The sequence below is a fragment of the Corynebacterium sp. UBA2622 genome, from assembly GCF_002339505.1.
GTDB lineage: Bacteria > Actinomycetota > Actinomycetes > Mycobacteriales > Mycobacteriaceae > Corynebacterium.
Genome location: NZ_DDJO01000012.1, coordinates 56,318 through 113,988, shown reverse-complemented (window position 1 = coordinate 113,988; position 57,671 = coordinate 56,318). Strand labels below are relative to the sequence as shown.

Annotated in this window: 45 protein-coding genes, 1 tRNA gene, 1 pseudogene and 1 riboswitch (2 of these 48 running past the window's edge); of the genes and pseudogenes, 23 read left to right on the top strand and 24 right to left on the bottom strand. The window is 68.4% G+C overall.

What is annotated here, in order from left to right; all coding sequences use genetic code 11:
* Both B3611_RS04910 and B3611_RS04905 read left to right on the top strand, forming a co-directional pair.
* A protein-coding gene (locus B3611_RS04910; protein ID WP_291313965.1) for an alpha/beta hydrolase crosses the window boundary here: on the top strand, positions 1 to 1,171 show its 3' portion. 11 nt of this gene lie to the left of the window's left edge; 1,171 of the gene's 1,182 nt are visible here — the last part of the coding sequence; its start codon lies off the left edge, out of view; it ends in the stop codon at positions 1,169 to 1,171.
* A gap of 33 nt (positions 1,172 to 1,204) precedes the next feature.
* Positions 1,205 to 2,968 carry a pyruvate dehydrogenase gene (locus B3611_RS04905; RefSeq protein WP_291313964.1) on the top strand — a complete coding sequence of 588 codons (1,764 nt, stop codon included), beginning with the start codon at positions 1,205 to 1,207 and terminating at the stop codon, positions 2,966 to 2,968.
* Between the two features lie 70 nt (positions 2,969 to 3,038).
* Here B3611_RS04905 and B3611_RS04900 read toward each other — a convergent pair whose 3' ends face one another.
* The 5 genes from B3611_RS04900 to B3611_RS04880 all read right to left on the bottom strand — a co-directional run bounded on the left by B3611_RS04900 (position 3,039) and on the right by B3611_RS04880 (position 9,129).
* On the bottom strand, positions 3,039 to 3,389 hold the full coding sequence (locus B3611_RS04900) for a heat shock protein transcriptional repressor HspR (protein ID WP_414646303.1): 351 nt from the start codon (positions 3,387 to 3,389) through the stop codon (positions 3,039 to 3,041).
* A gap of 73 nt (positions 3,390 to 3,462) precedes the next feature.
* Positions 3,463 to 4,653, bottom strand: coding sequence for a molecular chaperone DnaJ (gene dnaJ / locus B3611_RS04895; protein WP_291313962.1), 1,191 nt, complete (start codon positions 4,651 to 4,653; stop codon positions 3,463 to 3,465).
* A 149-nt stretch (positions 4,654 to 4,802) separates the two neighbouring features.
* The gene (gene grpE, locus B3611_RS04890; RefSeq protein ID WP_291313961.1) at positions 4,803 to 5,486 is read right to left on the bottom strand and encodes a nucleotide exchange factor GrpE; all 684 of its coding nucleotides are present in this window, start codon (positions 5,484 to 5,486) and stop codon (positions 4,803 to 4,805) included.
* A 41-nt stretch (positions 5,487 to 5,527) separates the two neighbouring features.
* A complete protein-coding gene (gene dnaK / locus B3611_RS04885; protein ID WP_291313960.1) occupies positions 5,528 to 7,369 on the bottom strand; it encodes a molecular chaperone DnaK in 1,842 nt (613 codons plus the stop codon).
* A gap of 239 nt (positions 7,370 to 7,608) precedes the next feature.
* The gene (locus B3611_RS04880) at positions 7,609 to 9,129 is read right to left on the bottom strand and encodes an aldehyde dehydrogenase family protein (RefSeq protein ID WP_291313959.1); all 1,521 of its coding nucleotides are present in this window, start codon (positions 9,127 to 9,129) and stop codon (positions 7,609 to 7,611) included.
* Between the two features lie 170 nt (positions 9,130 to 9,299).
* Here B3611_RS04880 and B3611_RS04875 point away from each other — a divergent pair, with 170 nt between their 5' ends.
* Together B3611_RS04875 and B3611_RS04870 are read left to right on the top strand one after the other, a co-directional pair.
* Positions 9,300 to 10,787: an AI-2E family transporter gene (locus B3611_RS04875; RefSeq protein WP_414646299.1), complete on the top strand. Its 1,488-nt coding sequence runs from the start codon at positions 9,300 to 9,302 to the stop codon at positions 10,785 to 10,787.
* Between the two features lie 107 nt (positions 10,788 to 10,894).
* On the top strand, positions 10,895 to 11,419 hold the full coding sequence (locus B3611_RS04870; protein WP_291313958.1) for a type 1 glutamine amidotransferase domain-containing protein: 525 nt from the start codon (positions 10,895 to 10,897) through the stop codon (positions 11,417 to 11,419).
* 82 nt (positions 11,420 to 11,501) lie between these two features.
* Here the strand turns inward: B3611_RS04870 and B3611_RS04865 are convergent, their stop codons facing one another.
* On the bottom strand, positions 11,502 to 12,059 hold the full coding sequence (locus B3611_RS04865) for an endonuclease (RefSeq protein WP_291313957.1): 558 nt from the start codon (positions 12,057 to 12,059) through the stop codon (positions 11,502 to 11,504).
* A gap of 3 nt (positions 12,060 to 12,062) precedes the next feature.
* Positions 12,063 to 12,620, bottom strand: a complete 558-nt coding sequence (locus B3611_RS04860) for a nucleosidase (RefSeq protein ID WP_291313956.1) — start codon at positions 12,618 to 12,620, stop codon at positions 12,063 to 12,065.
* A gap of 71 nt (positions 12,621 to 12,691) precedes the next feature.
* Between B3611_RS04860 and B3611_RS04855 the strand changes: the two genes are divergently transcribed.
* The 6 genes from B3611_RS04855 to B3611_RS04830 all read left to right on the top strand — a co-directional run bounded on the left by B3611_RS04855 (position 12,692) and on the right by B3611_RS04830 (position 21,033).
* Positions 12,692 to 13,753 (top strand): lipoate--protein ligase family protein, encoded by a 1,062-nt coding sequence (locus B3611_RS04855; protein WP_291313955.1) that lies wholly within the window; start codon positions 12,692 to 12,694, stop codon positions 13,751 to 13,753.
* 120 nt (positions 13,754 to 13,873) lie between these two features.
* Complete coding sequence (locus tag B3611_RS04850) at positions 13,874 to 15,226, top strand: FAD-dependent oxidoreductase (RefSeq protein ID WP_291313954.1); 1,353 nt, start codon at positions 13,874 to 13,876, stop codon at positions 15,224 to 15,226.
* Positions 15,227 to 15,325: 99 nt separating this feature from the next.
* Complete coding sequence (locus tag B3611_RS04845; RefSeq protein ID WP_291313953.1) at positions 15,326 to 17,041, top strand: ABC transporter ATP-binding protein; 1,716 nt, start codon at positions 15,326 to 15,328, stop codon at positions 17,039 to 17,041.
* Positions 17,038 to 19,002 carry an ABC transporter ATP-binding protein gene (locus B3611_RS04840; protein WP_291313952.1) on the top strand — a complete coding sequence of 655 codons (1,965 nt, stop codon included), beginning with the start codon at positions 17,038 to 17,040 and terminating at the stop codon, positions 19,000 to 19,002. The genes B3611_RS04845 and B3611_RS04840 overlap by 4 nt, the downstream gene beginning before the upstream one ends.
* A 28-nt stretch (positions 19,003 to 19,030) precedes the next feature.
* A complete protein-coding gene (locus B3611_RS04835) occupies positions 19,031 to 19,645 on the top strand; it encodes a DUF1707 SHOCT-like domain-containing protein (protein WP_291313951.1) in 615 nt (204 codons plus the stop codon).
* A gap of 92 nt (positions 19,646 to 19,737) precedes the next feature.
* Entirely contained in the window at positions 19,738 to 21,033 is a 1,296-nt protein-coding gene (locus tag B3611_RS04830) for a pyridoxal phosphate-dependent aminotransferase (RefSeq protein WP_291313950.1), read from the top strand.
* Here B3611_RS04830 and B3611_RS04825 read toward each other — a convergent pair.
* Together B3611_RS04825 and dcd are read right to left on the bottom strand one after the other, a co-directional pair.
* A complete protein-coding gene (locus B3611_RS04825) occupies positions 21,030 to 22,349 on the bottom strand; it encodes a UDP-glucose dehydrogenase family protein (RefSeq protein WP_291313949.1) in 1,320 nt (439 codons plus the stop codon). The two genes, B3611_RS04830 and B3611_RS04825, sit on opposite strands and share 4 nt — an antisense overlap.
* A 47-nt stretch (positions 22,350 to 22,396) precedes the next feature.
* Positions 22,397 to 22,960, bottom strand: a complete 564-nt coding sequence (gene dcd / locus B3611_RS04820; RefSeq protein ID WP_291313948.1) for a dCTP deaminase — start codon at positions 22,958 to 22,960, stop codon at positions 22,397 to 22,399.
* 65 nt (positions 22,961 to 23,025) lie between these two features.
* Here dcd and B3611_RS04815 point away from each other — a divergent pair.
* Positions 23,026 to 23,099, top strand: a tRNA-Gly gene (locus tag B3611_RS04815).
* Positions 23,100 to 23,353: 254 nt separating this feature from the next.
* Here the strand turns inward: B3611_RS04815 and B3611_RS04810 are convergent.
* The 6 genes from B3611_RS04810 to B3611_RS04785 form a co-directional block, all read right to left on the bottom strand.
* Positions 23,354 to 23,923: a hypothetical protein gene (locus B3611_RS04810; protein WP_291313947.1), complete on the bottom strand. Its 570-nt coding sequence runs from the start codon at positions 23,921 to 23,923 to the stop codon at positions 23,354 to 23,356.
* Between the two features lie 13 nt (positions 23,924 to 23,936).
* Positions 23,937 to 24,055: riboswitch (SAM riboswitch) on the bottom strand.
* A gap of 41 nt (positions 24,056 to 24,096) precedes the next feature.
* Positions 24,097 to 25,422, bottom strand: a complete 1,326-nt coding sequence (locus B3611_RS04805) for a YjiH family protein (RefSeq protein WP_291314109.1) — start codon at positions 25,420 to 25,422, stop codon at positions 24,097 to 24,099.
* A 166-nt stretch (positions 25,423 to 25,588) separates the two neighbouring features.
* Complete coding sequence (locus tag B3611_RS04800) at positions 25,589 to 26,980, bottom strand: GntP family permease (RefSeq protein ID WP_291313946.1); 1,392 nt, start codon at positions 26,978 to 26,980, stop codon at positions 25,589 to 25,591.
* A gap of 75 nt (positions 26,981 to 27,055) precedes the next feature.
* On the bottom strand, positions 27,056 to 27,559 hold the full coding sequence (locus B3611_RS04795) for a DinB family protein (protein ID WP_291313945.1): 504 nt from the start codon (positions 27,557 to 27,559) through the stop codon (positions 27,056 to 27,058).
* 44 nt (positions 27,560 to 27,603) lie between these two features.
* Positions 27,604 to 29,175: a VanW family protein gene (locus B3611_RS04790; protein ID WP_291314108.1), complete on the bottom strand. Its 1,572-nt coding sequence runs from the start codon at positions 29,173 to 29,175 to the stop codon at positions 27,604 to 27,606.
* Between the two features lie 205 nt (positions 29,176 to 29,380).
* Positions 29,381 to 30,598 carry a glycoside hydrolase family 3 N-terminal domain-containing protein gene (locus tag B3611_RS04785; RefSeq protein ID WP_291313944.1) on the bottom strand — a complete coding sequence of 406 codons (1,218 nt, stop codon included), beginning with the start codon at positions 30,596 to 30,598 and terminating at the stop codon, positions 29,381 to 29,383.
* A 108-nt stretch (positions 30,599 to 30,706) separates the two neighbouring features.
* Here B3611_RS04785 and B3611_RS04780 point away from each other — a divergent pair, with 108 nt between their 5' ends.
* Both B3611_RS04780 and B3611_RS10175 read left to right on the top strand, forming a co-directional pair.
* Positions 30,707 to 30,904, top strand: a complete 198-nt coding sequence (locus B3611_RS04780) for a DUF2613 domain-containing protein (protein WP_291313943.1) — start codon at positions 30,707 to 30,709, stop codon at positions 30,902 to 30,904.
* Between the two features lie 13 nt (positions 30,905 to 30,917).
* Positions 30,918 to 32,669 (top strand): annotated as a pseudogene (locus tag B3611_RS10175) (alpha-(1->3)-arabinofuranosyltransferase domain-containing protein); the annotation flags it as partial.
* A gap of 1,183 nt (positions 32,670 to 33,852) precedes the next feature.
* On the opposite strand, the gene B3611_RS04770 reads toward B3611_RS10175, so the two are convergent.
* Positions 33,853 to 34,905: an acyltransferase family protein gene (locus B3611_RS04770; protein WP_414646298.1), complete on the bottom strand. Its 1,053-nt coding sequence runs from the start codon at positions 34,903 to 34,905 to the stop codon at positions 33,853 to 33,855.
* 45 nt (positions 34,906 to 34,950) lie between these two features.
* Between B3611_RS04770 and B3611_RS04765 the strand changes: the two genes are divergently transcribed.
* The 4 genes from B3611_RS04765 (at position 34,951) to B3611_RS04750 (ending at position 37,809) form a co-directional block, all read left to right on the top strand.
* Positions 34,951 to 35,646 carry a porin PorA family protein gene (locus B3611_RS04765; RefSeq protein WP_291313941.1) on the top strand — a complete coding sequence of 232 codons (696 nt, stop codon included), beginning with the start codon at positions 34,951 to 34,953 and terminating at the stop codon, positions 35,644 to 35,646.
* Positions 35,647 to 35,662: 16 nt separating this feature from the next.
* Complete coding sequence (locus B3611_RS04760; RefSeq protein WP_291313940.1) at positions 35,663 to 37,072, top strand: hypothetical protein; 1,410 nt, start codon at positions 35,663 to 35,665, stop codon at positions 37,070 to 37,072.
* Positions 37,073 to 37,348: 276 nt separating this feature from the next.
* Complete coding sequence (locus B3611_RS04755; protein ID WP_291313939.1) at positions 37,349 to 37,567, top strand: three-helix bundle dimerization domain-containing protein; 219 nt, start codon at positions 37,349 to 37,351, stop codon at positions 37,565 to 37,567.
* Positions 37,568 to 37,569: 2 nt separating this feature from the next.
* Complete coding sequence (locus B3611_RS04750) at positions 37,570 to 37,809, top strand: three-helix bundle dimerization domain-containing protein (RefSeq protein ID WP_291313938.1); 240 nt, start codon at positions 37,570 to 37,572, stop codon at positions 37,807 to 37,809.
* Between the two features lie 34 nt (positions 37,810 to 37,843).
* On the opposite strand, the gene B3611_RS04745 is transcribed toward B3611_RS04750, so the two are convergent.
* Positions 37,844 to 38,917, bottom strand: coding sequence for a glycosyltransferase family 4 protein (locus B3611_RS04745; RefSeq protein WP_291313937.1), 1,074 nt, complete (start codon positions 38,915 to 38,917; stop codon positions 37,844 to 37,846).
* 5 nt (positions 38,918 to 38,922) lie between these two features.
* Here B3611_RS04745 and B3611_RS04740 point away from each other — a divergent pair, with 5 nt between their 5' ends.
* Entirely contained in the window at positions 38,923 to 39,681 is a 759-nt protein-coding gene (locus tag B3611_RS04740; RefSeq protein WP_291313936.1) for a class I SAM-dependent methyltransferase, read from the top strand.
* A gap of 17 nt (positions 39,682 to 39,698) precedes the next feature.
* Here the strand turns inward: B3611_RS04740 and B3611_RS04735 are convergent, their stop codons facing one another.
* The gene (locus B3611_RS04735) at positions 39,699 to 41,525 is read right to left on the bottom strand and encodes a phosphoenolpyruvate carboxykinase (GTP) (RefSeq protein ID WP_291313935.1); all 1,827 of its coding nucleotides are present in this window, start codon (positions 41,523 to 41,525) and stop codon (positions 39,699 to 39,701) included.
* 413 nt (positions 41,526 to 41,938) lie between these two features.
* Here B3611_RS04735 and trmB point away from each other — a divergent pair, with 413 nt between their 5' ends.
* From trmB to B3611_RS04710, 5 genes are read left to right on the top strand one after another with little or no spacing between them, the layout of a single operon-like run.
* Positions 41,939 to 42,709: a tRNA (guanosine(46)-N7)-methyltransferase TrmB gene (gene trmB, locus B3611_RS04730; protein ID WP_291313934.1), complete on the top strand. Its 771-nt coding sequence runs from the start codon at positions 41,939 to 41,941 to the stop codon at positions 42,707 to 42,709.
* Between the two features lie 2 nt (positions 42,710 to 42,711).
* A complete protein-coding gene (locus tag B3611_RS04725) occupies positions 42,712 to 43,437 on the top strand; it encodes an NYN domain-containing protein (RefSeq protein ID WP_291313933.1) in 726 nt (241 codons plus the stop codon).
* A gap of 9 nt (positions 43,438 to 43,446) precedes the next feature.
* Positions 43,447 to 45,852, top strand: a complete 2,406-nt coding sequence (locus B3611_RS04720; protein WP_291313932.1) for an MMPL family transporter — start codon at positions 43,447 to 43,449, stop codon at positions 45,850 to 45,852.
* Positions 45,849 to 46,895, top strand: coding sequence for a lysylphosphatidylglycerol synthase transmembrane domain-containing protein (locus tag B3611_RS04715; protein WP_291313931.1), 1,047 nt, complete (start codon positions 45,849 to 45,851; stop codon positions 46,893 to 46,895). The genes B3611_RS04720 and B3611_RS04715 overlap by 4 nt, the downstream gene beginning before the upstream one ends.
* Positions 46,896 to 46,920: 25 nt before the next feature.
* Complete coding sequence (locus B3611_RS04710) at positions 46,921 to 47,265, top strand: DUF3054 domain-containing protein (RefSeq protein ID WP_291313930.1); 345 nt, start codon at positions 46,921 to 46,923, stop codon at positions 47,263 to 47,265.
* A gap of 7 nt (positions 47,266 to 47,272) precedes the next feature.
* Here B3611_RS04710 and B3611_RS04705 read toward each other — a convergent pair whose 3' ends face one another.
* From B3611_RS04705 to B3611_RS04680, 6 genes are all read right to left on the bottom strand, one after another.
* Positions 47,273 to 47,797, bottom strand: coding sequence for a GNAT family N-acetyltransferase (locus B3611_RS04705; RefSeq protein WP_291313929.1), 525 nt, complete (start codon positions 47,795 to 47,797; stop codon positions 47,273 to 47,275).
* Between the two features lie 296 nt (positions 47,798 to 48,093).
* On the bottom strand, positions 48,094 to 49,635 hold the full coding sequence (locus tag B3611_RS04700) for an acyl-CoA carboxylase subunit beta (protein ID WP_291313928.1): 1,542 nt from the start codon (positions 49,633 to 49,635) through the stop codon (positions 48,094 to 48,096).
* Positions 49,619 to 54,388 carry a polyketide synthase Pks13 gene (gene pks13, locus B3611_RS04695; RefSeq protein WP_291313927.1) on the bottom strand — a complete coding sequence of 1,590 codons (4,770 nt, stop codon included), beginning with the start codon at positions 54,386 to 54,388 and terminating at the stop codon, positions 49,619 to 49,621. Before pks13 ends, B3611_RS04700 begins: the two co-directional genes overlap by 17 nt.
* A 35-nt stretch (positions 54,389 to 54,423) precedes the next feature.
* Positions 54,424 to 56,232, bottom strand: a complete 1,809-nt coding sequence (locus B3611_RS04690; RefSeq protein ID WP_291313926.1) for a FadD32-like long-chain-fatty-acid--AMP ligase — start codon at positions 56,230 to 56,232, stop codon at positions 54,424 to 54,426.
* Between the two features lie 118 nt (positions 56,233 to 56,350).
* Positions 56,351 to 57,283 carry a cutinase family protein gene (locus tag B3611_RS04685; protein WP_291313925.1) on the bottom strand — a complete coding sequence of 311 codons (933 nt, stop codon included), beginning with the start codon at positions 57,281 to 57,283 and terminating at the stop codon, positions 56,351 to 56,353.
* Between the two features lie 8 nt (positions 57,284 to 57,291).
* Positions 57,292 to 57,671: the 3' portion of a DUF732 domain-containing protein gene (locus B3611_RS04680; protein ID WP_291313924.1), read on the bottom strand. It continues 154 nt past the right edge of the window; only the last 380 of its 534 coding nucleotides appear in the window; the start codon falls outside the window, past its right edge; it ends in the stop codon at positions 57,292 to 57,294.

The window sequence follows — 57,671 nt, the reverse complement described above, 5'->3', positions numbered from 1 at the left end:
GTACACCCCACGCCTGCGTCCCGCCGAGCTGGCCCGCGCCGCCGAGCTGGTCGGTGCCGCATCATCCCTTGTCGGCGCTCGGGGAGCGGACGCGCGCGGTGCCGCCAGCGCGATCGCGGGTACCGGGTTCGAGGGTCCCGCCGCCGATGCCGGGCTGGCCCGCCTTACTGGATTCGGCGTCATCCTTCTCTCCCGAGGTGAGTTGCTGGCGAACGCCGCCCGCATCCTCTCCGCCGCCGGCGCCGCGCAGGCGGAGTTGGACCGCTTCGCGGACCTCCTGGTCCACGTCCCGCACACGCAGGCCATCGAGTGGTTGAACATGCTCTCCTGGCTACTGGACACCACCGCAGCGCGGGCCCTGCGCACCGCGCTGATCGGCAGCGATGACGGCGGGTTCGAGGAGCTGGTCCACCGCCCCCTGGAACCGCTCGCGGACATTCACGCCTCCCACCTCGCCACCGTCCCCGCCGCGACGGCGCAGGTGGTGGAGGCTGCGGGCGGGCTCATACTCGAATCAGGCGCCGGCCGCACCACCGTAATCGTGGGGGACGTGACCGACCCCGAGCGTGTGACCACCCTTGTCGCCGGGGTCTCCACCGGGAAACCCGGGAAGCTTTCGGGGGAGGTGGAGAAGGCGCTGAGGATTGCGGAGGCCACAGGCGGTGCGGTGGTGGTGTGGGAGGGGTACCGGCCCCCGCCCGATGTTCCCGGGGGGCTCAACCCCGTCGCGGCCCGGGAGGGCGGTGAGAGACTCTCCGCGTTCCAGATGGCGCTGGAGGAACGTTTCCCCGACGCCCGCAAGTCCGTGGTCGCCCACAGCTACGGCACGGTGGTGGCCACCCGGGCCGCCACGGAGGCGGGACTGTGGGCCGACGATGTCTGGCTGCTCGGCTCCCCCGGTGTGCCCGCACACTCGGCCTGCGATTACCGGCTCCACGGCGACAACCCCCAGGTGTACGTGGTTGACGGTGATTCCGACCCCGTCACCCTCCTGCGCCGCGGTGGGCGCGCCGTGCACGGCACATCCCCATCGGACCCCTCGTTCGGGGCGGCCGTGGTCGGGGGCGTGGAGGGCGGCCATTCCGCGTACTTCACCGATCCCGACTGGCTGCGCGCGATCGGGGAACCCCCGGGCGGGTCAAATGGGTGTACGAATGGAAAGGGCACATAATCCACATATCAACGTCACTAATCGGGGAGAACGATGGCAACAAACTTTGCTGAGCAGCTGGTGTCCAAGCTCGAGGAGCTTGGTGTCAAGCGCATTTACGGGCTCGTGGGCGACTCTCTGAACCCGCTGTCCGACGCAGTCCGCAACCACGACATCGAGTGGGTTCACGTCCGCAACGAGGAGGCCGCCGCCTTCGCCGCCGGGGCCGATTCCCTCGCCGCCGATGAACTCGCCGTGTGCGGCGGTTCCTGCGGCCCGGGCAACACCCACTTCGTGCAGGGGCTGTTTGAGGCGCACCGAAACGGTGCGAAGCTCCTCGCAATCGCCTCCCACATCCCCTCCCTCGAGATCGGCTCCTCCTTCTTCCAGGAGACCCACCCGGAGTACCTGTTCCAGGAATGCTCCTCCTACCTCGAGGTGGTCAATTCCGCCGACCAGGGTATGCGGATCCTGCACAACGCCCTCCAGAACACGATGGCGGGCAACGGTGTCTCCGTCATGGTTATCCCGGGCGATGTTTTCGCCGCCGACGTGGCCAAGGGCCCGCACACCGCGGATTCGGTCTACGCCACGGGCGAGAACAAGCGCGTTTACCCCGACCCCGCCGAGGCCGCCCGCCTCGTCGAGGCGATCAACGAGGCTGAGACCGTCACCATCTTCGCCGGTTACGGCGCGCGCCACGCGCGCGAGGAGCTGTTCGCCCTCGCGGAGAAGATCAAGGCACCCGTGGGGCACTCCTTCCGCGGCAAGATGTACATCGAGTACGACAACCCCTTCGACGTGGGCATGTCCGGCCTCCTCGGCTACGGCGCCTGCCATGAGGCATCCGAGAAGGCGGATCTGTTCCTCATGCTCGGCACCGACTTCCCGTACACGGACTGGCTGCCGTCCGGCAACGTGGGCCAGGTCGACATCGACGGCACCCACATCGGCCGCCGCACCACCGTGAAGTACCCGGTTGTGGGCGACGTGAAGAGCGTCATCGAGAACATTCTGCCCCACGTGGAGGAGAAGAAGGACCGCTCGTTCCTCGACGCCATGCTCAAGCGCCACGCGGAGCTCCTCGAGGACGTGGTGCGCAAGTACACCTCCGAAGCCCGCGAGTCTCGTGTGCCGATCCACCCGGAGCTCGCCGCGTCCGTGCTCGACGAGCTCGCGGATGACGATGCCTACTTCACCGTCGACACCGGTATGTGCAACGTCTGGTCCTCGCGCTACCTCACCCCGAACGGCAAGCGCGACGAGCAGGCGTCCTTCCTCCACGGCACCATGGCCAACGCCCTGCCCCAGGCGATCGGCGTGCAGGCGGCCTTCCCCGACCGGCAGGTCATCTCCTGGTCCGGCGACGGTGGCCTGGGCATGCTCATGGGCGAGCTACTCACGGTGAAGCTGCATAACCTGCCCATCAAAACCGTCGTGTTCAACAACTCCTCGCTCGGAATGGTGAAGCTGGAGATGCTCGTGGAGGGCTTCCCGGACCACGAAACCGACCACGACCAGGTCAACTTCGCCGCCATTGCGGAGGGGGCGGGCATCAAGGCCTACCGCATCGAGAAGCCCGAGGACCTGCGCCCGAAGCTGAAGGAGGCCCTTGCCTACGACGGTCCCGTGCTCGTCGACATCGTGACCGACCCGGATGCCCTGTCCCTCCCGCCGAACATCACCTGGGACATGATGAAGGGCTTCACCACCGCCGGCGTGAAATCCGTGCTGGACGGCGGCGTCGGCCGCATGGTGGATCTGGCCCGCGCCAACATCCGCCACATCGATGCCGCCGCCGCCATCACCTTCAAGTAATCACAGAAAACCGCCGGCCCACACACGTGGGCCGGCGGTTTCGCCGCATCTGCGTGGCGTGCGCGGTTTCTTACCGGGAGCTGCGGCGGCGTCGGTAAGCGGGTTCCCACGCCACCACCGCGGTCGAACGCGGAACGTGGACGAGCTCTCCACCGTGGCGCGACCCGGCGCTGAGGCGCTGCCTCAAGGCGTCGTTCTGCTCCCGCTGGTGTTCGAGCTCGGACTGGAGCTCCTCGATCTGGCTCGTGAGCTCCATGATCGTCTTGATGCCCGCCAGGTTCACCCCCTCCTCCTGTGAGAGGCGCTGGATGCGCTGCAGCATCTTGATGTCTCGGCCCGAGTACCGCCGCCCGCCTCCCGGGGTTCGGGCGGGGGTGACCAACCCGAGCCGGTCGTAGGTGCGCAGCGTCTGGGCGTGCATGCCCGTGAGCTCAGCGGCCACGGAGATGACGTAGTATTCCTGGTTTTTCTCTGCAGCCAATGTGCGTCACCTCCTACTTCAGGCCGCCCCAGCCGGCGCGGGGATCAAAACCAGAGTCCTTCTCCGCCTGGGTGTAGGCGCGAAGGGCGCTTGTGGCCGCGGGGTCTAGGTTTGTCGGCACCTTCACCTGCACGGTGACCAGCAGGTCGCCTGCACCGGAGCGCTTTGGCACGCCGCGGCCCTTCACCCGGAGGGTGCGGCCGTTCGGGGTACCGGCGGGAACCTTCACCTTGACGGGGTTGTCCAGCGTCGGCACGGTCACCGTTCCTCCGAGCGCGAGTTCGCCGAAGGAGACGGGGACGGTGACCTCGAGGTCGTCGCCCGAGCGGGTGAACACCTTGTCGGCGCGGACGTGGACGGTGACAAAGAGGTCGCCGGCGGGAGTACCGTTCGGCCCGGCCTCACCCTGCCCGGCGAGGCGAACCTTCTGCCCGTCGACCACGCCGGCGGGGATACGCACGGTGATCGAGCGGGTCCGGCGCACCGTGCCCTTGCCGGAGCACGTCGGGCACGGGTCCTCGATGTAGGTGCCCGTGCCGCCGCACTTGGTGCAGGGCCGCGCCATGCCGAAGCCGTTGCTGTTTTCCCGGATGTATCCGCTGCCGGAGCACTGGTCGCACGTGGTGGTCTTGCCCGACTTGGAGCCGGAACCGTGGCACGTGGTGCAGGGAGCGTCCCCGGTGAGCTCCACCGGGATGGTGGTGCCCCTGGCCGCCTCGCGGAAGTCGAGCGTTATTTCGGTTTCGACGTCGGCCCCCCGCGACGGCCGAGCGCTCCTGCCAGCACTGCCGCCGCGGTTAAAGAAGCTACCGAAGATATCACCAAGGCCGCCGTCTGCAGCTTGTCCACCAGCGGCGCTTCCGAAGATGTCTCCGAGGTCGAAGTCCCCCTGCGTCGTTGTCGTGCGAAACCCTCCCGGGAAGCCCGGGCCTCCTGCCCCTCCGAATCGGCCGAAGCCTCCGGAGTTGATCATGGCCTTGAGCTCGTCGTACTCCTTGCGCTTCGTTTCGTCGCCGATGACGTCGTACGCCTCAGCTACGCGCTTGAACTTCTCCTCGGCGGCCTTGTCGCCGGGATTGGAGTCCGGGTGGTTCTCCCGCGCGAGCCTGCGGTACGCCTTCTTGATGTCGGCGGCACTCGCGGTGGAGGATACCCCCAAGTCTCCGTAGTAGTCCTTGTTCGCCCATTCCTGTTGCATGGCCATTGGTTTCACCCTCCTTTCAGAAAATGTTACGGGTGTGCGGGTGGCTAATTCTGTTGAATTTTGTCTCTATCTAAGTAAAGCGCCGGGGTGAGCCCCGCCGGTCGTACGGCGCGATCTCTCCCCGGCGCGAAAGCCTCCCTCAATGGGGGCTAGTTGGCGGATCCCTCCGCCGCCGCTGACCCGTCACCCGAGCCGGTGGTGTCGGAGATGATGACCATCGCGTTGCGGACCAGGCGGTCCCCCACGCGGTAACCCTTGCGCAGGACGGTCCCGATAACCTTGTGGTCGCCGGTGGAAAGGTCCTGCACGGCCTCGTGGATCTCCGGGTCGAACTCCTCGCCCTCGGTGCCGAAGGGGGTGACCTTCTGGCCCTCGAGGAGGGTCCGGAACTTGCCAGCGAAGGCCTTGAGGGGACCCTCATTCAGGTCTCCATGCTGCTCCGCGAGGTCCAGCTCGTCGAGCAGGGGCAGCATCTGGGTGAGCACGGATGCCTTGGACTGCTCGGTGATCTGGGTGCGCTCGCGCTCCGTGCGCCGGCGGTAATTGGCGTACTCGGCGCTGACGCGCTGAAGGTCCTCGGTGCGCTCCGCGAGCTGCAGCTCGACATCCGAGACAGCGCCGTCACCGTCGGCATCGGCTGCCACCTCGGCCGCGGGCACGTCGGCGAGGTCCTCGTCCAGCGTCGCTGAAAGGGGATCCTCGTCGGCCTCAAGAGCCTCGGACTCCGCGGCCTCGTCGACCAGGGTTTCGGCCTGGTCCGGGGAGACGTACTCCTCGTCGCTGTTCTCCGGTGCGCCCGGGTCGGTGGGCATCTGGGGGTTCACGTTATTCATGTACGTTGCTCCTCCTGTTGGTGAGTGGGTTGCGCCGGTGACTACTTGGACGCGGAGCCGTTGGTGTCGTCGTCCTCGACAACCTCGGCATCGACAACGTTGTCGTCCGCCGGGGCATCGGCCTGGGTGGCACCGGCGTTGGCCTCGGCCTCGTACAGCGCCTTGCCCAGCTCCTGGGACTCGGTGGTGAGCTTCTCGACGGCGGACTTGATCGCATCCAGGTCGGTGCCCTTCAGCGCCTCGTCCACGGCATCAGCCGTCTCACCAACGCGGGTCTTCAGGTCCTCGGACAGCTTGTCGGAGTTCTCGTCCATGAACTTCCGGGTCTGGTAGGCCATGGACTCCGCGTTGTTGCGGGTCTCCTGCTCCTCGCGGCGCTTGCGGTCCTCATCGGCGTGCTGCTCGGCGTCGTGGATCATGCGGTCGATCTCCTCCTGGGAGAGGCCGGAGCCCTCCTGGATCTTGATCGTGTTCTCCTTGCCGGTGGCCTTGTCCTTCGCGGACACGGAGACGATGCCGTTGGCGTCGATGTCGAAGGTGACCTCGATCTGCGGCACGCCGCGCGGCGCGGGGGCGATGCCCGCCAGCTCGAAAGAGCCGAGCAGCTTGTTGGCGGAGGCCATCTCGCGCTCGCCCTGGAAGACCTGGATCTGCACGGAGGGCTGGTTGTCCTCGGCGGTGGTGAAGGTCTCGGAGCGCTTCGTCGGAATGGTGGTGTTGCGCTCGATGAGCTTGGTCATCACGCCGCCCTTGGTCTCGATGCCGAGGGAGAGCGGGGTGACGTCGAGAAGCAGCACGTCCTTCACGTCACCGCGCAGGACGCCCGCCTGCAGTGCCGCACCGAGGGCGACGACCTCATCCGGGTTGACACCCTTGTTGGGCTCCTTGCCGCCGGTGAGCTCCTTGACCAGGTCGGTCACGGCGGGCATGCGGGTAGAGCCGCCGACCAGAACCACCTGGTCGATGTCGCCGATGGACATGCCGGCGTCCTTGATCACCTGGTTGAACGGGGCCTTGGTGCGGTCCAGCAGGTCCGAGGTGATCTTCTGGAACTCGGTGCGGGTCAGGGTCTCATCGAGGAAGAGCGGGTTCTTGTCGGCGTCGACGGTGATGTAGGGCAGGTTGATGGAAGCCTGTTGTGCCGAGGAGAGCTCGATCTTGGCCTTCTCGGCAGCCTCGCGCAGACGCTGCAGGGCCATCTTGTCCTTAGTCAGGTCAATGCCGTTCTGGGCCTGGAACTTCTCGACGAGCCAGTTGACGATGCGCTGGTCCCAGTCATCGCCGCCGAGCTCGTTGTCGCCGGCGGTAGCGAGAACCTCGACCACGCCGTCACCGATCTCGAGGAGGGAGACGTCAAAGGTGCCGCCGCCCAGGTCGAAGACGAGGATGGTCTGTTCCTTGTCGGCCTTCTCCAGGCCGTAGGCGAGCGCCGCGGCGGTCGGCTCGTTGACGATGCGCAGCACGTTGAGGCCCGCGATCTGGCCGGCCTCCTTGGTGGCCTGGCGCTGCGCGTCCTCGAAGTAGGCGGGGACGGTAATGACGGCGTCGGTGACCTCGTCACCCAGGTATGCCTCGGCGTCGCGCTTCAGCTTCATGAGGGTGCGCGCGGAAATTTCCTGCGGGGTGTACTTCTTGTCGTCGATGTCGACGGTCCAGTCCTCGCCCATGTGGCGCTTGACGGAGCGGATGGTGCGGTCGACGTTGGTGACCGCCTGGTTCTTGGCGGACTGGCCGACGAGAACCTCGCCGTTCTTGGCGAAGGCGACGACCGACGGGGTCGTACGGGAGCCCTCCGCGTTGGCGATGACAACCGGCTCGCCGCCCTCGAGGACGGAGACGACGGAGTTGGTGGTACCGAGATCGATGCCTACTGCACGTGCCATGTTTTCTGTTTCCTCCTGTGGGAATTGTGTTCGCTTTAAGTTGATTGAGCCGGACTCAACTTCCGCGAACCACTATACACAACGTCCGCGATCGCTTGAGTCCATCGCACTCAATCTCTACAACGGGTGCCGCGCCAAATTTGTTCCCGACACACTCAACTTTTTTGTTGTCGCTGGCCAGCGACGAAAACCCGCCCGGCGGAGAGGGAGCGGGCGGGTCGTCGTCAAGCGGGCCGAGCCTAGAAGAGCCCGGTCTCCTGCTCAGAGTAGGAGACCAGCATGTTCTTGGTCTCCTGGTAGCGGTTGAGCATCATCAGGTGGTTCTCGCGGCCGATGCCGGACTGCTTGTAGCCGCCGAAGGCCGCGTGCGCGGGGTAGGTGTGGTACTGGTTCACCCACACGCGCCCCGCCCTGATCGCCCGCCCGGCACGGTAGGCGGTGTTTCCGTTGCGCGACCACACACCGGCACCGAGGCCGTAGATGGTGTCGTTGGCGATGCGGATGGCCTCATCGAAGTCCCTGAAGGTGACCACGGAGAGGACGGGGCCGAAGATCTCCTCCTGGAAGATCTTCATGTCGTTGGTGCCCTTGAACACGGTCGGCTCGATGTAGAAGCCGTTGTCCAGGCCGTCGATGCGGTTGATGTTGCCGCCGGTGAGCGTCTCCGCCCCCTCCTTCGGCCCGAGCTCGAGGTAACCGGTGATCTTGTCCATCTGCTCCTGGGAGGCCTGGGCGCCCATCATCACGTCGGTGTCCAGGGGGTTGCCCACCTTGATATTCCTCACGCGCTCGACGCCGAGGGCCAGGAACTCGTCGGCGATGGACTCGTGGACCAGGGCGCGCGACGGGCAGGTGCAGACCTCCCCCTGGTTGAGCGCGAACATGGCGAAGCCCTCGACCGCCTTGGCGCGGAAGCTGTCATCCCTGTCCATGATGTCCTCGAAATAGAGGGCCGGGGACTTGCCGCCCAGTTCGAGGGTGACGGGGATGACCTTGTCCGCGGCCGCCTTGTTGATGATCTTGCCCACCTCGGTCGATCCGGTGAAGGCGATCTTGGCGATGCGCTCCGACCCCGAGAGCGCCACGCCCGCCTCGTTGCCGAAGCCGTTGACGATGTTGACCACGCCCGCAGGGATGAGGTCGCCCACGATATCCATCAGGTAGAGGATGGAGGCGGGGGTCTGCTCCGCCGGCTTGAGCACGACGGCGTTGCCCGCCGCCAACGCGGGGGCGAGCTTCCATGCGGCCATGAGCAGCGGGAAGTTCCAGGGGATGATCTGGCCGACAACGCCGAGCGGCTCGTTGAAGTGGTACGCCACGGTGTCCTCGTCGATCTGCGAGAGCCGCCCCTCCTGCGCCCGGATCGCACCCGCGAAGTAGCGGAAGTGGTCAATGGCCAGCGGGATGTCGGCGGCTAGGGTCTCCCGCACGGCCTTGCCGTTTTCCCAGGTCTCCGCGACGGCAATCTCTTCCAGGTGCTCCTCCATGCGGTCGGCGATGCGGTGCAGCATCAGGGCCCGCTCGGCGGCGGGGGTTGCCCCGAAGGCGGGGGCGGCCTTGTGCGCGGCGTCGAGCGCCTTCTCCATGTCGGCAGCCTTACCGCGGGCGACCTGGCAGAAAACCTCGCCGGTGACGGGGGTGATGTTGTCGAAGTACTCGCCGTCGACCGGTGCGACCCACTCCCCTCCGATGTAGTTGTCGTAGCGCTCGCGGAACGTGACCTTGGAACCCTCGGTTCCCGGGTTGGGGTAGACGGTCATGGCGTGTCCTTCCTGATCGGGATCCGCCTGCGCGGGTCCTTTTGTTTGCAAAATATGGTTCACATCACACTACCGCTGTCACCTTGCGGTTGCCAGAGGCACGGGCATTCGCTTTGCGACGCCCCCCGCCTCTTCACCAAAAAGCGTGTGGTCTGGCACAATTGCGCACCGTGACTACACCCGAAAACAACAGGGCCCAGTCCGGGCGGCAGCCCCGCGACAACCGCGCCGGCGGGACCGGTGAGGACGACTTCGACTTCGTCGGCGCGCTCGATGCCGCGGTCCACCAACCCGAGATGTACCCCACCCCGGCGGATGCCGCGCGAGAGATGGCGGGCGACCCGATCGACCGCGGCGAGATCATCGCCTCGGACGGTCGCACCGCGGCCGCGTGGGCGCTGCGCTTCATCATCATCGTCGCGGCCTCCGCGCTCCTCCTCTACCTGCTGAAGTTCGTCTGGGTGGGCCTCCTCCCGGCGCTGCTCGCCTTGGTGGTGAGCACGGTTCTCTGGCCGCCGGTGCGCGCGCTGCGCAACCGCGCGGGAATGGCACCCGCTCTCGCCGTGTCGATTGTCCTGCTCGTCTTCTTCGGCCTCATCGCCGCGATCTTCGCCCTCATGGCTCCCCTAGTGCAGAATCAGGGCGGCCAGCTGATCACCCAGTCGCAGCAGGGCATCACCGACGCGGTGGCGTGGGCCGAGGAACGCTTCAACCTGGGCATCCTCGACAGCAGCCGCGTCCAGGAAACGCTGCAGCAGGTGACGGACTTCGTCCGGGGCCAGGCCTCGAACATCGCATCCGGGGTGATGTCGGGAATCGGCATCGTGGCTTCCGTGGGCACCACCCTGGTGCTCACCCTGATCCTCACCTTCTTCTTCCTCAAGGACGGCGACCGCTTCCTGCCCTGGCTGCGCAAGTACGTGGGCATCAAGTCCGGCTGGCACCTCACCGAGGTGCTTATGCGCTCGTGGAACACGCTGGCCGGGTTCATCCGCGCGCAGGCGATCGTCTCGGCCGTCGACGCCGTCTTTATCGGCCTCGGCCTGCTTTTGCTCGGTGTGCCCCTGTGGCCCGTGCTCGCGGTGATCACCTTCTTCGGCGGCTTCATTCCCATCATCGGCGCATTCACCGCCGGGCTGCTCTCCATCAGCATCGCCCTGGTCTCCAACGGCCCGGTGAACGCCCTGCTCGCGCTGCTGCTGGTTGTCGCCGTGCAGCAGCTCGAGGGCAACATCCTCTCCCCGATCCTGCAGTCCCGCGCCATGGGTCTCCACGCGGCCATCGTCCTGCTCTCCGTCACCGTCGGCGGCACCCTGTTCGGCATCGTCGGTGCCTTCCTCGCCGTGCCTGTCGCGGCCGTGATCGCGGTGTGGCTGAGCTACTGGGCGGAGATGACGGCCTTGCGCGCCGGGGAGATCACCGCTGACGACATCAAGATTTCCACCCAGCAGAGCCAGACCATGGACTCGCGCGAGGCCTTCCTCGCCGTACGCGCCCACCTGCGGGACATGGGCCGCCGCACCCGCCTTCCGGGGGCGGGGCGGAGCAGGCAGCCGCTCGGCTCCACCCGTCTCCCCCGCTCGAACGAGGCGCGGGAGACAGACCTCGACACGGAGCAGCCGGGCCAGACCCGGGCCATCGAGAAGGACGACCGCTAAGCGCTGCGGGTCGCTCCGAAGAGGCGGTGTGCAGGGGTTCTGCACACCGCTGCTTTTTTGCCTACGCTTGTCCCCGTTAGCACATACAGACGAAAGGACGAGGCTTCATGGCTGATCTTAACGGCAAGAACATCGCGATCATCGCGACCAACGGTTTCGAGGATTCCGAGCTGACCTCCCCCAGGGAGGCCGTCGAGGCCGCGGGGGCGACCGTCAAGGTCATCTCCACCGAGACCGGCGAGATCGAGGGAAAGAACGGCACCTCCGTCTCCGTGGACCTCACCTCCGCCGATGCGAAGGCGACCGACTTTGACGGGCTCATCCTGCCGGGTGGCACGGGCAACGCGGACACCATCCGCACCGATGAGGACGCCGTGCAGTTCGTCAAGGACCTGCGCGCCGCCGACAAGCCCGTCGGCGTCATCTGCCACGGCGGCTGGATTCTCACCGAGGCCGACGCCATCAAGGGCGTGAAGCTCACCTCCTTCAAGTCCCTCAAGACCGACCTGGTCAACGCCGGCGCGGCGTGGGTCGATGAGGAGGTCGTGGTGGACAACGGCTTCATTTCCTCGCGCACCCCGGATGACCTGCCCGCCTTCAACAAGGCGATTATCGAGCAGTTCGCCAAGTAAGGACTGCCAGGCGCGACGCGCCCGCCGGCAAACACGCCGGCGGGCGCGTCGTTCTGTAAACCCTGCGCCCGAGGCCAACCCCTCAGTGTTCGAGCGCGGCCCGGACCAGGTGCGCCGCAAAGCGGGGCAGGTCGTCGCTGCGCTTCGCCAGCTCACCCGGGTCGGTGGGCAACCCGAGCTTTACCGCCCCCTCCAGAGCCTTCTTGTCGAAGACGGGGGCGAGCTCCGGCCACACCCCCTGCGCTTCGCGAGCGAACATGGTGGCGCAGGCCGGTCCGACCCCGTCGAAGTCCTGGAGGCAGCCGGGAGCCGTCCCCCGCAGTGCGCGGAGGTCGCCGCCGTGCTCGTCGAGCAGCTTCGCGCTCATTTCGCGCAGTCGGGTGGCGGTGGATTCGTCGTAGCGCTTGTACCCGGTCTCGCCGAAGATGCGGATGAGCGTGGCGCGGCGGGCGGAGCGCATCTTCTCCGGCGTGGTCAGTCCGGCCGCGAACAGGCCGCGGGCCGCCTCGACCGCAACGGCCGCCTTGATCGGCTTCGCCTGCAGCATGCACAGAACGAGGAGCTGGAAGAGGGGTGCGGGGGCGTCGGAAAGCGTGATGCCCGCTTCCTCGGCGTAGGTGCGGGTGGAGGAGACATCCATGGTCTACAGGAGAGCGAGGGCGTCGTTGAGCTGCACGGCCGCCACCGCGAGGGACTCCGGCCAGGACACGTTGGAGGTCTCGTTGGCGTTGTCCGAGACCTGCTTGAGCATGGTCAGGGGGACGTCGAACTCGCGGCAGACGGCGGCCAGGGCGTAACCCTCCATGTCCACGAGGTCGCTCTCGCGGGCGAGCTCGTCGCGCAGGGCGGTGGTGTTGACGAAGGTGTCACCGGTGGCCAGGCGGGCTTTCGGGAGCGCGGTGTGCGTGTCAAGTTCGAAAAGGCGCGGGTAGACGAAGTCCGTCAGCCCGGAGACGTCGAGCACCCTGCGGTCGTGTTTGAGCACCGCGCCGACCTCGTAGACCCCCGCGGGGAGGTCGACGAGCGCTCCCGCCGTACCGACGTTGACCACCCGCTCCGGGGCGGGACCCAGCGCCAGGCGCCTGGTCAGCGCAATCGCGGCCGGAACCGTGCCTATCCCGGTGATGAGGACCTCGTGGTCCATGCGGGCGGTGATCTCGGCGGCCTCTTCCTTCATGGCCGCCACGACAAGAATGCTCATGGCCCCAAGGGTAGCGCCCGCCCCACGGTGGCCCGGCTGCCGTGTCCGCCTCCGCACGTATAGTCGCGCTCATGGCACAGCACCACTTCGAACTGAAGGTCAAGGACGGCAAACTCGTCGTCGCGGACATCACCGACGACGGCGAACGCATCACCGGCGCGGTCATCTCGGGTGACTTCTTCCTCGAGCCCGAGGAAGCCTACGACGCAATCAACCGGGCACTCATCGGCGCCGGCGTGGCGGAGGACGCCGCGGCGCTGGAGGAGCGCATCGGCCGCGCCCTCGCCGAGCTGGGGGAGGTGGACCTGCACGGGTTCACTGCCAGGGATGTCGCGGTGACCGCCCGGCGCGCTCTCGTGGACGCCAAGGACATCACCGACTACACCTGGGATGTCATCCACTCCCCCGTCCTGCCCTCCCCGGTGAACGTGGCGCTGGACCAGCACCTCCTCGACGAGGTCCGGGCGGGCCGGCGCAACCCCACCCTCCGCTTCTGGGAGTGGGAGGACCGGGCCGTGGTCTTCGGCTCCTACCAGTCCTACTCCAACGAGCTCGACCAGGAGGGGGTGGAACGCCACGGGATCGTGCCCGTGCGGCGCATCTCCGGCGGCGGCGCGATGTTCATGGAGGGAGGCAACTGCGTCACTTACTCCATGTACCTGCCCGAGGACATCGTCAGGGGCCTGAGCTACGTGGACAGCTACCAGTACCTCGACGCGTGGGTGCTCGCCGGACTGAAGTCCCTGGGGGTCAACGCCTGGTACGTGCCCATCAACGACATCACATCCGACGGCGGCAAGATCGGCGGCGCCGCCCAGAAACGGGTACCCGGGGCGGTGCTGCACCACACCACCATGAGTTACGACATCGACGCCGACAAGATGATGGAGGTGCTGCGCGTGGGCAAGGTCAAGCTCGCCGACAAGGGCCTGCGCAGTGCGAAGAAGCGCGTCGATCCGCTGCGTCGCCAGACGGGCGTGGCGCGCGAGGAGGTCATCGGGACGCTGATGTCCACCTTCATGTCGCGCTACCCGTCGCGCAGCGCGCAGCTTGACGACGCCGACATCGCCGCCGCGGAGAAACTGGTGGAGGAGAAGTTCGCCACCGACGCCTGGACCCGGCGCATCCCCTAGTCCCCGCCCCTCACCTGCGCCGATGCGCGGAATCGGCCGCCACCGGGTGTCGGCGGGGTTTGCCGTGTGGTCTATCATGGCCACGACTACCGCTTCCCCGTGGAAAGGAACCCACCCTCTATGAGTCTGCGCGTCGCCGTCATCGGCGCCGGCCCCGCCGGCATTTACGCCTCCGACCTCCTCATCCGCAACGAAGAGCACGACATCCACGTCGACCTGTTCGAGCAGATGCCCGCGCCGTTCGGCCTCATCCGCTACGGGGTCGCCCCCGACCACCCGCGCATCAAGGGCATCGTCACCTCCCTGCACCGCGTGATGGACAAGCCGCAGCTGCGCCTGCTGGGCAACATCCAGGTGGGCCGGGACATCACCATTGAGGAGCTGCGGGAGTACTACGACGCGATCGTCATTTCCACGGGCGCCGTGCGCGACCGCGAGCTGCTCATCCCGGGCGGTGACGCGTCGATAGGCGCGGCCGAGTTCGTCGGCTTCTACGACGGCAACCCCCGCTTCGAGCGCTCCTGGAACCTGGAGGCGCGCGAGGTCGCCGTCATCGGCGTGGGCAACGTCGCCCTCGACATTTCCCGCATCCTGGCCAAGACCGGCGACGAGCTGCTTGTCACCGAGATCCCGGACAACGTCTACGAGTCGCTGAAGAACAACCGCGCCGAGGTGGTCCACATGTTCGGCCGCCGCGGGCCCGCGCAGGCCAAGTTCACCCCGAAAGAGCTGCGCGAGCTGGACCTGTCCGACACGATCCAGGTGCTCGTCGACCCCGAGGACATCGACTACGACCAGCAGTCCGAGGAACTGCGCCGCGCCGACAAGTCGATCGACCTGAACTGCCAGGTGCTGGAGCAGTACGCGATGCGCGAGCCCGACGACAGCCCGCACAAGATCCACATCCACTTCTTCGAGGAGCCGGTGGAGGTGCTCAAGGAGGGCGACGCCGTCGTCGGCATCCGCACCGAGCGCCAGGAGTTCGACGGCCAGGGCGGCATCCGCGGCACCGGCAGCTTCACCGATTGGCCCGTCCAGCAGGTCTACCACGCCATTGGCTACCGCTCCGAGCCCGTCGAGGGCGTGCCCTTCGACCTCGAACGCAACGTCATCCCCAACGACGGCGGCCACGTGATGGACGGCTCCGAATTCGCCGACTCCCTCTACGTCACCGGATGGATCAAGCGCGGCCCGGTCGGGCTGATCGGCAACACCAAGTCCGACGCCAAGGAAACCACGGACATGCTCATCGCAGACGCCGACGCCGGCAAGCTGCGCACCCCCTCCCACACCGACCCGGACGCCATCCTCGGCCTGCTCGAGGAGCGCGGCATCGAGTACACCACCTGGGACGGCTGGTACCAGCTGGACAAGGCGGAGCGCACCGCCGGCGAGGAATGCGCCACGCACCCGCGCGAGCGCAAGAAGATCGTCGAGTGGGACGAGATGGTGCGCCACTCGCGCGGTAAGTAGCTGGAAAGGCCCTGAAGGCCGCGCCTTTCGACGCTGGGTGACATGTCACCTGGGGGGTATAGGATGGGCGGGACTCCCCACCCAGAAAGGGCCCGTACGTTGGACCTGATTCGTATCCTCTCCCGGGCCGCGCGGCCCTACACGGCCTCGATTGTGCTGGTGCTCGTCCTGCAGCTGATCACCACCCTGGCCACCCTCTACCTCCCCGACCTCAACGCCCGGATCATCGACCGCGGCGTCGCCCAGGCCGACGTGCCCTACATCTGGCGCGTCGGCGGCGTCATGCTGGCCGTCGCATTCGTTCAGGTCATCGCCGCGGTTGCCGCGGTGTGGTTCGCCTCCCGCACCTCGATGCGCATCGGCCGCGACATCCGCCGCGACGTGTACGCCAAGGTTGACGGGTTCTCCGCGGAGGACCTGGGGCACTTCGGCACCCCGACCCTGGTCACCCGCGGCACCAACGACGTGCAGCAGGTGCAGATGGTGTTCCTGCTCTTCCTCAACTTCATGGTGGCCGCCCCCATCATGGCCGTCGGCGGCATCATTATGGCGATCCGCCAGGATCCTGGGCTGTCGTGGCTCGTCGTCGTCGCCGTGCTCGCCCTCACCGCCGTCGTGGGCGTCCTGATCTCGATGCTGCTGCCCATGTTCCGCACCATGCAGGGCAGGCTCGACAACATCAACGGCGTGCTGCGCGAGCAGATCGCCGGCATCCGCGTCGTCCGCGCCTTCGGCCGTGAGAAGTTCGAGGAGCAGCGCTTCCAGGGCGCCAACGAGGACATCACCCGCATCTCCCTGAGCATCGGGCGCATCTTCGTCCTCCTCTTCCCGGTGATCATGCTCATCCTCAACCTCGCCACCGCGGCGGTGCTCTGGTTCGGCGGCCACCGCGTCGACCACGGCCAGGTGGAGGTCGGTTCCCTCACCGCGTTCATGCAGTACCTGATGCAGATCCTCATGGCGGTGATGATGGGCACCTTCATGGCCATGGTGCTGCCCCGCGCGCTCGTCTGCGCCCGCCGCATCCGCGAGCTGCTCACCCACGAGCCAGTCGCTCCCGACCCGGAGCGCACGCTGCACCCCGATCGCCGTGAGGGCCTCGTCGAGTTTCGGGACGTGTCCTACACCTACCCCGGTGCCGAGGCCCCCGTGCTGCACGACGTCTCCTTCACCGCCGCTCCCGGCACCACCACCGCGATCATCGGCTCGACCGGTTCGGGGAAAACCACCCTGCTCTCCCTCATCCCGCGCCTGCACACGGCAACGGGGGGCACGGTGCTTGTCGACGGCACCGACGTCGCCGCCATGGACCGCTCCGACCTCGTCGACCGGGTCTCCATGGTGCCCCAGAAGGCCTACCTCTTCTCCGGCACCGTCGCCTCCAACCTGCGGATGGGCAACCCGGGCGCCTCGGACGACGAGCTGTGGGAGGCCCTGCGCACGGCTCAGGCCGACTTCGTCGAGAGCTTGGACATGGCGATCTCCCAGGGAGGCACCAACGTCTCGGGCGGACAGCGCCAGCGCCTGTGCATCGCGCGCATGCTGGTGGCACGGCCCAACGTGTACATCTTCGACGACTCCTTCTCCGCCCTCGACGCCGTCACCGACGCGCGGGTGCGTGAGGCGATGCGCCGCTACACCAGCTCCGCGACGGTGTTGATGGTGGCGCAACGGGTGGCGTCGATAAGCGATGCCGACCAGATCCTCGTCATGGAGGCCGGGCGCATCGTCGCGCGCGGAACCCACGATGAGCTCATGGCGGCGAGCGAGACCTACCGCGAAATTTGCAACTCCCAGATGGAGGTGGACGCATGAGCGAGCCGACAACCGACAACCGGGCTGCCGCCGCGCCCGAGACCGACGACCTCGACGACAACGTCTCCGCGGGCGGCCACCACGACCGCGCCCCGCGCAAGGCGAAGCAGTTCTGGCCTTCGGCCAAGCGGCTCATCGGCCTGCTCGCGCCCTACAAGCTGAGCCTCACCGCCGTGTTCGCCATGAACGCGGCCTCCGTCCTCCTCGCCGTCTACGCCCCGCGCATTATGGGCCACGCGATGGACGTCATCTTCTCCGGGGCCTTTTCCAAACGCATTCCCGCCGGCCAGACGAAGGAGCAGGTGGTTGCGGGGCTGCGCGCAGGCGGCCAGGATCGCTTCGCGGACATGGCCCAGGCCATGGACCTGCACCCGGGCCAGGGCATCGACTTCGACCGGTTGCGCACCCTCATCGTTGCGGTGCTCCTGCTCTACGTCATCTCCAGCCTGCTCATGTGGGCCCAGGGGGCGGTCCTCAACCGCATCACCGTGACCGCGGTCTACTCGCTGCGCCAGGACGTGGAGGCGAAGCTGAACCGCCTGCCGCTGAACTACTTCGACTCCCGCCAGCGCGGTGACACGATGTCGCGCACCACGAACGACGTGGATAACGTGCAGCAAACGCTCCAGCAGTCGCTGTCCCAGCTGTTCAACTCGCTGCTGACGGTCACGGGCATCATCGTGATGATGTTCTGGATCTCGTGGGAGCTAGCGCTCGTCGCACTGCTCGCCATCCCGCTCACGGGCGCGGTGATGGCCCTCGTGGGCACCCGCAGCCAGAAGCAGTTCGCCGCCCAGTGGAAGTCCACCGGCGAGCTCAACGGACACGTCGAGGAATCCTTCTCCGGCCACGAGATCGCACTCATCTTCGGCCGCACTGAGGCACTGCGCGAGGACTTCGACCGCAAGAACGACGCGCTTTTCGACGCCTCATCCAAAGCGCAGTTCCTCTCCAACTCGATGAGCCCGCTCATGCAGTTCATCTCCTACCTGTCCTACGTGGTCATCGCCGTGGTGGGCGGGCTCAAGGTCGCCGGCGGCTCCCTGACGCTGGGCGACGCCACCGCCTTCATCCAGTACTCCCGCCAGTTCACCCAGCCCCTCGGCCAGATCGCGGGCATGGCGCAGATGCTGCAGTCCGGTGTCGCCTCCGCCGAGCGGATCTTCGAGTTCCTCGACGCCGAGGAGGAAACCCCCGACGCCGCCGGCCCCGGCACCGGGGAACGTGCCCGCGGCGAGGTGGAGTTCCGCGACGTCTCCTTCTCCTACACCGACGAGCCGCTCATCCGTGATCTCAACCTGCGCGTCGAGCCGGGGCAGACCGCCGCAATCGTCGGCCCCACCGGCGCGGGCAAGACGACGCTGGTGAACCTCCTGATGCGCTTCTATGACGTCGACAAGGGCGCGATCACTCTCGACGGCGTGGACATCCGGGACCTCTCCCGCTCGCAGCTGCGCGGCAACATCGGCATGGTGCTGCAGGACGCGGTGCTGTTCAAGGGGACCATCCGCGAGAACATCCGCTACGGCCGCCTCGATGCCACCGACGAAGACGTCACCGAAGCGGCCAAGGCCACCTATGTCGACCGCTTCGTCCACGCACTCCCCGACGGCTACGACACCGTAATCGACCAGGACGGGGGCTCCATCTCCGCCGGTGAGCGCCAGCTGATCACCATCGCCCGCGCATTCCTCTCCCGCCCGCCGGTACTCATCCTCGACGAGGCGACCTCCTCCGTGGACACCCGCACCGAGGTGCTGGTGCAGAAGGCGATGAACGCGCTGCGGTCCAACCGCACCTCCTTCGTCATCGCGCACCGCCTGTCCACCATCCGCGACGCGGACCTCATCCTCGTCATGGAGGACGGCAGCATCGTCGAGCAGGGGTCACACGCGGAGCTCCTGGAGCGCAGGGGCGCGTACTGGCGCCTCAACCAGACGCAGTTCGCGGGGGAGAACTAGGGCACCCGCCCGGGTTATGCTTGCGGGCGTGAGCACTTCCTACGGCAAGTTTCGGATCAGCGACGCCGAGCGTTCCGACGCCATGACCGCCCTCGGCCGCGCGCTCGGCGAGGGGCGCATCACCATGGACGAGTTCGACCGGCGCTGCACCGCGGTCGCCGAGGCCCAGTTCCACGAGGACCTCACCCGCCTCTTCGAGGACCTGCCCCAGGTCCCGGCGCGCGTCGGCCCCTCCTCCGAGGTCGCCCTCTACGGTGCGGACGAGATCAGGGCGTCGCGACGCCGCGGCCAGCGCACCCGGGCCGGCATCTTCTGGCTGGGCACCCTGGGAGCGGTGGGTGCGACGATCGCGTTAAGCACCGTCAGCGAGCTCGGCGCGCTGGCGCTGTTCGTGGTGCCCACCCTGTACATCCTGCTCTACGTGATGAAGGTCGGGCCGGATTCCTGGTACACCCCCAGCCTGCGCCAGCTGGAGAAGCGCCGACGCGAGCTCATCCGGGTGCAGCAGCTCGAGATCGAAGCCTCCCGCGCCCGCGAGATCGCCGAGCAGCGGGTGCAGCGGCGCGAGCAGGTCAACCAGCTGACCACCGATGCCATCAACGTCGCGCAATCGACGGTCAACCGGTTCAAGCGGCGCCGCTGACCCCCCCCCTTTTTCCGGGCGCGTGGCCGGTTTTCTCCCCTTTCGCGCGCGACGGGCGCTCCCGTGTCCCCGACCCTGGCTAGGATTGGCCTATGAGCAACAAGAAGGATGAACCGGATACACCGAAGCAGGACAACGCCCAGAAGGCGAAGAGGGCGCCGCGCAAACACCGCCACTTCGACCAGGCCGAGAAGCTGAAGAACGTCTTCTACGACATCCGGGGCCCGGTGAGCGCCACGGCCGAGGAGATGGAGCGTGACGGCCACACCATCCTCAAGCTCAACACCGGCAACCCGGCGATCTTCGGCTTCGATGCCCCCGACGTGATCATGCGCGACATGATCGCCGCCCTTCCGACCTCCCAGGGGTACTCCACCTCCAAGGGCATCATCCCGGCGCGCCGCGCGGTTGTGACCCGCTACGAGGTCATCGAGGATTTCCCCCACTTCGACATCGACGACGTCTACCTGGGCAACGGCGTCTCCGAGCTGATCTCCATGGTCACCCAGGCGCTGCTCAACGACGGCGACGAGATTCTCATCCCGACGCCCGATTACCCGCTCTGGACCGCCGCCTCAACGCTGGCCGGCGGCAAGGCGGTGCACTACCTCTGCGACGAGGAGGACAACTGGAACCCCTCGCTGGACGACATCCGCTCCAAGGTCACCCCGCGCACCAAGGCCATCGTGGTGATCAACCCGAACAACCCGACGGGCGCCGTCTACTCCCGCGAGACCCTGGAGGGCATCGCGGACATCGCCCGAGAGCACGAGCTGGTAGTGCTGGCCGACGAGATCTACGACCGCATCCTCTACGACGGGGCGCAGCACATCTCCATGGCGGAGGTCGGCCCCGATCTGGTCACCGTGACCTTCAACGGCCTGTCCAAGGCGTACCGCGTCGCCGGGTACCGCGCCGGGTGGATGATCATCACCGGGCCGCGCCGCCGCGCGAAGGGCTTCATCGAGGGCCTCGACCTGCTCTCGGGCACCCGCCTGTGCGCCAACGTGCCGGGCCAGCACGCCATCCAGGTCGCCCTGGGTGGGCGGCAGTCCATCTACGAGCTGACCTCGGAAAACGGCCGCCTGACCAAGCAGCGCGACATCACCGTGAAGAAGCTGCGGGAGATCCCGGGCATCTCCGTCGTCGAGCCGAAGGGGGCGCTCTACGCCTTCCCCAAGATCGACGCCGAGATGTACAACATCCACGACGACGAGCGCTTCATGCTGGATCTGCTCAAGTCGGAGAAGATCCTCATGGTCCAGGGCACCGGCTTCAATTACCCCACCCCGGACCACTTCCGAGTGGTCACGCTGCCCTGGGCCTCACAGCTGGAGAACGCCATCGAGCGCCTGGGCAACTTCCTCAGCGACTACCACCAGCACTAGGCCGCGCGGCCCAGCGCCCTCACGGCCCACCCGGCGGCCTGCCACGCGGGGAGGTCGAGAACGTTGCGGCCGTCAATGAGCAGCCGCTTCTCGACGAGCCCGCCGACCCTTTCCGGATCCATCTGACGGAACTCCTGCCACTCCGTGGCGAGGATGGTCAGTTCCGCGCCGGAGAGGGCGTCGTCAAGCGATTTCGCGTAATCGAGCGTGGGGAAGACGCGGCGGGCGTTGTCCATGGCCTCGGGGTCGTAAACGCGGACGTCCGCGCCCGCGAGGGAGAGCTGGCCCGCCACGGCGAGGGCGGGGGAATCGCGCACGTCGTCGGAGTTGGGTTTGAACGCGGCACCGAGGACCGTGACGCGGCGGCCGATGAGGGAGCCGAGCTCCTCGCGCGCCAAGTCGATGACGCGCTGACGGCGCCGCATGTTGATGGCGTCGACCTCGCGCAGGAAGGTCAGGGCCTGGTCGGCGCCCACCTCGCCCGCGCGGGCCATGAAGGCGCGGATGTCCTTCGGCAGGCAGCCGCCGCCGAAGCCGAGACCGGCCCCGAGGAACTTGCGGCCGATGCGGTCGTCGTGGCCGATCGCGTCCGCGAGCTGGGTGACGTCCGCGCCGACGATCTCGCAGACCTCGCTGACCGCGTTGATGAAGGAGATCTTCGTGGCCAGGAACGCGTTCGCCGAGACCTTGACCAGCTCCGCGGTCTGCAGGTCCGTGAGGATGAAGGGGGTTCCCTTCGACAGCGGCGTGGCGTAGATCTCGCGGGCGACGCCCTCGGCGCGGGAGTCGCCGGCGCGGGTGCCGAGCACGATGCGGTCCGGCTCGATGGTGTCCTTGACCGCGTAACCCTCGCGGAGGAACTCGGGGTTCCACGCGATCTCGACCGTCGTGCCGGGCTGGGCAAGCCTATTCGCACGCTCCTGCAGCTCGGCGGCGGTGCCGACGGGAACGGTGGACTTGCCCAGGATGAGGTGGTCACCGGTGAGCCGCGGGACGAGATCGTCGATCACGGCCTCGACGTAGCGAGTGTCCGCCGCATAGGAGCCGCGCTGCTGCGGGGTGCCCACACCGATGAAATGGACGCGGGCGAACTCGGCCGCCTCGCTGTAATCGGTGGTGAAGCTGAGGTGCCCGGCCCCGATGTTGCGCTCCAGGACCTCCGGCAGGCCCGGCTCGTAGAACGGAACCCTGCCGTTCCTGAGGCGCTCGATCTTGCTTTCGTCCACATCCACGCCCATCACCTCGTGGCCGAGCTCGGCCATGCAGGCGGCGTGGGTCGCACCGAGATAACCGGTGCCGATAACCGTCATACGCATGCGTTCCATCATGGCACGCGACGCGCGGTGTCGCCGGTTGTCCGGAGCTAGCGGAAGTTCAGGTAGGCCTTTGACGGGGTCGGGCCGCGCTGCCCCTGGTACTTCGATCCGAGGGCACCGGAACCGTAGGGGGTTTCAGCCGCCGATGTCATGTTGAACAGCGCGAGCTGGCCCACCTTCATGCCCGGCCAAAGTGTGATGGGCAGGTTGGCCACGTTGGACAGCTCCAGGGTGATGTAACCGGAGAAACCGGGGTCGATGAATCCCGCCGTCGAGTGGGTCAGCAGGCCGAGGCGTCCGAGCGAGCTCTTGCCCTCGAGCCGGCCGGCGAGGTCGGCGGGCAGAGTGAACTTCTCCAGGGTGGACGCCAGGACGAATTCACCGGGGTGCAGCACGAACGCCTCCCCCTCCGGCACGTCGACCAGGGTGGTCAGATCCGGCATCTCCTGCTTCGGATCGATGTGCGTATACCGCGAATTGTTGAACACGCGGAAGAACCGGTCCATGCGCACATCTATCGAGGAGGGCTGCACCAGAGACGGGTCGTAGGGGTCGATGCCCAGCCGGCCCGAATCGATGGCGTCGCGGATGTCATGATCGGAGAGAAGCACGTCGCCCAGTCTAGCGGGCAGCCGTTTTCGTCTGCCCGCTGCCGGGTGCTAATATGGCCAGCATTGCCGGCGTAGTTTAGTGGTAGAACATCAGCTTCCCAAGCTGAGAGTGCGAGTTCGATTCTCGTCGCCGGCTCCACTGTTTGACGCGCCGGGCGGGCCACCTTCGGGTGGCCCGCTTCGCGTCGGGGTGGGCATCGGGTGGTGCTCCGGTCGCTCGGCGCGAAGGCCCCCGCCACCGCGGTTCGTGATATCACGCTTCAGCGTTCCGCGCCAACGTTTGCCCAGGTCACACCGGGCCGGGGAACGTAAACCGTGATATCACGGCGGGCGCGTCGGGCCAGCCGGTGGCACCCCAGTCACCCCACACCCAGATCCCCGCCTGCGCGAGGATCACGCCGTACACGGGGTTATCGGTGCATGCGACACCCAGTGCGCCGTACACCGGCCCTGGCCGTCCCACGCCCCGCGCAGCATGCTCCACCGCGCGTTGTATTCGACCGCCGTCACGAGGCGGTCGGGGTTGTGGTCATAGACTACCTCGATACCAGTGGGGGTCTGCATGGTCACCCGGTTGCCGTCCACCTCCAGGAACGTCACGGGCACCCATTCCTCCCCCGGGCGGTTGGCCGCGCGCAGCGCGGGACCCCAGTGGGGCCGGTGCCCCTGAGCCACCAGGGTGCACTCGTCGGGCCCCACCCGCTTGCGGGGCTTTGCCTGGACCGGCAGGAGGACGACCTCCCCCGAGCCGAGGCGCACTGCGTTGCGGGACAACGAGAATTCGAAGCCGGCCAGCAGAAGGGGGACGACACCCATCGCGGCCAGGGCGCTGTCGAACTCACGGAGGTGGGTCTCTCCGCCGGCGGTGAAGGTCAGTGTGACGGCGTCGAGGTTGCCGAATTCGCCGGGGACCCAGTCGTCGGGAAGCTCGGCGGGAGGAAATGCGGACATGTCGAGGGACATGGTTGCTCCTTGGAAATCGCGCTTCCGGCGCGCGTGTGCAACGCCGGCCGATCTTCTCCCGGGGGCACCGTGCGCGAGTGCGCGGTTGCCAGCCGACGAGCCGGGAGGCTTTGTGCGTCGGACTTCTTGATCGCACCGCCCACAATAGTAGACAGCTTGGTCTGGCGCAAGGGTCAGAAAAGGAGGTGTGCGATGGGGGTCGTGATGACTATCGACAGTGCCACGCGCTCGAACCAGATGGCCACCAGGTGGGAGATCTTCAGCGGGATCTTCGTGGCCATGATGCACGGCACCATCGCCGAGAAGAAGATGATGGCCGAGACCGCGACAACCGCGATGACGAACTTCAGCACCATCGAGTCGGACCCGGCCACGGCGGTGGCGGGCAGGAACATCTCGGCGATACCCATCGCGGCGGCCTTGCTGCCCAGCATCGGTTCGGGGAGCTGTACCAGCCGGGCAAACGGGTAAAAGAGGTAGCCGAGCCACTCGAAGACCGGGGTGAAGCGCGCCAGCAGCAGGCCGATCAGGCCGACGGAGAGGATCGAGGGGACGATGGCCGCGGCGAGGCGCACGCCGTCGCGGAGGTTCTCCCACACCAGGACGCGCAGCGGCGGAACGCGCTCGAGGACGTGGAGCGCGGCGTTCCATGCCTCGCGGATGCGGTTGCCGTGCACCGGTTTCTCCGGGTCCGGGGTGGCACCCGGGTAGTACTCGTCGGGGATCGTGCGCAGGGGCGGGAGGTAGACGGTGATCGCGGTGACCAGGAAGGTCACCACCAGGGTGACCCAGAAGTAGGTGCCCCAGTGGTCCATGAGGTCGAGCTGCTTGGCGACGATCACCATGAACGCTGCGGAGACCGTCGAAAAGCCAGTGGCGATGATCGATGCCTCGCGCGCCGTGTACCCCCCCTGCTGGTAGACGCGGTCCGTGACCAGGATGCCCAGCGAGTAGGAGCCCACGAAGGAGGCCACCGCGTCGATGGCGGAGCGGCCCGGGGTGCGCCACAGGGGGCGCATGATCGGCTGCATGAGCACGCCGACGAACTCGAGCAGGCCGAAGCCGATGAGGAAGGCGAGGAACGCCCCGCCGATGGGGACGATGAGCCCGACGGGCACCGCGATCTTGTCCCAGAGGAAGGGAACCAGGTCCTTCTCCCCCAGGACCCAGGGCAGGGCATCGGCGACGGTGAGCGCGGCAACGACGAGGCCCGCGACGTTGAGCACGGCGAACACCGCCTTGAGCGGGCCCTCCTTCCACGTCCTGCCCGCGATGCTGCGCCAGACCCCGTAGGCCGCGAGGGCGAGAATGAACCAGGGAACGAAGGCACCGAGGTTCTCGCGGATGAAGGTGACCATGTGGTCCAGCGGGATGGACTTCTTGCCCTGGTACGTCACAGGGAAGAAGAAAACGAGCGCCCCGATGGCGCTGTACAGGAACATGCGCCACACGCCCTTGCGCGGCGGCTGGACGGTGTCATCGTCGTGGTACGAGGCCACGACCGCGTTTACCGAGGTCACGACAATGCCTCCCTCATAATGTCGGCGGAGTGCGCGCACCGGGCCGGCGCGCTGACTGTAACTTAGCCAACAGAGGGAGGCATCGTGTCGGCCCCGCCACTGCGCGGTCTCGGGTACGAGACGGAGGGCGGGGCCGGGCGGGTGGTTAGAAGAGAAGCGTGGCTCCGTACAGGATGCAGACAAAGATGAAGCCGATGGAGGACAGGAGCAGCTGGTTGACGGTCCACGTCTTCAGCGTGGTGGCCACGTCCATGCCCATCAGGCGGCCGACGAGCCAGAAGCCGGAGTCGTTCACGAGCGAGCTGAACACGGAACCGGATGCCGTGGCCAGGACGATGAGGGCCAGCTGGATCTCGCTGAAGCCGCCGGCCTCGACCGCCGGCACCATGAGCGCCGCCGCAGTGGTCAGGGCGACCGTCGCGGAGCCCTGAGCCACGCGCAGCACCGCCGCGACGACGAAGGCCGCGAGGATGACGGGCACACCGAGGTTGGCCATGGAATCCGCGAGAGCGTCGCCGATGCCGGACTTGCGCAGAACGCCGCCGAACATGCCGCCGGCGCCGGTGATGAGGATGACCGAGCAGACCGGGCCGAGGGCCGACTCCATGCGGCGCTCCACCTCGGCGCGGGGCACGCCGAGGTTCACACCCACGGCAATCATCGCGACCAGCGTGGTGATGAGCAGCGCAACGGGTGTCTGCCCGAGGAACATGAGCAGGCGCACGATAAACGCGGACTTGTCGACGACCCCGGCTGTCGCCAGGGCATTCATCCCCGTGTTGCCGAAGATGAGCACCATCGGGATGAGCATGACGCCCAGGACGGTCATGGGCTTTGCGGGCTTGTTGGTGATGTGGCCCTCGTCCACCGAGCCGAGCAGGGTGTCGGTCACGCGCAGGTCGTACTTTTTGCCCAGGAAGAGGCCCCAGCGGTATCCGGAAAGGTACCAGGTGGGAAGCGCGACGATGAGGCCGAGGATGAGCACCAGGCCGAGGTCGGCGTGGTAGAGCCCGGAGGCCGCCACCGGGCCCGGGTGCGGCGGGACGAAGACGTGCATGACCGAGAACGCGCCGGCGGCGGGGATGCCGTAGGCCAGCAACGGTCCGTCGAGCCGGCGGGCCACGGCGAAGATGACGGGCAACATGACGATGAGGCCGGCGTCGAAGAAGATCGGGAAGCCCATGATGAGCGAGGCGAGGCCGAGGGCGAAGGGGGCGTTCTTCTCGCCGAAGCGGCGCACGAGGGCGTCGGCAAGCGATTGCGCGCCTCCCGAGGCCTCGACGAGGCGCCCGACCATCGCGCCGAGACCCACGAGGAGGGCGACGGATCCGAGGGTGCTGGAGAAGCCGTCCATCATTGTGGGCATGATGCCCGAGACGGGGATGCCGGCCGCGAGGGCGGTGAGGATGGAGACCACGATGAGGGTGACGAAGGCGTGCACCCGGAGGTAGATCACCAGGAAGAGAATGAGCGCGATAGCTGCGGCCGCGATGCCGAGCAGGGGTCCTGCGCCAAGGACAGGTTGCCATGAATCCATGGGTCTAAACCTACAGTTGAGCCACCTGTGCAACTAAAACGCGGATAACCCCGCTCGGGTGGGGATTGCGCCCGGTTAGTGTCCGGTCATTCCCCCGATGTAGGCGGCCTGGGCGATGTGCTCGAGCGCGTCGATGAGGATGGAGGTCACGCGCGCCTGGCGCGAGACGTCCTCCCCCTCGTACTGGTCAACGGCCTCGTCCCAGGCGGAATCGGCGGTGGCGGCGGCGTAGCCGTCCACCCGGTCGAGCACGGCGGAGATGTACGCGGTGACGAGCGATGCGTCGTCCACTCCGATGGCGCGGGCCTGATCGGGGGTATGGCCGTAGCCCATGGTGTCGCCAATCTCACCCAGGGCGAGACGGTCGCGGAAGCCCCCGGCAACCCATACCTCCTCCGCGGAGGACAGGGCAGACAGCTGCATGTCAAGCTCGCGGCCGGTGTGCCACAGCAGCCACGCCGCCGAGTTGGGGTGGCCCCCGGGGTGGGCGTTGAGGGCGGCGGCATCGAGCTCCGGGAGCTGGCCGAGGGAGAAACGGGTGCGTTCGACGAGATCGTGGACAGTGTCGGTTGCGTTCATGGCGCCACTATAGCGGCCCAGCCGCCGCGCCCCGCCGCCGTGGCCTACCCGCAGCGGATGATCGGTTGGGGGTCGTACACGGTGGCCTGGGTCTGGCGCGAGATGACGTTGCCCGCCAGGTCCGAGATGACGCGGGTGTCGGAGGTGGTGAAGCCCGGCGCGCCGCCCGAGGGCGAGCAGCTCGCCCCGGAGATCGTGCGCGGCTGGGGGGAGGTCTCCGCCCAGCGCCCGCCGTTGATGGACTCGACGTTGACCGTCTTCACACCCATGAGGTTAACGGTCACGTCGCTGTCGCCCGCGCTGGTGGTGATCTTCACCGGGTAGGGCGAGTCGTTGCGGAACTGCAGGTCGATCGCGCCTTCGTAGACGGTGGCCTCACGGCCCGCCGGGTAGCGGGAAATGTAGTAGGAGTGGGGGGTGTGCGCCACGTCCGTCATGCCCGCGAAGTAGGCAGCGTTGTAGAGGGTGGTGGCGAACTGTGAGATGCCGCCGCCGACGGCCTTGTCGGCGTGGCCCTCCAGGATGATGCCGGACTCTACGTAGCCCTGGGCGGTGCCGCGGGGACCGGTGTAGCCGTTGAGGGAGAAGGTCTCGCCGGGGTTGACGATGGCTCCGTTGACTGTGTTGGCCACCAGGCGGATGTTCGTGCCCGAGGCGGAGCTGAAGCCTCCGGTGGTGAAGGTGCCCACCACCTCGTCGAAGGTGGCATGCTGCGCCTTTTCCGTGGTGAAGTCCGCAGGCACCGGCTTGTATGTTGCGTCCCAGGTGCGCTGGCCGGAACCGATGAGGCGGTTGTCGAGGCCGTCGAGGGTCGCATCCCAGTCGATTTCAGTGCCGTCCACGCTGGGTTCAACGCCGCCGCCCGGAAGAACGCGGGCGTTCTTCATCTTTGTCACGGTCGGGGCGAGCTGCTCGCCGAGGATTTCCCCGAGGCGATCACGGTTGACCTCCGGGGCGATGCGCCCCTCCACGTTGAGGAACTGGAGGATCTCCCCCATCTGGTCCTTGGAGACCACACCGTCGACCCCGTCATGGCCGTGGACCGTCAGGGGGCCGGAGAGGGCCGCCTTGACGGGGCCGTCCATGGCGGCCTTGATCACGCCGTCGTTGATGACCGGCTGCACGGGTTTCGGATCAACTTCGACGCCGTCCGGGTTGAGCCAGCCAGTGGTCACGCGCTCCTTCAGGTCGGCGCGCTCAACATCCTGGCCGAGGATGGGGTCGACCACGTTCGCGCGGCCCCCCTCGAGGCTCACCGAACCGTCGACGGGGTCCTTGTGCAGCTCCGCGCCCAGGCGGTCGAGCTCCGGGCTCAGCGCCGCGTCGTCCACGGTGGGAACCACGTCGACCTCGTGGGAGTGCAGCGCGTTGCGCAGGCGGGAGACGGGGTTGGCGGGTTCGGTGCCGGCCGAGGCCACGGTGGCGCGCCAGTCGAGCCCGAGGCCGACCTGGGACGGCACGAACTGCGCGCTCTTGTCCGCGGCTCGGACCGTCACCGGCTTGTCGGCGGTGGAGCCGAGCTCGCGCTCCAGCTTGGCGGCGGCGTCGTCACCGGACATCCCGCCGATGGAGACGCCGCCGACCGTCGTACCGCGGGGAACGTTGCCGCGGTTCATCGCGAGGTCGGCGAGGTAGATCGCCAGGAGAACGGCAAAGATGCCCACGATCACCGCGAGGGTGATCTTCCCGGCGCGGCTGCCGCTTTTCCGGCCGCGCGAAGTTGCCTTTACCGTAGTCACCCGCACCAGGGTAATCGAGGCCCGGGAAAGTGCCCAGCAGTGGCCCCGGGGCCGCCGACGGGCACCGGGAGGCACCGGGAGGCTAGAGGCCGACGTCGATAAGCTGCTGCTGCGTACGCACCGCGGCGGTGTCGATGCGCCAGGCGGGGATCTCCCCCGAGGCGACCGCGGCGGTGACGAGGTCGATGATGTAGGGCACGTCGGCGCCGGAGGACCACAGCGCCTGGTCGGCGCCGGATGCGATGGCGCCCTTGACCGCCTCCGGAGTGGGCCGGTAGTCGAGGATGCCCCGCATGCCGGACAGGTCGTCGGTGACCACCACCCCGTCGAAGGGCGCGCCGCCCGGGTAGTCGCCGTCGCGCAGGATGCGGTAGGCCTCGGGGTTGAGCGAGCTCGGCACGCCCTCGGCACCCAGACCGGGCACGATCATGTGGCCCATCATCACGCTGGCGCGGGGGAAGGCGTGGAGCACCGGCCCGTAGGGCAGCATGTCCAGCCCCCGCACATCCTCGAGCGGCGGGGTCACCGCGAGAGCGAGGTGCGTGTCGCCGGAGGCGCGGCCGTGCCCCGGGAAGTGCTTGAAGGTGGGGGTGACGCCGGCGTCGACGAGCCCCTGGGAGAAGAGGGTGGCCACCCGCTCGACCTCGGCGGGATCGTCGCTGAAGGCCCGGTCACCGACGATGGCGAGGTTGTTGACGTCGAGGTCGAGCAGCGGCGCGTAATCCACGTTCACACCGTGGGCACGCAGGGAGCGGCCGATGTCGTAACCGCTGCCCCGGATCACCTCGGGCGGCTGGTGGGCGAGATCACCCGGCGTCATCCAGCCGCCGAACACCTCCGTGTGGCGCTGCACCCGGCCGCCCTCGAAATCGATGGCCACCGAGAAGGGCCGCCGGTACTCGGCGCGCAGCGCATTGATGTTGCGCCCCTCCTCGGTGAGCAGCCCCGGGTCCGCCCAGGAGGGGATGACGAGGCCTCCGACACCCTGGTCGAGTGCGGCCCGGGCCTGGTCGTAGTTGGCCACGCCCACCACCATGAGGGAGGCGACGCGGGCACGCAGATCCGCGGGCACGCGCTGCTCGGCCGAGGGCGTCACCGGCGGGGCGGGCGCGGTCTGGGGGCTGGGGCTCGGGTCCTCCACCCGGGGCTGGGACACGGCGGTGTCCGTCCCACCCGGGGCCGGGGAGCCGGCATCGCGCGAGGGGGAGCACGCCGCGAGCGAGGCGGCGAACACGGCCGCGCATACGGCGGCGAGTGCCGCACCGCGCGCACCCGCTGCGAGAGCACCACCATGCCCCATTCCGCTCACCTCCCCCACCTCGGCCCTCCGGTGCTGGACGACACCGCCCGGAAACGTCTCCACTGTACTTAACCCGTGCACGTGTGCCCCGCTGCTAAGCTTTCGAGCATGTCGCACGTGACCCAGCCCCCCGCCCGGCGCGCCATCTCCCCCCTGGTGGCCAGCATCGTCGTCGGCACCGTGCTCGGAGCCGTCGGCGTGATCGGCATTAGCGCGTTCTCGGGTCAGAACAGCGTCCCCGCCGGCAACGCCGTGCCGGCCGACCAGGCTGTTCTCGGCGGCTCGGAGTACGGCTCCCGCCAGTAGACGGCGACCCCGCGTGCGCGCCCCCCGGCCCCGCCGGCTCCTGACCCCGGGCCCCCCGCGCGAGCACTGGCTCGGGTGGGTCGCCCTCACCCTCCTCGCCTTCCTTCAGCCGCCCGGCCGGGTTAGCGCGGACACGAAGTTCGACCTCACTCAGGACCCCGCGGCCTTCCTCCACCGCGCCACGCACGCCTACTCCGACCAGTTCACCCTGGGCCAGATCCAGAACCAGGCCTACGGTTATCTCTTTCCGCAGGGTCCGTTCTTCCTGCTCCCGCTGCCGGACTGGGTGCTGCAGCGGCTGTGGTGGAGTCTGCTGCTCTGTGTCGCTTACTCGGGAACCCTCCTCCTTGCGCGCCGCATCGGGCTCCCCGGCACGGTTCCGCCCGTGGTCGCGGCGGCGCTCTATGCGCTGAGCCCGCGCATTCTCACCACCCTCACCGCGATCTCCTCGGAGGCCTGGCCCGTCGCGCTCGTCCCGTGGACCCTTCTGCCGCTGCTCCACCGCCGCCCCAATGTGCCCGCCGCGCTCATCCCGGTCGCCCTGATGGGTGCCGTCAACGCCACCGCCACCATCCTCGCCTGCGTGCCGGCGTTCCTTCTGTTGGCGTGGCGCCGCGAATGGGCCCGTTTGGGCGCGTGGAGCGCCGGCACGGTCCTGGTCAGCGCCTGGTGGATCGGGCCGCTGCTCGTGCTGGGCCGCTACTCCCCGCCGTTCACGGAGTTCATCGAGTCGGCCTTCGTCACCACCCACTGGCTCAACCCCGCCGAAATCCTGCGCGGAACCACCAGCTGGGCACCCTTCGTGGACACCGAGCGCACCGCGGGCTTCCTGCTGGTCTCTGAGCCGGTGTTCATCCTCGCCACCATGGCCGTCGCCGCCGCGGGTCTCGCCGGCCTGGCCCGGCGGGACATGCCGTGGCGGGGTTACCTGGTGGTGCTGCTGAGCACCGGTTTCATTGTTCTCGGCACGGCCCATCACCTGCTCCCGCTTTACGACGGCCCCCTCGCGCCCTTCCGCAACCTGCACAAGCTGGACCCCCTGGTGCGCCTCCCGCTGGCGCTGGGGGCGGGGTGGGTGCTCTCCCGGGCCCGCCGCCCCGTCGTCGTGGGGGTGGTGTCCGCCGCGGTGGTCGCGCTCGCCCCGGCGTGGTCGCTGCGCCTGCTGCCGCAGGGCACGTGGACCGCGGTGTCACCCGACTGGGTGGCCGCGGGCGAGTGGCTCGACGAGCACGCCGCCGGGACCCGAACCGTGGTGGTTCCGCCGGCTTCCTTCGCGCGGCAGGACTGGGGCTGGACCCGCGACGAGCCGATCCAGGCCGTCACATCCGCGCCCTTCGCCGTGCGCGACGCGATCCCGCTGGTCGACCCGGAGGCGATCCGCGGCCTGGACGGCCAGGCCGGGGTGGTCCACGCCGAGGCACTGCGCTCCATCGGCGTGGGCGCGGTGCTCGTGCGCCACGACCTTGAACCCGCCTCCGCGGAGCCCCGGGAGGGCCAGCCCGGGACGGGGAACGTACCCCCCGGCCTGGGGGAACCGGCTGTGAGCTTCGGCAGCATCGACATCTACATGCTCGACCCCGCGCGCGGGATGATGATCACCGGCGACGATCCGGTGCGCGTCGACGGCGGCGGTGAGGTGCTGCCCCTGCTCTACCGGGAGCTGGGCTACTTCCCGGCCCGCCTGGGCGGGGAGGACCCGGACATCGTGACCGACACCCCCGCGCTCGCGGCGCGCAACTACGGCACGCTCGACTCCCCGGTCTCCGCGCAGCTGCACAACATCTCCGAGGGAGCGGACGTGCGCAACCGCCTGAAGGACTACCCCTCCGCGGGCACGCCCACAGGGGTGGCCCAGGATGGCAGCGCGCGCGCCTCGAGCTCCGCGGCCGACGCGACGGCCTTCGGCGGCGCCATCCCCTCACGCTCGCTCACCGCAGCCTTTGACGGTCTGGCGGACACCGCGTGGTGGCCGGCCCCGGGCGACACGCACGCGTGGATCGAGGCGAGCGTGGAGGGCGGGCGCGCCACCATCACCGCCACGGAGGACACCACCGTCCTCGTGGGGGCCGGCGGGCAGGGCAGCGGCGAGGAAGTCTCCCTGGTCGCCGGGGAGCCGCGCACCCTCAGCGCGCCGGGGGGAACAATCCGGGTCACGCTCACCCAGCCCGTCGGCATCGCCGAGCTCGACACCGGGGTGCGCCGCATCGTCGACGTACCCGGCACGGCGGACACCTACTTCTTCCAGCGGGTCTTCCCCGCCACGGACGTCCTGCAACGGCGGTTCACCACCGCGCAGCCGGGCGAGTGGCGCCTCTCCCACCCGGCCACCGTCGACGGGGTCCGGGCCGAGGGCACCGTGCACCTGGAGTCCGGCACCCACGAGGTGCTCACCGATGCGGAGACCCTCATGCTCAGCCGCGCCACTCCCGGCGCCGGGTGGGCACCGTTCGGGGGCACAGTCTCCCCTGCGTCCGGCGAGCGGCACATCCTCACCACCCGCGCCTACAACGACGGCCTGCGCGCGAGCGTGGGGGGTGTCGCCCTCGAGCCGGAGCGTCTCGATGCCGGGATGCAGGCCTTCCGCGTCCCCGCCGGTGTGGGCGGTGACTTCTCCATGACGTTCGCCGGCGAGACCCCGTACCGGGTGAGCCTTCTTCTCGGCGGCGGTGTCTCGGTGCTCACCGTCGCGGGCTGTCTCCTCGTGCCCTGGCGCCGCGGGGGGCCCTGGACCCCGCGCGCGTCGGGCGCCGCCGCCCGGGTGTTCCCGCTGGCCGGGGCAGCCGTGGTGGGCCTCGCCCCCGGCGCCGCAGGCGCGGCCGCCGTGTGGGCCATCCGGCGCACCACCCTCATCCCATCGCGCGCGCTGACCGCGGGTGCAGCCGCGTTCATCGGCCTCTGGCTGGCGCGGGCACCGTGGCCGCAGGAGAACTACGCGGGGGATTCGGTGCTCACACTCGTTGCAGGCTGTGCCGCCCTCGCGGCGCTGGCGCTTCCCGACGCCGACCCTGCCGCATCCCACGCACCTGCCGCCCCAGGCGGTCACCCGCCCGCCTCACCAGACGCGCCCCGGGAACCTCGACGAGCTCGTAGGAGACGTAGGCGACGGCCACGCTGGCCACGGCGGTGAACGCAGCCACCGGAAGGAAGTGTCCCGTGAACACGCGGATCCCGAGCACCGGGAACGCGAAGGAGAGCACGGCGACGTGCCACAGGAAGATGGAGTAGGACCACCGGCCGAGGTGCGTCATGGCCGGGGAGGCCAGCACCCCGGCGTCGCGGGGGCCGAGCGCGAAGGGGGCCACGAGTACGGCGGCGAATGCCGCGCCGATGAGGATCCGCACGTTGAACTCCGCGGGGCTGGGGTGCGCCAGGCCCTGCGGACCGAGCGTTCCCCCCAGCCAGGCGAGGGGCAGTGCCAGCAGCGCGACAGGCCAGCGCACCCACCCGGGCGCGCGCCACGCCACACCCGCCCGCTCGAGCTCCGCGCACACCAGGCCCACCGCAAACCACGGGACGTAGGAGGGCGGCCAGATCTGCATGTTCACCCAGTTCACGGAGCTGACGAGCCACGGCCAGGCGAGGGAGACGGGCAGGGCCACCGCGAGCAGCACCTGCCGCCCCCGCCGCCCCCGCGCGAGGTAGAGCGGCAGGACGATGTAGAAGGCCACCTCCACGCACAGGGACCACATCTGCGTCAGCCCCGCCACCAGGGCATGGGGCACGTAAATCTGGACGAGGAAGAGGTTGGCGAGGAATGTGGGAGCGTCGAGAAGCGAAAGCTCGGGCAGGGCGAGGGCGACGACGGTCACGCAGACGACGTAGGCGGGAGCGATGCGCGCGAAGCGGCGGCTGTAATAACCGGAGCGCGGTGCACCGCGGGAGAGCAGGAACGCGGAGAGCGCGAAGAAGACCGCGACGAAGTAGTCGAAGCGGGCGAGGACCGCTGAATCGGTGGCGGTCTGGAACGCCACGTGCGTCACGAGGATCCCGAGGGAGGCCACCGCGCGCAGGCCCTCGAGTTCCGGCAGTAGGTTATTGTTTCTGATGTGTTCATTGTAGGAGTCAGGCGGGCGCGCATCGCGGCAACCATCCTCCTCGCCTGCCTCGCCCTGAACCTCATCGCGCCCGTGGTCATCTCCGCCCAGCGCGCCCTGCCCCACGAGGGTTTCTTCGCCTCCACCTACGACGGGCCGGTGCCCTACGCGCAGGAGCTCACGCTCACCAGGGGGGCGAAGAAGGACGAGGTCGACATCAACGCGCGCCTGCTTATCGACGGCACCGAGCACCGCGACTCCTACACCGCCAACGTGGCCACCACCTTCCCCGTCCGCGACAGGGGCGGGTTGACCTACTTCTTCCCGTACCAGCCGGAGCGGCGCAGCTACCCCTACTCCGACCCCTTCGCGCTCGAGGCCGTCCCGGCCGACTACCTCGGGCCCGGCAACGTCGCCGGTCTGGAGACCTACAAGTACCGCGCCGAGATTTCCGACGGCGGCTACCACGCCGAGCGCATCTTCGACCTGGAGCGGCGCACGGGCCGGGTGCTCGACGAGACCTGGACCACCTCGGGCGGCCCGGCAGACGGGTTCTTCCGCCTCTCGGAGGATTCGCGCGCCGAGGCCGTCGGCGCCGCGCGCCGGGAGGTCGGTGTGCTGCGTGCCCTGCAGGTGCTGGCCTGGGTGACCCGCCTGGCGGCGGTGCTCACGCTGGCCTGGCTGGCGGTTGCCTTTGCGCGCCGCTAAGGGTGCCGCGCGCGGGGTGCCCCCGCTGGTGGGCGCGGCGCTCGTCCTGTCCCTGACCTGGCCGTTTCTCGTGCCGGGTGAGGCCTTCGCTCTGCGCGACATGATGGTTCTGCCCGGCATGGCGCTCACGCGCGCGTCGCTCGGCGCCGGCGACCTCGCCGCACGCAACGTTCCCCAGGACGCACTCCTGGGCCTGCTCCCCTTCCCGGTCGCCGCCCTCCGGGTGATGGTGGCGGCCGCGGCCGCCGGCGCCGCGTGGGCGGGGTGGCGCAGCTCCGCCACCGCCTGGGGGCGCTGCGCGGCCATGACCGTCGCGGTGTGGAACCCCTTTGTGGTGGAACGGCTGCTCCAGGGCCAGTGGTCCCTGGCCGTCGCCGCCTGGCTGCTGCCGCTCATTGCGGTCTCGGGGTCGTGGGTGGCGCGCTGGCTCGCCTCGCTGACACCGACGGGCGCGATCGCTTCCGTGTTGATGTCGCGCACCCGCGCCCAGCTCATCGTCACCTCGGCACTGTGCCTGCCCTGGGTGGCGGCGGGGTTCGCGGCCGGATCCGGCACCTCCTCCCCCGCCTCCGCCACGGCCTTCGCCCCCCGCGCCGAGCGCTGGGTGGGCACGCTGGGCGCGGTGGCGGGGCTCGGCGGGATCTGGAACGGTGCCGCAGTGCCGGCCTCGCGCTCGGCGGGGTTCGCGGTCTTCGGCATCGCGCTGCTTCTCGTCCTCGCCCTGGGGTGGCGCTCGGTGGAAAGGCGCCTCCTCGTTCTCGCCGCTGCGGGGTTCGCGGTGGCGGTCCTGTCCTGGGCCGGGGCGCTGGGGTGGGCCGTGGCCGCGCTCCCCGGCGGCGGGTTGCTGCGCGACGCCCAGAAGTGGCTCATCCTCGCCCTCCCGGCGTTCGTTTCGGCGGCGGGGGCGCTTCGGCCGACGCGCGCCGCCCTGGCCCTGGTGCTGGCGCTCCTCCAGGTTCCGGACGCCCCGCTTGCCGTCGCGGCACTCACCCCCGTCACGGTCGAGGAATTGCACGTGCCGCCCGTGGACGACCGCGGCCGCGACGTCTTCTTCGTCGACCGGCCCGCCCTCTCCCGGCGCGCGGACGGGCAGCCGGTGGTGGATCCGGTTCCGAAGATGATGAACGTGGTGGAGCCCGGTGAGCTCGTCGTCGATGGGGTGGTGGTTGACCCGGTCTCACCTCGCTGGCGCGAGGCCCGGGACCACCCGGACGAGATTGCGGCCCTGCGCGGCCTGGGCATCGGAGTGGTGGTGCACCCGGACGGAACCGCCACGGACACGGGTGCGCCCCCGCGCGGGCTCCCCACCGCGGGCCTTCTGTTTTTCGCACTCTGGCTGGCGGTTCCGCTCGCGGGCCTGGCCCAGGCGGCGTTGACCTGCGGGCGGGTGAGACGCGGTGCCCGCCGCGCGTTAACTTCGCCGTAACCGCTCCTCCGCCCGGGTCGCCCCGGACCTGCACCAGCAATCCCACTGGCGTCCCACGCGTTTCGTTACTATGTTGTTATAAACCCTCTCACCAGCTGAAACGTCATCTTTAATGGGCTGATCACAATTAATGGCGTCCGCCCACGGCCGCGGAGCTTGTACGCGTCAACAAAGCGGTCTAGGGTAAACAACAGTTAAACAAAAGGTTACGCACCAGCGCCACTTCCGTGGCGGCAGACCGTAACAGCGACCGGAACGGAAAGGGTGAATCTGAAAATGACCAACGCAGTTACCGACAGGGTGATCGGCCGCGTTCGCAGCGGGCTCGTGAAGAAGTGGAGCGACCGCTACAGCGACGCCGAGGTCACCGAGACGTTCGACAACGTCCTGGCCCACCACCGTGCGGCGGCCACGATCCCCGACTTCATCCCCGTCCTTGCCGAGGCGGAGACCAACGAGCTTCTGGCCGCGAAGATGCGCGAGGAGGAGAAGTAAATATGTACAACAAGAACAACATCGATTTCAGCGTGATCCGCGAGCGCGCACTGCGCAACATCCGCGAGGATCTCATCAACGAGTGGTCCGACCGCTACGACGCCAACCGGATCGACCGCACCTTCGAGGGCGTGCTTGCCGCGCACCGCGAGGAGGCCGTGATCGAGGACTTCGTCCCCGTCCTGGTCGAGGCCGAGATGCTCGAGCGCCTGCGCGAGGGCGAGCTGGATAAGGCTCTCTAGAGCCCCGTCCGCCCACTCTTCGCCCCGGAACCGGTCAACGGTCGCCGGGGTTTTCGAGTATCCGGGCAAATTTGCGGCCCGTCTCGCGCCAGGAGAATGCCGCGGCCCGCTCCCGGGCGGCGGCGCCGAGGGAGGCGCGCAGAGGGGCGTCGTGAAGCAATGCCCGCGTGATCCCCGCAAACTCCTCCTCGCTGTCAGCGAGCCGGCCCGTCACCCCGTCGACGATCGAGTCACGCAGGCCGCCGGCGCCGCGGTAGCCGACCGTGGGAACGCCGTGCTGGGCGGCCTCCGTGACCGCGATTCCCCACCCTTCTTTCGTGCTCGGCATGAGGTGCAGGTCGGCCCGCGCCAGCAGGGCGTGCTTGTGCGCCTCGTTGACGTGGCCGTGGAACACCACCTTGTCGCCGCGGGGCTCGGCGTGGGCGCGCAGCTTGTCCTCCCACCAGCCGGAACCGATCACGTCGAGCACCACCCCGTCCATCCCGGCGACGGCGTCAATTGCGTGCTCGATGCGCTTGTGCGGCACCAGGCGCGAGAGCGTCACCGCGTGCAGGCGCCCGTCGCGCGGCAGCACCGGAACCTCGGCCGGGAGGGGGTCGACGCCGTTTTCCACGATGGCGATGTCCGACTCCCTGACCCCCAGGCCGACGAGGTCCGCCCGCGATGCCTCGGAGACGGTCACGTACTGCGCACCCCGGTAGACCCGCGGGGCGACGCGCGACTCGAGGAACCAGCCGAACGCACCGATCACCGGCCCCGCTACCGGCCACTGCTCCTTGTGGCAGTGGTGGGTAAGAAGCACCGTGTCCGCCCCCGAGTAGGCGCGCGCGAAGAAGGGGATGCCGTTCTGCGTATCCACGATCACGTCGGGCCGGTGCCGCCACACCGACAGCGGCGCGAGCATGTACACCCCGTACTTCCCGCCGGCGCGCTCGTAGCGTACCCCTGCGCGCCGCGAGCGCCGGGGCGCGTCCGTGTGCTTCGCGGTGCGGTACACCACCTCGTGCTCCTGTTCAGCCAGGTACTCCCCCACCCGCTCCAGGTAGCGCTCCGAACCCCCGCCCTGCGGGTGGGTCGTGTCGCGCCAGCAGAGGAGAAGTATCTTCATAGGTTATGTACCGTACCCGCCGCCTGGCCACACTGCGCCGCTCCCTGCGCCTGCTGCGGTCCTTCACCTACGAGCAGTTCCGGCCCCGCATCTTCTACTCCGGCCTGGCGCGGGACACGCATTCGCTTATCGACGCCCTCTCCCGCGACCTCACCGGCCGGGGCGTAGCCGGCCGCAGCGTCCTCGACGTCGGGGGAGGGCCCGGGTATTTTGCGGACCAGTTCGCCGACACCTTCTACGTGGGCCTGGAGCCGTCGGTCTCCGAGATGAGCGCGGCGGGCCTGAGCGGTTACGGGGCGGTGCGCGGCGACGGCACCGCGATCCCGTTCGCGGACTCCAGCTTCGACGTGGTCTACTCCTCCAACGTCGCCGAGCACATCCCCGACTGGCGGGAGATGGGCGGCGAGATGCTCCGCGTGTGCCGGCCGGGCGGGCTCGTCGTGCTGTCCTACACGGTGTGGCTCGGGCCCTTCGGGGGCCACGAGACGGGGCTGTGGGAGCACTACGTCGGCGGGGAGTTCGCGCGGCGCAGGTACGTCGAAAAGCACGGCCGCGAGCCGAAGAACGTCTGGGGGACCTCGCTGTTCGCCGTCTCCGCCGCCGCGGGGTTGCGGTGGGCCCGCGACATGGAGAAAGCGGGGAAAGCCACCTTTGAACTGGGCTTTCCCCGCTACCATCCGCACTGGGCGTGGTGGCTCACCCGCGTCCCGCTGGTGCGGGAATTCGGGGTGTCCAACCTCGTGCTGGTGCTGCGCAAGCGCTAAGCGCAGGCGCCCGGTGTCTACGCCCGCGCGGCCTCGGTGCGCTGCTCCAGCTTGTCCAGCTGCTCGAAGATCTCCTTCGGCACGCGGCGACCCAGCTCCTCGAGGTAGCCGCGGGAATCCTCGATGTCCTCGGCCCACAGCTCGGGGTCGGGGTAGAGGGCCTCGCGAATGTCCTCGATGGGGGTGTCCAGGCCGGTCAGGTCGAGGTCTTCGGGGCGGGCGGTGTGGCCAACCGGGGTGTCCTCGGCACCGACGCGGCCCTCGATGCGGTCAACGATCCACTTGAGCACGCGGGAGTTCTCCCCGAAGCCCGGCCAGAGGAAGCGGCCGTCCTTGCCGCGGCGGAACCAGTTGACCAGGAAGATCGGGGGCATGCGGTCCCCGCCCTTGCGGCCCATGTCGATCCAGTGCTGGAAGTAGTCTCCGACGGCGTAGCCCATGAAGGGCAGCATGGCCATCGGATCGTGGCGCAGGGTGCCCACCTTCGCCTCGGAGGATGCCGCCGTCTGGCCGGAGGAGAGCATGGCGCCGACCATGGTGCCGTGCTCCCAGTCGTACGCCTGGGTGACCAGCGGCACGGTGTCGGCACGTCGTCCGCCGAAGAGGATCGCGTCGATCTTCACACCCTCCGGGTCGTTGAACTCGGGCGCGGCGGCGGGGCACTGCTCGATGGCGACGCAGTAGCGGGAGTTCGGGTGGGCGGCGTCGTGGCTGGACTTGGGGGTCCAGTCCTTGCCGCGCCAGTCGATGAGGTGCTCGGGGGCTTCGCCGTCCATGCCCTCCCACCAGATGTCGCCGTCGTCGGTCAGCGCCACGTTGGTGAACAGGGTGTTGCCCGGCTCCATTGTCTGCATCGCGATGGGGTTGGAAGCGTAGTTCGTGCCCGGGGCGACGCCGAAGAAGCCGTTTTCCGGGTTGACGGCGTAGAGGCCGTCCTCGCGCAGGTGCATCCAGGCGATGTCGTCGCCGACAACCTCGGCGGTCCAGCCCTCGAGGGTGGGGGTGATCATGGCGAGGTTGGTCTTGCCGCAGGCGGACGGGAACGCGCCCGCGATGTGGTAGCTCTTGCCCTCGGGGGAGTTGAGCTTGAGGATGAGCATGTGCTCGGCCATCCAGCCCTCCTCCCGGGCCATGACGGAGGCGATGCGCAGTGCGTAGCACTTCTTGGCCAGGATGGCGTTGCCGCCGTAGCCGGAGCCGAAGGACCAGATCTCCTTGGTCCCGGGAAACTGGGAGATGTACTTGGTGTCGTTGCACGGCCAGGCGACGTCCTGCTCGCCCTCAGCAAGCGGGGCGCCGACGGAGTGGAGGCAGTGGACGAAGTTGCCGCCCTTGATCTTGTCCAGGGCTTCCTTGCCCATGCGGGTCATGATGCGCATGGACATGACCACGTACTCGGAGTCGGTGAGCTGGACACCGAGCTTGGGGTCGGGATCGGTGATCGGGCCCATGCAGAAGGGCACGACATACATCGTGCGTCCCTTCATCGCGCCGCGGAAGTGCTCGAGCATCTCCTCCTTCAGCGCGGCGGGCTTCATCCAGTTGTTGGTGGGGCCGGCATCGTCCTCCTTCTCGGTGGCGATGAAGGTGCGGGACTCCACGCGCGCGACATCGGAGGGGTTGGAGCGCGCCAGGTAGGAGTTGGGGCGCTTCTCCTCGTTGAGCTTGACGAGGGTGCCCTTCTCCACGAGCTCCTGGGCCAGGCGGTCCCACTCCTCCTGGGAGCCGTCCGCGAAGACCACCCGCTCGGGCTGGAAGAGGTCGACAGCGTCGTTCACCCAGGCGATGAGGTCCTCGTTGTCGGTCGGCGCGGGCTGCGTCATGCCCTTAACTGCGGTGGCCATGTGCTCTCCTGTTTGTTTCATGTCCCGGCGCGACCCAACTGGTTATCCCCAGCGGGGTGCCGAAAAGGTATTCCTGTAGGTCTCTAGATTATCGAAAACGCCGTACATCGTGGCTAAACGCTTTCACCGGGTTTCGTTACGCGGTTATGACCAGTGACCCATCACACGTGAATTGACCGGTGGAGCTGGGTCACGCCACCCCCTAATAAGGGTGCCGAATCTCCCGTTGAGGACCGTTTTTTCACCCCCTCACCTGCGGTGATTTCGCCCGCAGCCCGGGTCAAACACGTCAACCGCACCCAAACCCCCGTTTGCCACCCCCGGAATGGGGTGAGCATCAACCCGTCCCGCCCCCACCCCGCCCCAGCGCGTAAGGACTTGCATTTGCCCACGTCATGTGGACAATTAACCTGATGAATAGTTCTGATAATCCTAAAATTGCACGACCCGGAGTGGGCGAATTGCCGCCCGGCCGGCCACCCCAAACCGAGTTCAGCACAGGACTCGATTACCCCCGCCTCGGCTCCGTGACGTTCCGCCGCGGCACCCTCACGGAGAACCAGGAGGCGCTCTTCGACGAGCACTGGCCCCGCCTGGGGCAGTTGCTTTCCGACGACCCCATCGATGTCGACTCCTGGTTCGGCCGCTCCGGCCACCCCACAGTCGTCGAGATCGGCTCGGGCACCGGAACCTCCACCGCGGCCATGGCCCCGCTCGAGGCGGACACCAACATCATCGCCGTGGAGCTGTACAAGCCCGGCCTGGCCAAGCTGCTCGGGGCCGTCGTGCGCGGCGACATCGGCAACATCCGCATGGTCCGCGGCGACGGCGTCGAGGTGCTGGCGCGGATGATCCCCGAGGAGTCCCTCGACGGAGTCCGCATCTTCTTCCCGGACCCCTGGCCCAAGGCGCGGCACCACAAGCGGCGCATCATCCAGTCCGGAACCCTGAACCTCATCGCTTCACGCCTGAAGAAGGGCGGCGTGCTCCACGTCGCAACCGACCATGCCGGGTACGCCGAGTGGATCGACGAGCTCGTGGAGGTCGAACCCTCCCTCGCCTACCGGGGTTGGCCGTGGGAGGACGCACCCCTTTTGACCGACCGCCAGGTGATCACCAAGTTCGAGGGCAAGGGCCTGGACAGGGACCACACCATCCGCGAGTACCTCTGGGAGAAGATCTAGCAATGCAGGACCTGCACGAAATGACCCACCCCTACTCCCCCGGTGCCGCCCCGGGCCCCGAGAGCGTGCTGCTGGTGTGGGACGCCCCCAACCTGGACATGGGCCTGGGCGCCATTCTCGGTGGACGCCCCACCGCGGCCTACCGCCCGCGCTTCGATGCCGTCGGCCGCTGGCTCATCGAGCAGGCCGGGCAGCGCTCCGCCGAGCTGGGCACCCGCGTCGAGCCGGAGGCGACGGTGTTCACCAACGTCTCCGCCCAGGGCGCGGACGTGGTCCGGCCCTGGGTCGAGGCGCTGCGCAACGTCGGTTTCGCGGTCTTCGCCAAGCCGAAGACGGATGACGCCTCCGACGTGGACGCCGACATGCTCGACCACATCGAGCGCCGCCGCCGCGAGGGCGTGCTGCGCGGGGTGGTCATCGCCTCCGCCGACGGGCAGAACTTCCTCGAGCCGATCGAGGAGCTCGTCGCCGCCGGCATCCCCGTCACCGTGCTCGGCTTCCACGAGCACGCCTCGTGGGCCGTGACGTCGAAGGACATCACCTTCGTCGATCTCGAGGACATACCGGGCGTGTTCCGTGAGCCCCTCCCGCGCGTCAACCTGGACCGGCTGCCCGAGGAGGGTGCCTGGCTCCAACCGTTCCGCCCGCTGTCCTCGCTGCTCTACAACACGCGGGATGCGCGCGAGAGCCTGGAGACGCGGGAGCCCCGAGAGAGCCGAGAGAGCTAGGAGAGCGACGTGTTTTACAGGTGGGGGCACTTCGCCTACCGGTTCCGCCGGATCATTCCCGCGGTCATCATCGCCATCATCGTCCTGCTGCAGGTCTTCTTCGGCTCCAAGCTGGGTGAGCGCATGTCCCAGGAGGGGTGGGAGGACCCGCACGCCGATTCGACCACCGCGACGCGGATCGAGGAGGACACCTTCGGCCGGGACAGCTCGGGCGACGTGATCGTGCTTGTCGACGCCCCCTCCGGCCTGACCGGGGGGCCGGTGTTCGACGAGGCGAACAAGCAGATCTCCGCCCTGGCGCGCGACTACCCGGAACAGATCGACCACGTCACCAGCTATTTCGACTCCCCCAACCCGCGCCAGGTCAACGCGGAGGGCACCCGCGCCTTTGCGGCGATCGGCCTGAAGGGGGACGGCGAGCAGACACTGAAGGACTTCCGCACCATAGAGCCCGCCCTGCGCGGCATCTCGCTTCCCGACGGCGCCACCGTCAAGATCGCCGGGGCCACCGCCGTCGCCGACGCCCTCGATGACGGCATGGCCAACGACATCGCCCGCGCGGAGAAGATCGGGCTCGTCTTCGTCGCCGTGATCCTCCTGTTCGTCTTCGGCGGCGTGATCGCGGCCGCGATGCCGCTGGTCGTGGGAATCCTCTCCATCATCGGGTCCCTGTCGCTGCTGTCCATCCTGGCCAGCTTCCAGCAGGTCAACGTGTTCTCACAGTCGGTGATCACCCTGCTCGGCCTGGGCCTGGCCATCGACTACGGCTTGTTCATGGTCTCGCGCTTCCGGGAGGAGCTGGACAAGGGCCTCGACGTGGAGGAGGCGGTGGCCGTGACCACCACCACGGCCGGCAAGACCGTGTTCTTCTCCGCGCTCATGGTTGGCGTGGCGCTGTCGGGCCTGATCATGTTCCCGCAGGCGTTCCTCAAGTCCGTCGCCTACGGCGCCATCAGCGCCGTGGTCCTGGCGGCCCTGATTTCGGTGGCGGTGCTTCCGGCGTTGTTCGGCATGCTGGGCCGCGACATCGACAAGTGGTCCGTGCGCCGCACGTCCCGCCGCGGCCGCGGCATCGAGGACACCGTCTGGTACCGCATCCCGCGCTGGGCGATGCGCCACGCCAAGCTCGTCGCAGCCGGCATCTCGGCCCTGCTCATCCTGTTGACGGTGCCCATCATCGGGATCACCTTCGGCGGCATCAACGAGTCCTACCTCCCCCCGAGCCAGGAAACCCGGCAGGCGCAGGACGAGTTCAACGAGTCCTTCCCCGCCTTCCGCACCGACCCGGTCAAGCTCGTGGTCAAGGGGGCGGACAACTCCCAGCTTGTCGACGTCGTCATGCAGGCACGCCAGGTCACCGGCCTCGCCTCGCCCCTGGCGCCCTCGCACCCCAGCCAGGACGGCACCACCGTGCTCTCCGCGCCTCTCGCGGACAGGAACGGCGGGAGGGACGTCGTCAAGCAGATGCGCAACATCTCCGCCCCGGAGGGTGTCGAGCTCTACGTCTCGGGCACCCCGGCGATGGAGGTGGAGTCCATCGAGGCGCTGCTCGGGCGGCTGCCGTGGATGGCGCTCTACATGGTCGCCGCCACGTTCATCCTCATGGCGCTGCTGTTCGGATCGCTGATCCTGCCGGCAAAGGCCGTGATCATGAACGTGCTCGGCGTCGGTGCGACGCTGGGCTTCCTCACCTCCGTCTTCGTCGACGGCATCGGATCGGGAGCCTTCAACTTCACTCCGGGGCCGCTGATGAGCCCCGTGCTGGTGCTCATCGTGGCCATCCTCTACGGCCTGTCCACCGACTATGAGGTCTTCCTGGTCTCGCGCATGGTGGAGGCCCGGCACAACCGGGCCTCCACGGATGACTCGATCAGCTACGGCACGGCCCACACGGGCGGTATCATCACCGCCGCGGCCGCGATCATGATCGTCGTGGCCGCCGCCTTCGCGATGAGTGACATCGTGATGATGAAGTACATCGCCTTCGGCATGATCTTCTCCCTCGCCCTGGACGCGACCGTGATCCGCTTGCTGCTCGTGCCGGCCGTGATGCACCTGCTGCGCGAGGACAACTGGTGGGCGCCGCGCTGGGTCAAGCGGGTGTACGCCTCCCTCGGGGAGAACTCCGAGGGTTCGACGGCCGCTCCCGTCCGCGCCGGTTCCGCACGGCCGGCCGCGGCCCCGGTCGCCGCCCCGGCCACGGAGCCCCCGTCGCCCGCTGACTCTCCCGCGGCGGAGGAACCGGACGAACCGGCTGTGCCCACCCACCCGGAGACCGGGGAAATCGCCGTCGAGAACACCGTCGTGGACTCGCTGCCCGTGCGCGGCGGACGCAGCGTGGTCGAGGATTCCGAGCTCATTCCCTTCGACGAGCTGATGCGCCGGCTGTCCGAGCGCCCGCGCGAGCTCGAGTGACGGTGCGCGGCTCCGTCGGTGCCGCGGTGACGTGGGCCCGGTGGCTCTTCCCGCTCGCCGCCCTCGCCGCCGGCCTGTACTTCTTCCGGGACGAGATGCCCTTCCTTGGGGAGGCATGGGGGGCGCTGCGGCACGCCTCCCCCGGCCCCGTCGCGGCCGCGGTCGCGGCCTCCGTCGCCTCGGTGCTGGCGATGGCCGCCGCGATGCAGCAGCTGATGAACATCGAGGGCCGCATCACCGGCTTCCGCCGTTGCGCCTCCATCACCCTGGCCTCCAACGCGTGGTCCACCACCGTCCCCGGCGGCCCGGCCATCTCCGCGTGGCTCACCTTCCGCGTGCACCGCTCCTGGGGCGCCTCCCCGGGACTGTGCGGCTGGTTCTTCGTCGTCTCCGGCGCCCTCTCCACAGTGTGGCTGGTGGTCATCGGCATCGTCGCGGTGGCCTTCCTGGGCGCCCAGCTCTCCGTCGGCGCCCTCGCCGGCTCGCTCGCTCTCGCGGTCGGGGTTTCCCTCGCTTTGTTCTGGGCCGCCCGCAACCCCGAGGTGTTGCGCCGGGGTGTGCGCCTTGTCCCCACCCGCGTGGCCATGCGCCTGGAAAAGTTCATCGACGAGGTCGCGGCGGTGCGCATGACGGGGCGGACCTTCGCCCTCGCCGCCGCGTGCTCCCTGGCCAACCGGCTCTTCGACGCCCTCACGCTCTATTTCGCCGCGTGGTCCGTCCTCGGGGTGCACGGCGGCAACATCTCCGCGGCGGCCACCGTGCGCGCCGTCGCCCTCGCCTTCGTGATGACCAAGCTCGCCGGCGCCGCGCAGGTCACCCCGGGAGGAGTGGGAACCGTCGAGACCATCGCGGCCGCCACCCTCGTCGCCTCGGGCATGACGCTTGTCGACGCCACCGCAACCACCCTCGTCTACCGGCTGGTCTCCTTCCTGCTCATCACCGCCATTGGGTGGGTGCTCTACCTCCTGCGCTACGCGGGGCGCGGCTTCATGCTCGGCTCCCCCACCCCCGCCCTCACCGGGGGCGAGGGACACGCCGCGTGACCCGGCGGCCGATAGACTGTGCGGCATGATCTCAAAGCCCTACGCCATCGCCGCCGACTACGTCGCCATCGCCGCCTTTGCGCTCCTCGCGCGCGCCGCTCACCGCACCGACGAGATGCCCTTCACGTTCTTCGGGTGGTTCGAAACCTTCGTGCCCTTCGCCGTGGGGCTCGCGCTTGCCTGGCTCGCCACGCGCCGGAACAAGGGCTGGCTCATCTGGCTGATCACCCTGGTCGTTGGGCTGGTCATCTGGGGCTTCTACCGCGAAAAGCTCCCCCACTGGTCCTTCGTGGTGGTGGCAAGCTCCATGTCCGCACTGCTCATGCTGGGCTGGCGGGGCATCGCAAAGCTCGTGCTCAAGCGCTCCTAGGGCTGGCCTACGGGGTTGTCGGCACCCAGAACCTCATCATCCGGCGCCCGTCCGGACCGAATCGCGTGTCCTCGTAGATGCCGCCGTTGGCCCGTATCACCTTCCGCGAGGCGACGTTGTCCTCCGCGCAGGTGAGCAGGAGCGGCCCCATCCCCCGTTCGCGGGCGATGGGAATGATCTCGCGGAGCGCGAATGTGGCCAGGCCCCGGCGTCGGCGGGACGGGCGGACGGAATACCCGACGTGACCGCCCGAGGTGAGCAGGTGCTCGGTGAGCTCGTGGCGCAAAGCGATCGCGCCGGCGAATTCGCCCTCTTCCACGATCCAGTAGTAGGAGCACGCGACGTACCCCGGCGTCCAGGGCTGCGTCTCCTCCGCGAGCAGGGCGTCAACCCACCGCGCGAAACCGCTTTCGCAGCGCAGGAGCTCGGCGTCCCGGATCCCGGTCCCGTCCTGGTACTTCCAACCCCACTCGTCCAGGGCGCCGAGGAACGACTCCCTCAGACCGACCGTGGGCCTCACCAACTCCGGCATGCGTCCTCCATCGTTTCACTGCTTCCCCGTTCGTCCGCAAAAAAGACGAAGGGGCGCGGCCCGAAAAACACCGGACCGCGCCCCTTTCGCACCCATGAAAACTACGGGCGCGGGAAACGAATGCCCAGGTTGTAGAGCGGGTTGGTGCTGAAGGCGGCCTTGACGGCCCACACGACGTAGTTGATCAGATCGCCGGCGATGTCGATGACGCTGGAAAGCATGGGGTGGTGCCTTTCTGGAGGGGATACTTCTGTAGCACTAACGCTTTGCGTTACCGGAATGTTACACCGGCCCCGCTACAGCGGGGCGATCGTGTGCTTCTTGGGCAGATCGGTCTCGAACTTGGTGGAGAGCTGGCGCAGGGCGCGTCGTAAAGCGAGGCGCGTTTCCGAGGGCTGGATCATCGCGTCGATGTAACCGCGCTCCGCGGCGACGTAGGGAGAGGTCATGTTCTCGTCGTAGAAGTCCATGAACATCTTCTTCATCGCCTCGCGCTGGACGGGATCCTCGATGGCGGCGAGCTGCTTGCCCTGGATCATCACCGACGCGGCCGCCGACCCCATGACCGCGATCTGCGCGGTGGGCCACGCAAGGTTGAGGTCGCCTGAGAGGTTCTTCGATCCCATCACGGCGTAGGCCCCGCCGTAAGCCTTACGCACGATGAGCGCCACCTTGGGCACCGTGGCCTCCACGCCGGCGAAGGCGAACTTGGCACCGCGGTGGATCAGGCCCTGTCGCTCCTGGTCCACGCCGGGCAGGTAACCCGGGGTGTCCACGACGAAGACGAGCGGGATGTTGTACACGTCGCAGGTGCGCACGAACCGTGCACCCTTGTCCGCGGCGTCCGCGTCGATGCAGCCCGCGTAATGCATCGGGTTGTTGGCCACGAAGCCGACCGCCTTGCCGTCGATGCGACCGAAGGCGCAGATGAGGTTCTCGGCGTAGTTCGCCTGAATTTCGATGAGTTCGTCATCGTCACCCAGCTGGGCAAGAAGCTCACGCATGTCGTAACCGGCGTTCGTGTCGTCCGGCATGAAGGTGTCCAGGGCGGAGTCATCGAGGTCCTCGTCGGCGGGGGCCCACGCGGTGGGGCTCTCGTCGAAGGCGGAGGTGGGCAGGTGCGCCAGGAGGTCCCGGACGTAATCGAAGGCCTCCTCCTCGGAGGCGACCACGGCCTGGATGTTGCCCGACTGCTCCTGGATGCGCGCGCCGCCCAGTTCGGCGGAGGAGATGTCCTCGCCCGTGACCTCGCGGATGACGTTGGGGCCGGTGACGTACATCTCGGACTGGCCGTCCACGGCGATGACGAAGTCGGTGGTCACGGGAGCGTAGACGGCGCCGCCGGCGGATTTGCCCAGCATGATGGAGATCTGCGGCGAGCGGCCGGACAGCGGCAGCTGCCGTCGCCCGATCTCGGAGTACATCGCCAGGGACGTCACGGCGTCCTGAATACGGGCACCACCGGAATCCTGGATGCCGATGACGGGGCAGCCGATCTTGATGGCCATCTCCATGACCTCGGTGACCTTGCGGCCAAACGTCACACCGACGGAGCCGCCGTAGACGGTTTTGTCGTGGGCGTAGATCGCCACCGGGCGGCCGTCGACCCGGCCGTAACCGGTGACCACACCGTCGGAATAGATGGCCTCAGGGTCGCCCGGGGTGCGGGCGAGGGCGCCGATCTCGACGAAGGATCCCTCGTCGAGGAGGGCGTGTATGCGCTCGCGCGGGGTGGTCTGGCCCGCATCGTCGCGGCGCTTGCGGGCGCGCTCGGAACCTGGATCCTGGGCCTTTTCCAGCCGCGCGCGCAGGTCTGCGAGCTTAGAGGCGGTCGACATTTTCAATCCATTCGTTCATGTGCTTGCCGACGATCCCCACCGCCGGCTCGTCCACCACTGCGAGGTGGTCACCGGGCAGGTGGACAATCTTCAGGTCGTCCACGATAGCGCCCCATCCCCCATCCTCGTCAATGTGCGCGTAGGCCGGCTCGAGGATGATCGCGCCCTCGTGCATCCGCTCCGAGCGGAACAGCAGAACGGGCACGTCCACCTCGGACCACCTGGAGAAATCCAGGTTGTTGAGGATCTGGTTGTCCACGAAGGACGCCCGCTGGTGCTCAAGAACCCCGGCCGCCAGACCGTGCTCGGAAGCGTCGGTGGTGGCGAGGAAGTCGCCCAGCATGGCCAGCACGGCGTCCTCCCCCGCAGTCTCCAGGAGGTCGTAGGGCACGGGGAAGTCGAGCCCGTAGGTCTCCTTGGCGAAGGCCGCGTAGCGTTCCCAGCGCCTGCGCGTCTCCTCCGGCGTGTTCGGCGTGGGCTGCGAGGGCTGGGTGGTGTCCAGCAGGGCGATGAACGCCACCTTGTCGTTGCCGAGCCGCTTGGCCACCTCGTAGGCCAGAGCCCCGCCGAAGGACCAGCCGGCGAGGACGACGGGCTGGCCGTCGGAAAGACGCTCGATGTCCTCGATGTATGCCTGCGCCCTCTCCTCCAGGGTCCCCTCCAGGCGCTCGACACCGTAGACGGGCACGTTCTCACCGAGTCGGCGCGAGAGCGGCTGGTAGACGCTGCTCGACCCGCCAGCCGGGTGGAAGACAAAGACGCTGGGGGCGGTCATGCCCTCCTCTCGCTCGCGGAAGACCCGGATATTGCCGTCCACCGGTGACTCCAGCCCCTCGCGGACCAGGTTGGCCAGCGGTTCAAGCGTTGCGACGCCCCGCACGTCGTCCGCGGTGACCTCGATGCCGGAACGGTCGGTGAGGTGCGCGGCAATCTCGGCGGCCTGGTCGGACGTGATCTCCGGCAGCTGGGAGGTCACCCCGGCGGCGGCGGCACCGGCGTACTTCGCCCACGCGCCGAAGACCATCCGCTCCGCCGCATCGCGCGGCGGCACGCCCACGCCCTGGGGGGAGCGTGGCGCGTTCGCGGAGGAGGGTGCCTGCGCGGGCTGCGCCGCTGCCGCCGGGTCACGGGTGTCGGAGTTGTACGGCAGCGGCTGTGCAGCATCCGGGTTTCCCGCGACGGCGTCCTCGACGATGCGGATGACGTCCGCGACGGAGGCGTCGCGCAGCGCCTGGATCTGCAGCGGGGGGATCTGGAAGTCGTTTTCCACGCGGTTCTTGATGCGCATGCCCATGAGGGAGTCCAGGCCGAGATCGATGAGCGGCAGCTCGTCCGGGAGGTCCTCGGCGTCGTAGCCCATGGACTCGGACACGATGGCGCGGAGGCGCTCGCGCACGGTCTCCCCGGAATCAGGGTCCCAGCGCACCGCCTCGACGTCGTCGTCCCCCACCATCACCGGGCCGGGCGTGGGACGGACCTCCGTCACCCCCTGCAGGCCGCGGGACTCTCCCAGCTCAAGGGCGGTGGCGAAGCCCTCGATGACCAGCTCGGGGCCGTTGTACACCTTGATGCTCGCCCCGCCGAGGGAGGTGGAGACAATGGTGGTCAGCTCGCCGTCGGCGGGCAGGTAACCGTGCTCCTCGGTGGCGACCACCCGGGAACCCGGGGAGACCTCCTCCGCCACCGACTCGATGAGCTGGTGGGGGCTGAAGACCTGGTCGGCCTGCGTGGAGAAGGCGACGGTGTTGTCCGGCAGCGTCACTTTCGCCCCGAGCAGGGACGTGGAGGCCGAGGACGGGCGCGCCTTGGTCCACAGGCGGTTGCGCCGGAACGGGGTGTGGGGCGCGTCGATGACGGTGCCCGGCCCGTAGAAGCTGGTGAAGTCCACGTCCACGCCCTGGACGTAGAGCTTCGCGGCGAGGTCCTGCAGTGACAAAACCTCGTCGACCTTGCGTTTTGTGGTAAACAGCAGCTGCGCGTCCGGCTTGCCCGCGGCAAAAGCGGTGTTCATCATGCCCATCAGCGCAACCGGGTTCGGGGAAATCTCCACCAGAGTCGTGTGCCCCGCCGCCAGGGCGGCCTCCGTTGCGTCCTGGAAGTAGACGGAGTGGCGCGTCATGCGCAGGAAGTACTCCGCGTCGTGCACCGTCTCACCCGGGCGGTAGACCACGCCGCGGTCGACGGAGCTGAACAGGGGCACCCTCAGCGGCTTAGGCTCCAGGCCCGCCAGCTCGGCGGCGAGGTCGCCCATGATGGGGTCGAGCATGCTGGTGTGGCCCGCACCGCGCACGTTGAGCTTGCGGGCGAACTTCTCCTGCTCCTCGAGCCGGGAGACAACGAAGTCGATGGCGGTCGAGGGGCCGCCGATGGTGGTCATGCCGGGGCCCGCGTAGACGGCGGGCTCGGCGCCGGCGGCCTCGGGGTGCTCGGCGATGAACTCCGCGAGCTCCTCGCGGCTCAGCTCCACGACGGCCATTGCGCCCTCCTGGGGCGTGCCGGCGATCATCTCCTCGCCCTCGCTCATCAACCGGGCGCGGTGGGAGGCGATAAGGATGGCGTCGCGGGCGCTGATGCCCCCCGCGCCGTAGGCGGCACCCATCTCGCCCATGGACATGCCCATGGTCGCGGCGGGGGTGATGCCCAGGGAGGCCAGGAGGTCCGTCTGCGCGATCTGGATCGCGGTGATGGTGACCTGGCCCGTCTGGGTGTCGTAGGTCTGCTCGTCGTCGCGGATGATGTCGAGCATGGACCAGCCCGACTCGAACTTGACGTACTCGTCGAGCTCCTCCATGCGGCGGCGGAACATCGGGGAGGTTTCCAGCAGCTGCTTGGCCATCTTGCGGTGCTGGGAGCCGAAACCGGAGTAAACGAAGACGGTCCCGAGGGCTGCCGGGGAATCCGCCGAGGTGATGCCCGGGGCGGCTTTGCCCTCCGCCACCTGGCGCAAGCGCTTGACGGCTTCCTCGACGGTGCCGGCCTGGATCACCGCGGCGGAGCGGCCGTGGTTGCGCTTGGCCAGCGAACGGGCGATGGGCACCAGGTCCGCATCGGGACGGCCTTCGAGGAAGTCGGCGAGCGCGGCGGCGGAATCCTTGCGCCGCGACGGGAGGAGGCCGGAAACGGGCAGGGACATGGTTCCCGACCCGGTGAGCTCGGCCGGGGTGCGGGCGCCCTCGGCCTCGTAGTCGGCCGGATCGAAGTCCGTCACCACCACGTGGGCGTTTGTGCCGCCGAAACCGAAGCCGGAGACGCCGGCCACGCGACGCCCGGAGTAGCGGGGCCACTCCCGCGGGTCCTCCACGACCTCAATGTGCTGCGCGTCGAAGTCAACGTACTTGTTGGGGCCGGAGTAGTTGATCGATGCCGGGATGGTGTCGTGCTTCATCGCCTCGAGCACCTTGATCAGCGCCACGACACCCGCAGCCGATTCCGAGTGCCCGATGTTGGACTTGGCGGAGCCGAGCAGCAGCGGGTGTGCGTTGTCGCGGCCGTCGCCGAGCACGGTGCCCAGCGCCGTCGCCTCGATGGGGTCGCCCAGGATGGTACCCGTACCGTGAGCCTCGACGAGGTCCACCTCGGCGGGGTCGACCCCGGCGTCGGAGTAGGCCCGCTCAAGCACGTCCACCTGTGCGTCCGGGTTGGGGGCGGTCAAACCGTTCGAGTGCCCGTCGGAGTTGGTGGCGGAACCCTTGATCACAGCGAGGATCTCGTCGCCGTCGCGCAGGGCGTCGTCGACGCGCTTGAGCACCACGAAACCCGCCGCCTCGGAGCGCACGATCCCGTCGGCATCCTCGGAGAAGGCGTGGATGCGGCTCGTCGGGGAGATCACCCCCAGCTCGGCGAACATGAGGGAGGCGAAGGGGTTCGCCATGATGTTCACACCGCCGGCAAGTGCCACGTCGGCCTCGCCGTCGCGAAGCGCGCGCACGGCGTGATGAACCGAGACCAGCGACGAGGAGCACGCGGTGTCCACGCTGACCGAGGGGCCGCGGAAGTCGAAGGCGTAGGAGATGCGGTTCGGGATGATCGAACTCGACGACCCCGTCAGCGCGTACGGGTGCGCCTGCGACGGGTCGGCCGCGATGAGCATGCCGTAATCGTTGTTGGAGGAGCCCACGAACACCCCGACGGACTCGCCGCGCAACCGGTTGGCGGGCAGGTTCGCGTCCTCGAGGGCCTCCCACGCCAGCTCCAGCATGATGCGCTGCTGCGGGTCCATGTTCGTCGCCTCGAGGGGGCTGAGGCCGAAGAATTCGTTGTCGAAGCTCTCGATGTCCTCCAGGTAACCGCCGGCGGTATTCTCCTCCGCCATCTTGGAGCGCACCACGGGGTCTCCCGCATACTCCGACCAGCGCTTCTCGGGCAGGGGCCCGGTTGCGGAGCGGCCGTCGATGAGCAGGCACCAGAACTCGTTGTTGTCCCCGGCCCCCGGAAAGCGGCCCGCGGAGCCGATGATCGCGATGTCGTGCGCGCCCGGCGAGGCATTCGCTTCACGACGCACCACGCGGCGCTTCTCTTCCCCCGTCGACGTGAGGGCGGCCGCCAGCGCCGCAATGTCGGGGTACTGGTAGGCGATGGTCGGATCAACGCGCCGGCCGAGCAGGTTTTCCAGCTCGCCGGTCATGATCACCGCGTCGCGGGAGGACAAGCCGAACGTTTCTAGCGGTTTGGTGGGTTCGACCTCCGCCGGATCCAGACCGACGGCCTCGGCGACCCACTTCTGCAGCCATACACTCAGCTCGTTCTCACTCATAGCACTCCAGACTATCGCGCGCGGTGACGCATTCGTTATCCGTTTACCCGTTCCAGGTACTTCTTCATGTTGACCCGACGCGCGATCTTCCCGGAGGAGGATCGGGCGATTTCGTTGGGCCCGTAGAACTCGATGACGTCCGGGGAGAGGCCGTGGACCGTGGTGATCGCGGCGCGGATCGCGTCCTCTGCCGCGAGGTCTCCCTCGGGGCTCGCACCCTCGGTGCGCTCGACGAGGAGGACGAGGCGCTCGACGTTCTCACCCGGCACCGCGAACGCGGCGACCGAATCGGTCCGCACGTGGTCCGTGGCCTCCTGGGCGGTGATCTCGATGTCCTGCGGGTAGTGGTTTCGCCCGGCCACCACAATCAGGTCCTTCAGGCGGCCGGTGATGTAGAGCTGCCCGTCGATGAGGGTGCCCAGGTCGCCCGTGGCCAGCCAGCCGTCCCTCGGCAGGTTGTCCTGCAGGGTCTCGCCGATGGTGTTGGAGAAGGTGTTCTCGGTTTCCTCGGCCCGGTCAAGGTAGCCGCCGGCGATGTTGGCGCCGTGGGCCCAGATCTCGCCGATGGTCCCCTCTCCCACCTCGTTCTTTGTCTCCGGGTCGACGATGGCGAACTTCATCCACCGCACCGGCTGCCCGTTGGAGGCCATGACGACGCCGTCCCCGCTCTCCACCGCACGGCCCTTGGCCAGCTGGGCGCGGTCGAAGGAGACGAACTTCGGGCGGTCCGGGGTCTGCGCGATCGAGACGATCAGGGTCGCCTCCGCCAGGCCGTAACCCGGGCGGATGGCGTCGCGGCTCAGGCCGTACTCCCCGAACGCCTCGACGAAGGCGTCCACGCCCGCCTTCGTCACCGGCTCGGAGCCGATGACCAGGCCCTTGACGGCGGAGAGGTCCACGCCGTCCTCCTCGGTCAGATTGGCGTAGCGCGCGGCGACATCCAGGGCGAAGTTCGGGATCAGCGAGTAGATGTGGATGTCCTCGGGATCGTCCTCGCGGCGGGAGAGCTGCTTGAGGTAGCGCTTCGGCTGCTGCATGAAATCGCGCGGGGCCATCATCTCGATTTCGTTGCCCAGCACCACCAGCAGCATGGAGATGATGATGCCCATGTCGTGGTGCATCGGCAGCCACAGCGGCGCGCGCAGCGGCTGCTGCAGATCCACCGCGGTGTAGATCTGGATGACGTTGGTGACCACGGATTCGTTGGTCAGCACCACGCCGGCCGGCATGCGAGTGGAGCCGGAGGTGTACTGGAGGAAGGCCGTGTCGTGGGCCGTGTCCGTGCCCTCCGGGACCTCGAGCGGGACCCAGGACTCGGCCAGGGAATCCGGCAGGGAGTCCACCAGGAGGATGCGCGGGCGCTGTGCTGCCGGCTGCTCGGCGAAGAACGCCCGGACAGCGGGCGCGCCCTGCTTGTTGGTCATCACGGTGGAGGCACCGGAATCGGCGAGGACCGCGCGCAGGTGCTCGCCGTGGCCGGGCTCGTTGGGGTCGTACAGCGGGATCGGGACCTGCCCGGCATACATGGCACCCATGAACCCGAAGAGGTATTCGGGGGAGTTGGAGGCGAGAATGGCCACCTTGTCGCCCGGCTGGCCGACCTGCATGAGGCGGGCCGCGACGGCCTTGATACGGGTGTTGACCTCCCGCCGGGAGTAGGTGCGCAGCTCGCCCTCGACGCTCTGCGAGTAGTCCCAGTACCGGATGTTCGTGTCGTCCAGCTGACCCATCTGCGCGCCCATGAAGTGGAGCATTTCCGTGAGCGCCGGGATGGTGAAGTTCTGCGGGAGGACGATGTTTCCGTCCTCGTCGATGAAGCGCTGGATGATGACGCTGAGGTCCATGGGACTCCTTAGGGGGTGTACGGCAGGTGTACGGGTTACACGGGCATATTTTGCCAAGTATAATATTTTGCTCTCGTAAGCGTCGCGGAACGCTCGCGGGAGCGTCGGTTCCGGCGCGCTACCTCGCGTCGATGGTGCCGCGCGCCCATTGCACGGCCCAGTCGGAGGCGGTCGTGCCGGGGATGACGTCCGGGTTCGTCGCATACCTGGCGTGGTTGCCGTTGGCCAGCATCAGGTCACCCGCGCGGGCGATGAGCGTGCCCATGTCCTGCGGCGCGTCGCAGACGGAGTCGTTCGGCGCGCACACCTCGTAGGCGCGGTCGGCGACCTCGCCGAAGCCCCCCGGGCGCGCCCCCGTCATCGTCGCCCCGGGAGTGACCGCCTGGACGATTTGGTTGATGGGGGCCAGCGCGATCTCGGCGCCAATGCCGGGGACGTTGACACCGGGGTTGACCCCGACGCCGTTCTCGCGGCGCCCGTCAGCGATCATCACCGAGCCGAGGAGCTTCTCCGGGGCCACCGCGTTGGCGCGCGTGCCGATCTGGTTGGTGATGTCACCCGCGATCACCGCCCCCTGCGAGAAGCCCATGACGATGAACTTGGTGCTGGGGCAGGTGTCGTTGACGTAGGCCAGCTCCCCGTTGACCCGCGCGGTTCCCTCGGCCCGCGAGTCGTCGTAGGTCATCTCCGCGCGGCCGCGCTCCGTCTGGATGTTGCGGAACTGGGCCGTGTACGGCGTCGTCCACACGCGAACCTGTTCAATGGGGTACGCCTCCTGCAGCGGCTTCGTGATGGTCAGCATGAAGGAGTACGGGTTCGCCTGCGGGTTGAACGGGTCATCCGTGGCGGAGGACTCCCACGTGCCGGGGATGGAAACCACCTCGACGGCCGGGCACCAGTCGGGCTCGGAGGGCTTGAGCACCTCCGTAGGCAGCGGGATCGGCGGCTCCCCCTGGTTGACGGGGGTGTTGCCGCCGCGCCACTGGTACACGCCCAGGCCGATGACGGCCAGCACGACGAGGACCGCGCCGACGATGAGGGGCTTACGCATGGATCTCCTTAGCAGAGGCGGGCGTGAGCGGTCTCGTCGATAAGCTGTGCCGCCGCGGCGGGATCGAGGTCGGTGCGCCGCTGCTCCACGAGCTGGCCGGCGACCGCATCACGGGTGAAGGTTGTGCCGTCGCAGACGCTACGGCCCGTTGCTGTGAGCTGGTCCTCAACGCCGTTGACGTTGACTCCCTTGTTCCTGACATCGTCGAGGAACTTCTGCTCGTCCGCCGAGTAGTGGGAGGCTTGCTCGGGCATGGAGGTGACCTCGCGGGCCGGCTGCTCCGCACCGGGGGCGGGGGCCGCCGACGGCTGGGTAACGGTGGAGGTGGCCGTCGTCGAGGAGGTGCTCGTGACGTTGCTCGACGCGGTGGCCTGGGCCGACGACGCGG

Excerpts from the sequence above, each read along its gene's own strand:
- B3611_RS04880 (WP_291313959.1), bottom strand. The coding sequence starts at position 9,129 with ATGACCGTCTACCCCAACCCGGGAACCGAGGGTTCCAAGGTCACGTTC.
- B3611_RS04750 (WP_291313938.1), top strand. The coding sequence starts at position 37,570 with ATGTACAACAAGAACAACATCGATTTCAGCGTGATCCGCGAGCGCGCA.
- B3611_RS04725 (WP_291313933.1), top strand. The coding sequence starts at position 42,712 with ATGCAGGACCTGCACGAAATGACCCACCCCTACTCCCCCGGTGCCGCC.
- B3611_RS04810 (WP_291313947.1), bottom strand. The coding sequence starts at position 23,923 with ATGTCCCTCGACATGTCCGCATTTCCTCCCGCCGAGCTTCCCGACGAC.
- B3611_RS04850 (WP_291313954.1), top strand. The coding sequence starts at position 13,874 with ATGAGTCTGCGCGTCGCCGTCATCGGCGCCGGCCCCGCCGGCATTTAC.
- B3611_RS04685 (WP_291313925.1), bottom strand. The coding sequence starts at position 57,283 with ATGCGTAAGCCCCTCATCGTCGGCGCGGTCCTCGTCGTGCTGGCCGTC.
- pks13 (WP_291313927.1), bottom strand. The coding sequence starts at position 54,388 with ATGAGTGAGAACGAGCTGAGTGTATGGCTGCAGAAGTGGGTCGCCGAG.
- B3611_RS04865 (WP_291313957.1), bottom strand. The coding sequence starts at position 12,059 with ATGGATGTCTCCTCCACCCGCACCTACGCCGAGGAAGCGGGCATCACG.
- B3611_RS04755 (WP_291313939.1), top strand. The coding sequence starts at position 37,349 with ATGACCAACGCAGTTACCGACAGGGTGATCGGCCGCGTTCGCAGCGGG.
- B3611_RS04790 (WP_291314108.1), bottom strand. The coding sequence starts at position 29,175 with ATGAACCGCGGCAACGTTCCCCGCGGTACGACGGTCGGCGGCGTCTCC.
- B3611_RS04780 (WP_291313943.1), top strand. The coding sequence starts at position 30,707 with ATGTCGCACGTGACCCAGCCCCCCGCCCGGCGCGCCATCTCCCCCCTG.
- grpE (WP_291313961.1), bottom strand. The coding sequence starts at position 5,486 with ATGAATAACGTGAACCCCCAGATGCCCACCGACCCGGGCGCACCGGAG.
- dnaK (WP_291313960.1), bottom strand. The coding sequence starts at position 7,369 with ATGGCACGTGCAGTAGGCATCGATCTCGGTACCACCAACTCCGTCGTC.
- trmB (WP_291313934.1), top strand. The coding sequence starts at position 41,939 with ATGAATAGTTCTGATAATCCTAAAATTGCACGACCCGGAGTGGGCGAA.
- B3611_RS04700 (WP_291313928.1), bottom strand. The coding sequence starts at position 49,635 with ATGTCGACCGCCTCTAAGCTCGCAGACCTGCGCGCGCGGCTGGAAAAG.
- B3611_RS04840 (WP_291313952.1), top strand. The coding sequence starts at position 17,038 with ATGAGCGAGCCGACAACCGACAACCGGGCTGCCGCCGCGCCCGAGACC.
- B3611_RS04825 (WP_291313949.1), bottom strand. The coding sequence starts at position 22,349 with ATGCGTATGACGGTTATCGGCACCGGTTATCTCGGTGCGACCCACGCC.
- B3611_RS04830 (WP_291313950.1), top strand. The coding sequence starts at position 19,738 with ATGAGCAACAAGAAGGATGAACCGGATACACCGAAGCAGGACAACGCC.
- B3611_RS04690 (WP_291313926.1), bottom strand. The coding sequence starts at position 56,232 with ATGGACCTCAGCGTCATCATCCAGCGCTTCATCGACGAGGACGGAAAC.
- dnaJ (WP_291313962.1), bottom strand. The coding sequence starts at position 4,653 with ATGGCCATGCAACAGGAATGGGCGAACAAGGACTACTACGGAGACTTG.
- B3611_RS04860 (WP_291313956.1), bottom strand. The coding sequence starts at position 12,620 with ATGAGCATTCTTGTCGTGGCGGCCATGAAGGAAGAGGCCGCCGAGATC.
- B3611_RS04905 (WP_291313964.1), top strand. The coding sequence starts at position 1,205 with ATGGCAACAAACTTTGCTGAGCAGCTGGTGTCCAAGCTCGAGGAGCTT.
- B3611_RS04705 (WP_291313929.1), bottom strand. The coding sequence starts at position 47,797 with ATGCCGGAGTTGGTGAGGCCCACGGTCGGTCTGAGGGAGTCGTTCCTC.
- B3611_RS04735 (WP_291313935.1), bottom strand. The coding sequence starts at position 41,525 with ATGGCCACCGCAGTTAAGGGCATGACGCAGCCCGCGCCGACCGACAAC.
- B3611_RS04855 (WP_291313955.1), top strand. The coding sequence starts at position 12,692 with ATGGCACAGCACCACTTCGAACTGAAGGTCAAGGACGGCAAACTCGTC.
- B3611_RS04800 (WP_291313946.1), bottom strand. The coding sequence starts at position 26,980 with ATGGATTCATGGCAACCTGTCCTTGGCGCAGGACCCCTGCTCGGCATC.
- B3611_RS04710 (WP_291313930.1), top strand. The coding sequence starts at position 46,921 with ATGATCTCAAAGCCCTACGCCATCGCCGCCGACTACGTCGCCATCGCC.
- B3611_RS04740 (WP_291313936.1), top strand. The coding sequence starts at position 38,923 with ATGTACCGTACCCGCCGCCTGGCCACACTGCGCCGCTCCCTGCGCCTG.
- B3611_RS04745 (WP_291313937.1), bottom strand. The coding sequence starts at position 38,917 with ATGAAGATACTTCTCCTCTGCTGGCGCGACACGACCCACCCGCAGGGC.
- B3611_RS04795 (WP_291313945.1), bottom strand. The coding sequence starts at position 27,559 with ATGAACGCAACCGACACTGTCCACGATCTCGTCGAACGCACCCGTTTC.
- B3611_RS04900 (WP_414646303.1), bottom strand. The coding sequence starts at position 3,389 with ATGCACGCCCAGACGCTGCGCACCTACGACCGGCTCGGGTTGGTCACC.
- B3611_RS04785 (WP_291313944.1), bottom strand. The coding sequence starts at position 30,598 with ATGGGGCATGGTGGTGCTCTCGCAGCGGGTGCGCGCGGTGCGGCACTC.
- B3611_RS04870 (WP_291313958.1), top strand. The coding sequence starts at position 10,895 with ATGGCTGATCTTAACGGCAAGAACATCGCGATCATCGCGACCAACGGT.